56 protein-coding genes and 1 riboswitch (2 of these 57 only partly in view) are annotated in these 55,629 nt (G+C 56.4%); of the genes, 33 read left to right on the top strand and 23 right to left on the bottom strand.

Translation table 11 applies throughout. From position 1 onward, the window contains the following. On the top strand, positions 1-584 hold the 3' portion of the coding sequence (gene nfi / locus QIT27_RS01865) for a deoxyribonuclease V (RefSeq protein ID WP_159341376.1). The gene continues 106 nt to the left of window position 1, outside the view; 584 of the gene's 690 nt are visible here — the last part of the coding sequence; the start codon falls outside the window, past its left edge; it ends in the stop codon at positions 582-584. On the opposite strand, the gene QIT27_RS01860 is transcribed toward nfi, so the two are convergent. Beyond that, entirely contained in the window at positions 581-1,291 is a 711-nt protein-coding gene (locus QIT27_RS01860) for a glutamine amidotransferase (protein WP_285262714.1), read from the bottom strand. The two genes, nfi and QIT27_RS01860, sit on opposite strands and share 4 nt — an antisense overlap. A gap of 112 nt (positions 1,292-1,403) precedes the next feature. Here QIT27_RS01860 and tpx point away from each other — a divergent pair, with 112 nt between their 5' ends. Then, positions 1,404-1,907, top strand: coding sequence for a thiol peroxidase (gene tpx / locus QIT27_RS01855; RefSeq protein WP_285262713.1), 504 nt, complete (start codon positions 1,404-1,406; stop codon positions 1,905-1,907). Here tpx and QIT27_RS01850 read toward each other — a convergent pair. Then, positions 1,897-2,580 (bottom strand): gamma-glutamyl-gamma-aminobutyrate hydrolase family protein, encoded by a 684-nt coding sequence (locus QIT27_RS01850; protein WP_253016866.1) that lies wholly within the window; start codon positions 2,578-2,580, stop codon positions 1,897-1,899. The genes tpx and QIT27_RS01850 overlap by 11 nt on opposite strands. 39 nt (positions 2,581-2,619) lie before the next feature. Beyond that, on the bottom strand, positions 2,620-3,627 hold the full coding sequence (locus tag QIT27_RS01845; protein WP_285262712.1) for an amidoligase family protein: 1,008 nt from the start codon (positions 3,625-3,627) through the stop codon (positions 2,620-2,622). Between the two features lie 126 nt (positions 3,628-3,753). Here QIT27_RS01845 and QIT27_RS01840 point away from each other — a divergent pair, with 126 nt between their 5' ends. Beyond that, positions 3,754-6,180, top strand: coding sequence for a mechanosensitive ion channel family protein (locus QIT27_RS01840; RefSeq protein WP_285262711.1), 2,427 nt, complete (start codon positions 3,754-3,756; stop codon positions 6,178-6,180). Here QIT27_RS01840 and QIT27_RS01835 read toward each other — a convergent pair. Together QIT27_RS01835 and QIT27_RS01830 are read right to left on the bottom strand one after the other, a co-directional pair. Continuing rightward, a complete protein-coding gene (locus tag QIT27_RS01835; protein ID WP_159341382.1) occupies positions 6,097-6,528 on the bottom strand; it encodes a hypothetical protein in 432 nt (143 codons plus the stop codon). The two genes, QIT27_RS01840 and QIT27_RS01835, sit on opposite strands and share 84 nt — an antisense overlap. A 31-nt stretch (positions 6,529-6,559) precedes the next feature. Further along, positions 6,560-7,534, bottom strand: a complete 975-nt coding sequence (locus QIT27_RS01830; RefSeq protein ID WP_285262710.1) for a DnaJ domain-containing protein — start codon at positions 7,532-7,534, stop codon at positions 6,560-6,562. Positions 7,535-7,645: 111 nt separating this feature from the next. On the opposite strand from QIT27_RS01830, the gene QIT27_RS01825 reads away from it, so the two are divergent. The 5 genes from QIT27_RS01825 to QIT27_RS01805 all read left to right on the top strand — a co-directional run bounded on the left by QIT27_RS01825 (position 7,646) and on the right by QIT27_RS01805 (position 13,419). Then, positions 7,646-9,055: a hypothetical protein gene (locus QIT27_RS01825; protein WP_285262709.1), complete on the top strand. Its 1,410-nt coding sequence runs from the start codon at positions 7,646-7,648 to the stop codon at positions 9,053-9,055. Positions 9,056-9,193: 138 nt separating this feature from the next. Next, positions 9,194-9,973: a ThuA domain-containing protein gene (locus tag QIT27_RS01820; protein WP_159341385.1), complete on the top strand. Its 780-nt coding sequence runs from the start codon at positions 9,194-9,196 to the stop codon at positions 9,971-9,973. Then, positions 9,970-11,019 (top strand): Gfo/Idh/MocA family protein, encoded by a 1,050-nt coding sequence (locus tag QIT27_RS01815; RefSeq protein WP_285262708.1) that lies wholly within the window; start codon positions 9,970-9,972, stop codon positions 11,017-11,019. Before QIT27_RS01820 ends, QIT27_RS01815 begins: the two co-directional genes overlap by 4 nt. Positions 11,020-11,082: 63 nt before the next feature. Next, a complete protein-coding gene (locus QIT27_RS01810) occupies positions 11,083-12,345 on the top strand; it encodes an ABC transporter substrate-binding protein (RefSeq protein WP_285262707.1) in 1,263 nt (420 codons plus the stop codon). A gap of 84 nt (positions 12,346-12,429) precedes the next feature. Beyond that, entirely contained in the window at positions 12,430-13,419 is a 990-nt protein-coding gene (locus tag QIT27_RS01805) for a LacI family DNA-binding transcriptional regulator (protein ID WP_159341388.1), read from the top strand. Here the strand turns inward: QIT27_RS01805 and cdd are convergent. From cdd to QIT27_RS01770, 7 genes are all read right to left on the bottom strand, one after another. Next, complete coding sequence (gene cdd / locus QIT27_RS01800) at positions 13,416-13,823, bottom strand: cytidine deaminase (RefSeq protein ID WP_285262706.1); 408 nt, start codon at positions 13,821-13,823, stop codon at positions 13,416-13,418. The genes QIT27_RS01805 and cdd overlap by 4 nt on opposite strands. A gap of 37 nt (positions 13,824-13,860) precedes the next feature. Continuing rightward, positions 13,861-14,586, bottom strand: coding sequence for a purine-nucleoside phosphorylase (deoD, locus tag QIT27_RS01795; protein WP_159341390.1), 726 nt, complete (start codon positions 14,584-14,586; stop codon positions 13,861-13,863). A 93-nt stretch (positions 14,587-14,679) separates the two neighbouring features. Further along, entirely contained in the window at positions 14,680-15,924 is a 1,245-nt protein-coding gene (locus QIT27_RS01790; RefSeq protein WP_285262705.1) for a phosphopentomutase, read from the bottom strand. Beyond that, entirely contained in the window at positions 15,924-17,276 is a 1,353-nt protein-coding gene (deoA, locus tag QIT27_RS01785; RefSeq protein ID WP_159341392.1) for a thymidine phosphorylase, read from the bottom strand. The genes QIT27_RS01790 and deoA overlap by 1 nt, the downstream gene beginning before the upstream one ends. Beyond that, on the bottom strand, positions 17,277-18,083 hold the full coding sequence (deoC, locus tag QIT27_RS01780) for a deoxyribose-phosphate aldolase (protein WP_159341393.1): 807 nt from the start codon (positions 18,081-18,083) through the stop codon (positions 17,277-17,279). It lies immediately after the preceding gene. A gap of 83 nt (positions 18,084-18,166) precedes the next feature. Further along, positions 18,167-19,450, bottom strand: a complete 1,284-nt coding sequence (locus QIT27_RS01775; protein ID WP_159341394.1) for a NupC/NupG family nucleoside CNT transporter — start codon at positions 19,448-19,450, stop codon at positions 18,167-18,169. Between the two features lie 34 nt (positions 19,451-19,484). After that, positions 19,485-20,330, bottom strand: coding sequence for an outer membrane protein OmpK (locus QIT27_RS01770; RefSeq protein WP_159341395.1), 846 nt, complete (start codon positions 20,328-20,330; stop codon positions 19,485-19,487). Between the two features lie 282 nt (positions 20,331-20,612). On the opposite strand from QIT27_RS01770, the gene QIT27_RS01765 reads away from it, so the two are divergent. The 6 genes from QIT27_RS01765 to cyoE all read left to right on the top strand — a co-directional run bounded on the left by QIT27_RS01765 (position 20,613) and on the right by cyoE (position 26,566). Continuing rightward, a complete protein-coding gene (locus QIT27_RS01765) occupies positions 20,613-21,380 on the top strand; it encodes a DeoR/GlpR family DNA-binding transcription regulator (protein ID WP_159341396.1) in 768 nt (255 codons plus the stop codon). 289 nt (positions 21,381-21,669) lie between these two features. Further along, complete coding sequence (cyoA, locus tag QIT27_RS01760; RefSeq protein WP_285262704.1) at positions 21,670-22,716, top strand: ubiquinol oxidase subunit II; 1,047 nt, start codon at positions 21,670-21,672, stop codon at positions 22,714-22,716. Positions 22,717-22,718: 2 nt separating this feature from the next. Further along, on the top strand, positions 22,719-24,746 hold the full coding sequence (gene cyoB, locus QIT27_RS01755) for a cytochrome o ubiquinol oxidase subunit I (protein WP_285262703.1): 2,028 nt from the start codon (positions 22,719-22,721) through the stop codon (positions 24,744-24,746). Beyond that, positions 24,746-25,357 (top strand): cytochrome o ubiquinol oxidase subunit III, encoded by a 612-nt coding sequence (gene cyoC / locus QIT27_RS01750; RefSeq protein WP_285262702.1) that lies wholly within the window; start codon positions 24,746-24,748, stop codon positions 25,355-25,357. Before cyoB ends, cyoC begins: the two co-directional genes overlap by 1 nt. Before the next feature lies 1 nt (position 25,358). Beyond that, complete coding sequence (cyoD, locus tag QIT27_RS01745) at positions 25,359-25,685, top strand: cytochrome o ubiquinol oxidase subunit IV (protein ID WP_044629017.1); 327 nt, start codon at positions 25,359-25,361, stop codon at positions 25,683-25,685. Then, positions 25,643-26,566 carry a heme o synthase gene (cyoE, locus tag QIT27_RS01740; RefSeq protein ID WP_253016901.1) on the top strand — a complete coding sequence of 308 codons (924 nt, stop codon included), beginning with the start codon at positions 25,643-25,645 and terminating at the stop codon, positions 26,564-26,566. Before cyoD ends, cyoE begins: the two co-directional genes overlap by 43 nt. 96 nt (positions 26,567-26,662) lie before the next feature. Here cyoE and pta read toward each other — a convergent pair whose 3' ends face one another. Further along, positions 26,663-28,846 carry a phosphate acetyltransferase gene (pta, locus tag QIT27_RS01735; RefSeq protein ID WP_253016903.1) on the bottom strand — a complete coding sequence of 728 codons (2,184 nt, stop codon included), beginning with the start codon at positions 28,844-28,846 and terminating at the stop codon, positions 26,663-26,665. Next, positions 28,843-30,027 (bottom strand): acetate/propionate family kinase, encoded by a 1,185-nt coding sequence (locus QIT27_RS01730; RefSeq protein WP_285262701.1) that lies wholly within the window; start codon positions 30,025-30,027, stop codon positions 28,843-28,845. Before QIT27_RS01730 ends, pta begins: the two co-directional genes overlap by 4 nt. Positions 30,028-30,179: 152 nt before the next feature. On the opposite strand from QIT27_RS01730, the gene QIT27_RS01725 reads away from it, so the two are divergent. From QIT27_RS01725 to QIT27_RS01705, 5 genes are all read left to right on the top strand, one after another. Then, the gene (locus QIT27_RS01725) at positions 30,180-31,100 is read left to right on the top strand and encodes an EamA family transporter (protein WP_285262700.1); all 921 of its coding nucleotides are present in this window, start codon (positions 30,180-30,182) and stop codon (positions 31,098-31,100) included. Between the two features lie 130 nt (positions 31,101-31,230). Next, positions 31,231-31,740, top strand: coding sequence for a porin family protein (locus QIT27_RS01720; protein WP_285262699.1), 510 nt, complete (start codon positions 31,231-31,233; stop codon positions 31,738-31,740). Positions 31,741-31,920: 180 nt separating this feature from the next. After that, the gene (locus QIT27_RS01715; protein WP_253016913.1) at positions 31,921-32,982 is read left to right on the top strand and encodes an HlyD family secretion protein; all 1,062 of its coding nucleotides are present in this window, start codon (positions 31,921-31,923) and stop codon (positions 32,980-32,982) included. Next, positions 32,972-34,075: a DUF2955 domain-containing protein gene (locus QIT27_RS01710; RefSeq protein ID WP_502875168.1), complete on the top strand. Its 1,104-nt coding sequence runs from the start codon at positions 32,972-32,974 to the stop codon at positions 34,073-34,075. The genes QIT27_RS01715 and QIT27_RS01710 overlap by 11 nt, the downstream gene beginning before the upstream one ends. A gap of 104 nt (positions 34,076-34,179) precedes the next feature. Beyond that, entirely contained in the window at positions 34,180-34,365 is a 186-nt protein-coding gene (locus QIT27_RS01705; RefSeq protein ID WP_159341408.1) for a CsbD family protein, read from the top strand. Positions 34,366-34,423: 58 nt separating this feature from the next. Here the strand turns inward: QIT27_RS01705 and thiC are convergent, their stop codons facing one another. The 3 genes from thiC to QIT27_RS01690 form a co-directional block, all read right to left on the bottom strand. After that, the gene (thiC, locus tag QIT27_RS01700) at positions 34,424-36,340 is read right to left on the bottom strand and encodes a phosphomethylpyrimidine synthase ThiC (RefSeq protein ID WP_285262697.1); all 1,917 of its coding nucleotides are present in this window, start codon (positions 36,338-36,340) and stop codon (positions 34,424-34,426) included. Positions 36,341-36,363: 23 nt separating this feature from the next. After that, a complete protein-coding gene (gene tenA / locus QIT27_RS01695) occupies positions 36,364-37,032 on the bottom strand; it encodes a thiaminase II (protein WP_285262696.1) in 669 nt (222 codons plus the stop codon). Between the two features lie 79 nt (positions 37,033-37,111). Next, a riboswitch (TPP riboswitch) is annotated at positions 37,112-37,266 on the bottom strand. 124 nt (positions 37,267-37,390) lie between these two features. Next, on the bottom strand, positions 37,391-37,576 hold the full coding sequence (locus tag QIT27_RS01690) for a phage integrase N-terminal SAM-like domain-containing protein (RefSeq protein ID WP_285262695.1): 186 nt from the start codon (positions 37,574-37,576) through the stop codon (positions 37,391-37,393). Positions 37,577-37,821: 245 nt separating this feature from the next. On the opposite strand from QIT27_RS01690, the gene QIT27_RS01685 reads away from it, so the two are divergent. From QIT27_RS01685 to QIT27_RS01665, 5 genes are all read left to right on the top strand, one after another. After that, complete coding sequence (locus QIT27_RS01685; RefSeq protein WP_285262694.1) at positions 37,822-39,501, top strand: ATP-dependent nuclease; 1,680 nt, start codon at positions 37,822-37,824, stop codon at positions 39,499-39,501. A 71-nt stretch (positions 39,502-39,572) separates the two neighbouring features. Further along, positions 39,573-40,034: a hypothetical protein gene (locus QIT27_RS01680; protein ID WP_285262693.1), complete on the top strand. Its 462-nt coding sequence runs from the start codon at positions 39,573-39,575 to the stop codon at positions 40,032-40,034. A 132-nt stretch (positions 40,035-40,166) separates the two neighbouring features. Further along, positions 40,167-40,559: a hypothetical protein gene (locus QIT27_RS01675; RefSeq protein WP_285262692.1), complete on the top strand. Its 393-nt coding sequence runs from the start codon at positions 40,167-40,169 to the stop codon at positions 40,557-40,559. Positions 40,560-40,663: 104 nt separating this feature from the next. After that, entirely contained in the window at positions 40,664-42,073 is a 1,410-nt protein-coding gene (locus QIT27_RS01670; RefSeq protein WP_285262691.1) for a KAP family P-loop NTPase fold protein, read from the top strand. An 82-nt stretch (positions 42,074-42,155) separates the two neighbouring features. Continuing rightward, a complete protein-coding gene (locus QIT27_RS01665) occupies positions 42,156-42,914 on the top strand; it encodes a protein-tyrosine phosphatase family protein (protein WP_285262690.1) in 759 nt (252 codons plus the stop codon). 65 nt (positions 42,915-42,979) lie between these two features. On the opposite strand, the gene QIT27_RS01660 is transcribed toward QIT27_RS01665, so the two are convergent. The 3 genes from QIT27_RS01660 to QIT27_RS01650 all read right to left on the bottom strand — a co-directional run bounded on the left by QIT27_RS01660 (position 42,980) and on the right by QIT27_RS01650 (position 44,467). Next, positions 42,980-43,234 (bottom strand): Txe/YoeB family addiction module toxin, encoded by a 255-nt coding sequence (locus tag QIT27_RS01660; protein ID WP_285262689.1) that lies wholly within the window; start codon positions 43,232-43,234, stop codon positions 42,980-42,982. Then, a complete protein-coding gene (locus QIT27_RS01655) occupies positions 43,231-43,482 on the bottom strand; it encodes a type II toxin-antitoxin system Phd/YefM family antitoxin (protein WP_039176654.1) in 252 nt (83 codons plus the stop codon). The genes QIT27_RS01660 and QIT27_RS01655 overlap by 4 nt, the downstream gene beginning before the upstream one ends. 163 nt (positions 43,483-43,645) lie before the next feature. Then, positions 43,646-44,467, bottom strand: a complete 822-nt coding sequence (locus QIT27_RS01650) for an aldo/keto reductase (RefSeq protein ID WP_285262688.1) — start codon at positions 44,465-44,467, stop codon at positions 43,646-43,648. A 198-nt stretch (positions 44,468-44,665) separates the two neighbouring features. Between QIT27_RS01650 and QIT27_RS01645 the strand changes: the two genes are divergently transcribed. From QIT27_RS01645 to bla, 5 genes are all read left to right on the top strand, one after another. Then, positions 44,666-45,130: an OsmC family protein gene (locus QIT27_RS01645; protein ID WP_285262687.1), complete on the top strand. Its 465-nt coding sequence runs from the start codon at positions 44,666-44,668 to the stop codon at positions 45,128-45,130. A 105-nt stretch (positions 45,131-45,235) separates the two neighbouring features. Then, positions 45,236-45,763, top strand: coding sequence for a GNAT family N-acetyltransferase (locus tag QIT27_RS01640; RefSeq protein ID WP_285262686.1), 528 nt, complete (start codon positions 45,236-45,238; stop codon positions 45,761-45,763). A 22-nt stretch (positions 45,764-45,785) separates the two neighbouring features. Beyond that, a complete protein-coding gene (locus tag QIT27_RS01635; protein WP_285262685.1) occupies positions 45,786-46,256 on the top strand; it encodes a GNAT family N-acetyltransferase in 471 nt (156 codons plus the stop codon). A gap of 43 nt (positions 46,257-46,299) precedes the next feature. Then, complete coding sequence (locus tag QIT27_RS01630) at positions 46,300-46,728, top strand: GFA family protein (RefSeq protein ID WP_285262684.1); 429 nt, start codon at positions 46,300-46,302, stop codon at positions 46,726-46,728. A 57-nt stretch (positions 46,729-46,785) separates the two neighbouring features. After that, positions 46,786-47,679 (top strand): class A beta-lactamase, encoded by an 894-nt coding sequence (bla, locus tag QIT27_RS01625; RefSeq protein ID WP_285262683.1) that lies wholly within the window; start codon positions 46,786-46,788, stop codon positions 47,677-47,679. A 60-nt stretch (positions 47,680-47,739) separates the two neighbouring features. On the opposite strand, the gene QIT27_RS01620 is transcribed toward bla, so the two are convergent. Then, complete coding sequence (locus tag QIT27_RS01620) at positions 47,740-49,467, bottom strand: flagellar brake protein (protein ID WP_285262682.1); 1,728 nt, start codon at positions 49,465-49,467, stop codon at positions 47,740-47,742. A gap of 231 nt (positions 49,468-49,698) precedes the next feature. On the opposite strand from QIT27_RS01620, the gene QIT27_RS01615 reads away from it, so the two are divergent. Further along, complete coding sequence (locus tag QIT27_RS01615; protein ID WP_285262681.1) at positions 49,699-51,414, top strand: putative bifunctional diguanylate cyclase/phosphodiesterase; 1,716 nt, start codon at positions 49,699-49,701, stop codon at positions 51,412-51,414. 100 nt (positions 51,415-51,514) lie between these two features. Here the strand turns inward: QIT27_RS01615 and QIT27_RS01610 are convergent, their stop codons facing one another. Then, positions 51,515-52,078 (bottom strand): manganese efflux pump MntP, encoded by a 564-nt coding sequence (locus QIT27_RS01610; protein ID WP_285262680.1) that lies wholly within the window; start codon positions 52,076-52,078, stop codon positions 51,515-51,517. Between the two features lie 287 nt (positions 52,079-52,365). Further along, on the bottom strand, positions 52,366-53,085 hold the full coding sequence (locus QIT27_RS01605) for a CDP-alcohol phosphatidyltransferase family protein (RefSeq protein WP_285262679.1): 720 nt from the start codon (positions 53,083-53,085) through the stop codon (positions 52,366-52,368). A gap of 259 nt (positions 53,086-53,344) precedes the next feature. Here QIT27_RS01605 and QIT27_RS01600 point away from each other — a divergent pair, with 259 nt between their 5' ends. The 3 genes in view from QIT27_RS01600 to QIT27_RS01590 are tightly spaced (at most 34 nt apart) and all read left to right on the top strand, a layout consistent with a single transcriptional unit that may run on beyond the window. Next, positions 53,345-54,325, top strand: a complete 981-nt coding sequence (locus QIT27_RS01600; protein WP_285262678.1) for a zinc-dependent alcohol dehydrogenase — start codon at positions 53,345-53,347, stop codon at positions 54,323-54,325. A gap of 34 nt (positions 54,326-54,359) precedes the next feature. Then, entirely contained in the window at positions 54,360-54,758 is a 399-nt protein-coding gene (locus tag QIT27_RS01595) for a 6-pyruvoyl trahydropterin synthase family protein (protein WP_159341429.1), read from the top strand. After that, positions 54,755-55,629, top strand: the 5' end (the start) of a protein-coding gene (locus tag QIT27_RS01590) for a glycosyltransferase (RefSeq protein ID WP_285262677.1). The gene runs 1,060 nt beyond the window's last position; 875 of the gene's 1,935 nt are visible here — the first part of the coding sequence; its start codon is at positions 54,755-54,757; the stop codon falls past the right edge of the window. The genes QIT27_RS01595 and QIT27_RS01590 overlap by 4 nt, the downstream gene beginning before the upstream one ends.

Raw genomic sequence — 55,629 nt, 5'->3', positions numbered from 1 at the left:
GGTATATCGCGGGGGTGGATATTGGCTTTGAGGAAGGGGGGGCGGTAACGCGGGCGGCAGTGGTAGTGTTGACGTGGTCGCCCGAGGCGGCTCCTCAACTGCCAGTGGTCGAGCAGGTGGTGCATCGCGAACCTACCCGCATGCCCTATATTCCAGGATTGCTGTCGTTTCGTGAAATCCCCGCCGCCCTAGGGGCATTTGCCAAGCTTAAGACTCAGCCACAGCTGGTGATGGTCGATGGCCAAGGCATCGCTCACCCTCGGCGCTTGGGCGTAGCCGCGCACTTGGGGCTTTGGCTCGATTTGCCTACCATCGGTATCGCCAAGTCGCGCTTAACCGGCACGCATGCAGCGGTCGGAGACGCGCGAGGCGATTGGGTGCCGCTCCTGGCCGGGCAAGAGGTGATCGGTGCCGTGCTGCGCTCGCGGGCGAACGTCAAGCCGGTATTCGTCTCGCCGGGGCATCGGCTGTCGCTGGATACCTCCCTTGAGTGGGTGATGCGCTGCCTTGGGCGAACCAAGCTGCCCGAGCCGACCCGGCTGGCAGATCGGCTGGCGTCACGGCGAGATCAACAGAAGCGTTAAATAAAACTGATAAAACGCTGCAGCAGGCTGGTCGCTTCTGGCGTCTCGCTAATTTCACTGAGTAGCTGGTCTGGGTCCTCACCCTGGTCGCGCAGGGCAGCGCGTTGACGCTCGATGTAGGCACGCATGACGGGCGGTGAGAACTCCGGATGGAACTGCACGCTCCATTGGCGCGGCCCGTAGCGAAGCGCTTGGTGGGCGTCGTGGCAGTTGTGAGCCAGAATGGTGGCGCCATGGGGTAGCTGCATCACCGACTGGGCATGGGTAAGATGCGCGTCGAAATGCCCAGGTAGCTGACTAAAGAGGGGGTCCTTCAGGCCGGCTTGGGTCAAGCGCACCGTGCGCGTGCCCGATTCGCGCCCGGCGGGGTGGTAGTCGCTGACGCCACCAAAGGCCGCCGCCATGAGCTGATGACCATAGCATATGCCCAGCAGCGGCAGGTTATCGGCCAGCGCCTGCTGCAGCCACGGCTTGAGCGCCTCGCTCCAAGGGGGCTGCTCGCTCACCATGCTATGCGAACCGGTGATCACGGCACCGACGATGTCGTCCGGAGGTGTCGCCGTTAGCCGCGCATCCCACACCTTGAGCGTCACGCCCTCGGGAAGCGTCTCGTGTAACCGGTGAATGAACAGCTGCTCAAAATCACCGTGCTGGTCGACCACTTCAGGGAACGCATCCCCGGTTTTGATGATGACTAAAGAGGCCATGGCATTCTCGTTATCGTATCGCGGCGGTGGAAAGATAGCCGAATCAGGTCATTCCGCTGTAAGCTGAAACGTCTTGTTTGATGACCGTTTTACCATACATTAGGAGCTTGATATGCAACAGATTACACGTGCAGGCGCGCCGATGGACGTGGCGGGCACGCTGCCAGCCGTTGGTCAAACGGCCCCTGCCATGACGCTGACCAACAGCGACTTGGAAGACGTCACGCTGGCCACCTATCAGGGTAAGCGTAAGGTGCTGAACATCATCCCCAGCGTCGATACCCCGACCTGCGCGATGTCCACCCGGCGGTTCAACGAGCTGGCCTCCAAGTTGGACAACACCATCGTTCTCGTCGTATCCGCAGACCTGCCGTTCGCCGCGAAGCGCTTCTGCGGGGCCGAAGGGTTAGACGATGTCGAAACGCTCTCTACCTTCCGCCACCGCGAATTTCAGGAAGCCTGGGGGGTGGCGCTGTGCAATAGCGCCATGGAGGGACTGTGCGCGCGGGCCGTGGTCGTGCTGGATGCAAACAATCGTGTGCTGCACAGCGAGCTGGTGAGTGAGCTGAAAAACGAACCGGATTACGAGGCGGCGCTGGCGGTGCTCAACGCTTAATCCGGTCGCGCCCCCGTTGGGCAGCCGCCACCAGCGCGCTGATGAGGCGCTGCTGGGGGCGGTTGAAAATCAGCCACTCGGGGTGCCACTGCACGCCGATGAGAAAATCGTGGGCTTCTGATTCGATGCCCTGTACCAGCCCGTCGCGGTCACGAGCGACGATTTGAATGCCTTCCCCCGCCCGATTGACGGCTTGATGATGCAGGCTGTTCACCCGGCACCAGGTCACGCCCAGCAGTTGATACAGCTGGCTGCCGCCGACGATGTCGACCGTTTTGCGAGGTAGTACGGTACGCCGCCGTTTTAGCCCTTCATGGGTCGTGTAGATGTCGGGGTCCAGCGTGCCGCCCAAATGGACGTTGATCAGTTGCGCTCCGCGACAAATGCCCAGCACCGGCGTATTTTGCGGAATGAACCGGTTGAGCAGGCTCAGTTCCAGTTCGTCCCGGGCAGGGTCCAGGCGCACGTCGAGCTGGACTTCGCCGCCGTAAAGTTGCGCTTGAATATCGTCGCCACCGCCGATGATCAGCCCGTCCAGATGCTCGGGCATGGGGCGAGAGGGGGACAGGCGCAGCGGTTTACCGCCATGCCGCCAGACGGCAAACCAGTCAAAGCACCAGGCAAGCTGGCTTTTACGATCCGAGGTGGTGATTCCAATCAGCGGTCGAGGCATGCAGTGGGCGTCTCGTCTGTCTGTGAGAATAAGCGGGGGTTAGGCGTTGCCGAATGGCTTCAAGAGCGCGGCTTTCAAGCGTGCCCACCAGGGCTTGCTGTGCTCGGCGATGTACTCATCGCAGCGGGCGCGCAATACCTTGTCATCGGCGGCTAACTTCTCGACCTCCACCCAGCGATTCCACTCTACCACCGACCCCCAGCCTGGCTGGGAGAGCTGGGCATTGGGCAGGCGGTAGTGAAAGGTCGGGCGCGGCTTGGTGAGTTCGCCATGCAGCAGCTCGTGGGGGTGGTCGGGGCGCAAATGGGCAAACAGCGGCAGCAGGTCGAGCTCTCGGTTGCGGGTGGGGTTGTAGTGCAAGTAGTCGTCGATGAAGGTGTCCAAATCCGGCTGGTAGCGGGCGTCCAGGACTTGCAGGGCGTACTCTTTATGAAACGGGTTGGCGTGGGGCAGCACTTCGCGCGTGATGTCGACCTTGATCTCTTCGCGCAGCCAGCTAGCCAGCAGCAGATACGCCCGCATCATGGCCAGCAGGTAATCCACCTCCTGGCGCTCTACCTCGGGATTGAGGTGCAAGCCAAAGCCATAGAGCAGGCTGGCATCGGTGCCTTTGGCGCCTTTTTCCCGCAGCGTTTCGAAGAGCGTATCGAGGGTGTCCAGTTCATCCCAGGGAATGGGCGGACAGACGATCTCGGTGGGCACCAATCCGGTCACCATATCGCCGATCAGCTCGCGGGTTTTTTGGTGGAACTCGACCCGGCGCTGATGCTGCTGGCGCGCCCATTCGCTATCGCTTTCATGATGCTCTTCCAGCAGCGCTTTATCGGGGTGGGCATACTGGGTATCCAGTTCGATGCCGAACTCTCCCCACCGCGTGCCCTCCACTTGTAGCCGATGGGGGCTGACCACGTTAAGCTCCCCCCCAAACAGCGTGCGCACCAGTTCGGCCGTCTCGCGGGGCGGTAGGCCAGCGAACTCGATTTCGACACCGACACAGCGAGTCTGGCCATCTTTATTTACGCGTTTGGGTGGGGCTTGCAGCGTCATCTCGGTATCCTTGAGGTGAACGTTTGAAGGGCCAGCCTATCACAATCACGCGTTGAGGCTGAGCGTCATCAACGTGGTCAACGTCAATCACCGGTACCCGTGGCCGGTCTATGTCGGGAGTAACGTGTGCGACAGCACTGGATAACCAAGATCATCGTCGGCGTGGTGCTCAGCCTGCTGCTGAACGCGCCAGCGCTTGCGCAGGGTGTGTCTCTGCCGAATCTGACCGGTAACGATTCGTCGGAGCAGGCGGAGGTGAGCAACGAGGATTTTCAACGGTCGCTGAGCGACGTGATCTCGATGCTCGAAAACGAAGAGCAGCGCACCGCGCTGGTGGCATCGTTACGCGAGCTGCAGGTGAGTACCGATGCCGCAGAGGAGGATGGCGTCGTCCGCCAGGGCCTGCTGGGGGCGCTGGCCGACACGCTGACCGACATCGGCGAACAGGCCCAGGCGGGGGATTCTCCCATCGACGAGTGGTCTCGCCAGCTCGTGCAGGGGGCCGATGATTTACGCGCGTTGAACGATGACGCTGACCAGGGCGAAGCCATTCGCGCGGTGGCCGACGGTGCAGTGTTGGCCTTCGTTTGGAGCGTGCTGCTGGTAGTGATGATTGCCTTTGGCCGTTTGGTCGCCACGCGTCGTCACTGGCCGCTGGACCTTCCCCGCGACCCCAAAGCGTGGCTGCTGGCGGTGCACTTTTTGCGTCGCATGCTGCCGTGGACGTTGGCCTTTGCCATTACGCTTGGTATCGGGCAAATCCTCCCCTACAGCCCCGGTCGCGCCGTGGTGCTCGTGGTGGCTTACATCTGCCTGTGCGGCCGGGCACTCTCGGTGGTATTTGAGACCGTCATCGCCTTCTTCAGCCGTGGGCATCGCTTCCCGGCGGTGCAGGTGCTGCAACACAAAGCGCTGCGCGGTCTGTTTGTCATCGGCGCACTGATTGCCTTGGGCGATGCGGTGAACTCCACGCGGCTGGTCGAGCTGCTGGGGGCCGAACTCTCCAGCCTCGTGTCGGTGCTGGCCAACATGCTGGCTGCGCTCTTGTCGGCTCGCTTCATCTTCAAATTCCAGCGGCCGATTCGCCATCTGATTTGCAACCGGCCCTACAAGCAGCGCCGCGATGCCAGCACCGCCGTCGAGATGATTCGTGCCCTGGGCGGGCTTTGGCATATCCCCGCGCTATTAATGGTGGGCGGCTCGCTGCTGGCGATCTTCATTACCGTGGGCGATGTAGGCACGGCCCTGGCACGCTCCATCGTCTCTGCCAGTTTGCTGGTGTTGACGCTGGTGGTGACCGGCCTGCTGCGCCGTCAAGCGGAGCGGCTCAACAAACGCCGTCACCGTCGCCGCTTCAGCCAGTACCGCAAACGTTTGGAGCGCTTTGGTTTCGTACTGGCACACCTCTGTGCGTGGATGGTCTTTGCCGAGCTCTCCATGCAGGTGTGGGGTGGCTCGCTGTTTGGCCTGGGGCAGCAAGCCGTCGCGAGCGCCCGGATCGGGCAAGCGCTGGTGAGCCTGGGGGCGACGATCCTACTGGCTTGGCTGGTGTGGATCTTTGCCGATACGGCCATTCAGCGGGCGCTGACGTCGTCGGCTCGGTCGCGCGGCCGGCGGGTGAATCAGGCAAGGGCGCAGACCATCACGCCGATGATTCGCAACGTCATTTTCGTCGCCATTCTGATCATCGCGGCGATTGCGGGGCTAGCCAATCTCGGGGTGAACGTCACGCCGCTGCTGGCCGGTGCCGGTGTGATCGGTCTGGCCATCGGTTTTGGTGCGCAAACCCTGGTGCAGGATTTGATCACCGGTATTTTCATCCTCATCGAAGACTCGCTGGCGGTGGACGACTTCGTCCAGATTAACGGCCACATGGGCACGGTAGAAGGGTTGACGCTGCGCACCGTGCGGCTGAGAGACCTGGATGGCGTGGTGCATATCATCACCTTCAGTCGTATCGAGTCGATCCACAACATGTCACGCCAGTTCGGCATCGCGCTGATGCGTATTCGTATTCCTTACGACATGAAAATCGACGATGCGATTACTCTGATGCAGGAGACCGCCCAGGAGCTGCGTAAAGACCCGATGATGCGCCACTACATCTGGTCGCCGCTGGAGATGCAGGGCGTGCAGGGCTTTGAAGAGGGCTGCCCGATTTTGCGGATGCGTTTTCGCACCGCGCCGGAAATGCAGTGGGATGTCTCTCGTGCCTTCAATCTGTTGCTGAAGCAGCGCATGGAAGCACAAGAGATCGACCTGGGCGTGCCGCGTTTGAGTGTCAGCATGGAGGCGCGCTCCGAGTCGCGCATGGAAGACACCTCCGGTACCGATCTAAGCCTGGAGCGGGGTGAGGAGGGCGCTTCCTCCTCGGCAGACGAGGCGCATAAAAAGCAGGCGCCGCCGAAGCCCGCGCCGCGCCCCACTCAGGCGGAAATTCGCCAAGACGAGCGGGAGCGCCGCGGCGCGTCAACCCAGGCCAAGCCCCACGCTCAAGGCAAACCCCAGAGCGAGGCCTATGCCCGCCCCCACGGTGAAAACGGCGATGAGTAACCATGGCCCGCGCAGGCGGCGCCAGCGGTTGTAGAGTGACACCGCATGGCTGACGCGATCGACCAGCTCATCGTGGCGGGAGATCGCGTGATCCGGCGGCAGAGAGAAGTCGTTGGCCACGTCGCCCTGCCAATGGGCACCGTGGGTCAGACCCAAGCGAGCGCGCAGGCGGCCAATGTCGCTCAGCGTATGATGTAGCGTGTCGTAGGTTTCCCGGTGAGGCGGCACGGCGAGCACGGACGTGGCATCCTGGCGCAGTGCACTATTGGGGCAGCGGGCCACGGCACTCTTGATCTGCTGGTCGTTGGCATCCGGCGTCAGAGCGAGGCGTTGGTACAGGTCGCGCATAATCCAGGGAGTCTCTCTCCAAGCGTAACGATTAGTAGGTTTGCATCAGATAATCATAGGCATTTTTGATGCGTTGAAAACGCGCCGAGGCCAGCGCCACCTGATGCTCGCTCTCGGAGTAGAAACGATCCGGGTGATGGAGCTGGGCCATGCGACGATACGCGCGGCGCACATCGGTTTTGCTGGCGCCAGGGGTCAAGCCCAGCACGGCTAACGCGCGGGTAGTGTGATCGGGCGGCGGCGGGCTACTTCGCTGCTGGCGGCGTCGCGCCTCTTCCTGGCGCGCCTGCTCTTGACGCTGGCGCTCCTGGCGGGCTTGCTCGGCTTTGGCCTGGTCGGCGCTGGACTGCTCCGCTCGGGCCTTGGCGCGGCGAGCCTCCTCTTTTTGCTGCTTTTTTTCCTGCTGCTTCTGCTTCTTTTCTTGCTGTTTGTCGGTTTTGGAACGCTGTTGCTGCTCGGCCTTCTCTTGCGATTCTTTCTCGCGCTGAGCGGCGTCGGCCTCCTCCTGCGCTTTGTGGGCATAGTAGGCCGGGTCGTGCGTTTGCCAGTAGGCGTCGCGGCTGGGATCCTCCGGCGGGCGCAGCGGCTTGCCGGTCAGCTCTTGGAACAGGGTGCCCAGGGTCGTGGGCGTTACGTTTAACAAATCGGCTAAAAACCGCAGAATGTAATGATTGGCCAACGAAATATCGCCGTCGTCCGTCGCCACGGTAATCGCTTGGTGCATCACACTCAGGCTACGCTCTTTAGAGCACTCTTTGCGTACCACCTCGGCAGCCAGTTGGATGGCATGCAGATCTTGGCTGTGGGCAATGCTCATCACGGGCCCCAGTTCGTGCCCATGGCGAAACTGCGCCGTCACCTGGGCCAAGCGGCGGCGCCGCTGACCTTCCGAGACGTGCTGGCGGTGCACCAGCACCCACCCCAGCAGTAGCAGGGTAGCCGTATCCACTTGGCTGCGGCTTTTGAGCAGCAGCAGCTCAAAGGGTGAAAAACGGGCGATGGACATTCCCTAGCTCCAAGGCGAAGTAGTAAACCGTAGCCTCTGTATAGCAGACCACTATGGCGAATTAACCATGGTATATCATCGTGTTTGGCAATGAAGTAGGAGATTCGTGAGGTGATCAACGTTGAGCGTAAAAATAGCTTCCAGCTGCGCCTGTCGCGGCGATTGAAAGAGGAAACCTCGCATACGCTCGATGTCTACTTATTCGTGCCCAAAGAGCTTGGATTGAGCACCCACGTCATCTCCGAAGAAGCATTTTACCATGGCGCGATCAGCGTCTCGCGAACCTACTACAGCGACGAGTACCACCTGCCGCTGGTGCACAGTCGGCTCGCCAGCCGCAATCAGCTAGGCAGCGACTCTTACCGCTTGAGCCTTAGCCTTTACGCCTACCAATACGTGGGAGCACTGGAGCGGACCACGCAAACGCTGCTCTCCGACGCCCGCAAGCTGCGTCGTGAACCGAGCGATGACCCCGCCGCCTGGCAAGAGAAAGCCGACTCGCTGAGCGAGCAGCTCGCCGAGATGAGCGATCTGAGTGACGGTATTCTCAAACGCCTGCGGCGCAACCCACCCAGCGACGAACGGCTCTACAAGTACTTTGCCAATATCGATAACTACCTCTCTTGGTTCACGGAGCAGCAGCTATTGGCACTCGTTGCCCACATGCCGAGGGGAGGGGCGTTCAGCGAGATCAAGCGGCGCTTCATTACCATTTGCCAGCGCGAAGGGGAGTACCGAGAGGCCCAGGAGTATAACGCCGAGCGGGTGGTGGACGACCCGACCCGCATGTCGAATAAAATGCGTCTGCTACGGCGGCTCATCGAACACCCCATCACCCTCAAGCAGCGAGCCCTGGAGCTGGGCAGCGGCGAACAAAAGGCAGTGAAAGCCCTGGCCACGGCAGTGGTGATGGCCTTCGTCTCGCTGGGCGTACTGCAACTGCGCAGCGCCTTGGGCGATATCACCGCACTATTCGTATTGGCCATGGCGCTGCTCTATGCGCTGCGGGAGGTGTTCAAAGACGACCTGCGTAATACGCTATGGCGTTGGCTGCGCCGTGGCCGCCCCAAATGGCGCCGCCAGTACATCGACCCCACCCGTAACGCCCTGGTGGGGCGACAGCTTGAGTGGTTCGACTACAAACGCTACGCCGCGCTGGATCGTGACATTCAACAGATGCGACGGCGCACCGTCGCCCAGCGGGACGAAGTGGTGATGCACTACCGCTCCAGCTCGCACATGTCGCCCACCCGTTTTCTCAGCGGTTACGAACACACCCGCGAAACGCTGCATATCGACCTCTCGATGCTGACCCGCCTAATGAGCAAAGAGAAGCACCACATCTACCGTTTAAAAGAGGGCCAAGCGGTGCGGGAAAGCGTCGAGCGCCGCCATCTTTTTAATCTAGTGGTGCGCGAAACCGGCAGTGAAGATTCTCCCTACCTTGCCCGTTGGAAAGTCGCGGTGAGCCGCTCGGGCATCGTGGATGTCGAGCGGGTGGCCGAAAACCGCGATGACTAATCGCTTCTTGTGTCGTTGAATGCGACTAAAAGCTAATAAGTAAACGTTTACTCTAATCACGTAAACGTTTACTTTTTTGCCCAGGCGCCGGTCGAAACGGCTGGTGAAGTGATACACGAACACGCTTGGGAGAGAGCGATGACACTACGAGTCACCGTGTGGGGCGAAAACGTCCACGAGCAAACCAACGAGGTGGTAGCACGCATTTACCCAACCGGCATGCACCAGTGCATCGCCGATGGGTTGAATGAGTCAGAGGCGCTGTCCGCCACCGCCGTCACGCTGCAAGACCCTGAGCAAGGTCTTAGCGAGGAGACGCTGGAGAATACCGACGTGCTGCTGTGGTGGGGCCATGCCGCTCACGGCGACGTGCTGGAAGAGACCGTTGATCGGGTGCAAAAACGCGTGCTGCAGGGCATGGGCTTGATCGTGCTGCACTCCGGCCACTACTCCAAAATCTTCAAACGGCTGATGGGTACCACCTGCTCGCTGAAATGGCGGGAAGCCGGCGAGCGTGAGCGCCTTTGGGTCGTCAATCCTGGACACCCCATCGTGCAAGGTCTTGGGGATTATCTGGAGCTGCCCCATACCGAAATGTACGGCGAGCCCTTCGCGGTGCCGAATCCGGATGAGGTGATTTTCATCAGCGCCTTCGAGGGTGGCGAAGTATTCCGCTCCGGCCTGACCTACAAGCGTGGCAACGGCAAGATTTTCTACTTCCGCCCCGGCCATGAAACCTACCCGATCTACTACGACGAGCAGGTGAAACGGGTGCTCAAAAATGCCGTTGTCTGGGCACAGCCGGAAGGCTCCCGTTGGATCGATAGCTGCCCCAACGTGCCCGCCGACCAGGCGCCCAACCCGGTCGAGATCAAAGGTGAAAGCTTGCACAAACCCGGCGAGGAGGGCTTCAAATGATCCGTATCGCAATTATTGGCGCAGGCAGCATGGCAGGCGAACACGCCAAGCACTATGGCCGCATCGAAGGCGTTGAGGTCGTGGCGGTTTGCGATCGCGACTATCCCAAAGCCCAGGCGTTTGCCGAGCGCCACGGCATTGCCGATGTGTATCAAGACCTGGACGCCATGTTGGCTCGGGACGATATCCACGCGGTGAGCAACGTGACTCCGGATGGCGTGCACAAGGTCACGTCGCTGGCCGCCATTGCGGCGGGCAAACATATCCTGTGCGAAAAGCCCCTGGCTACCAACGCCGAGGATGCCCATGAGATGGCTGCCGCCGCCCAGGCCGCCAACGTCATCAACATGGTCAACTTGAGCTACCGAGACGCCCCTGCCATTCAGCATGCCCGCGCGCTCGTCACCGGCGGCGCCATTGGCACCGTGCGCCATGTGGACGCCAGTTACCGCCAAAGCTGGCTGGTCAGCAACGCCTGGGGCCGCTGGGATCAGGAGAGCCAATGGCTATGGCGGCTCTCGGAAGCCCACGGCAGCAAAGGCGTACTGGGGGATGTGGGTGTACACATCGTCGATTTCGCCAGCTTCCCAGTGGGGGACATCACCCGCGTCAACTGCGAACTCACCTGCTTCGATAAAGCGCCGGATAACCGCATTGGTGACTACGTGCTGGACGCCAACGACACCGCGCTGATGCGCGTACGCTTTGCCAACGGTGCCATGGGCACCATCCAGGCGACCCGCTGGGCTACTGGCCACCACAACTCGTTAACGCTGAGCGTTCACGGTGATAAAGGCGCCATCCGCGTGGATCTGGATGCCTCCAAAGACGAGGTACAGGTGTGCCTGAACGACGATGTGCATCCTGCCCGCTGGAGCACGGTCAAGGCGCCGCCCACGCCCAGCATTTATCAGCGCTTCATCGAGAGCATTCGCACGGGGGAGAACGACCAGCCCGATTTTGCTCGCGGTGCGGCCATTCAAACCGTGCTGGACGCCTGCTTTGTGTCCAGTCTGGAAGATCGCAGCATGGCGATTGCCTGCTAACGAGCACGTTGCAACACGCATCTTTAAACGTACGACACCCAATAACAAAATGAGGACGCGACGATGCGCCAACCACTGAAAACACCGCTGCTACTGCTGACCCTGCTGCCCATGGCGCTGCCTGCCATGGCCGCCGAAATTACCGTTGCCTGCGGCGACGGTGGGGCGGCGGATTTCTGCCCCGAGCTCTCCCAGCGCTGGGCCGAGGCCAACGGCCATCAGGTCAATATCGTCACCACGCCTGCATCGGCCACCGAAAAACTGTCGCTCTACCAACAGCTGTTGGGCAGCCAATCCCAGGATGTCGACGTGCTGATGGTGGATATCGTCTGGCCAGGCCTGCTGGCCGAGCATCTGGTGGATTTGAACGATTATCTGCCGGAAGGTGCAGCAGAAGGCTTTATCCCCTCGCTGATGGAGAACAACACCGTGCAGGGCAAGCTGGTCGCGTTGCCCTGGTTTACCGATGCTGGGCTGCTCTACTACCGTCACGACCTGCTCGAACAGTACGACGCCGAGGTGCCAACTACCTGGCAAGCGATGACCGACACCGCCCGACGCATTCAAAACGCCGAGCGGGAAGCGGGTAACGAGCGCATGCATGGTTTCGTCTTTCAAGGGCGCGCTTACGAAGGGCTGACCACCAACGCGCTGGAGTGGGTGGCGAGCTACGGCGGCGGTACGTTCGTGGATGCCGAGGGGCAGGTCACGGTGAACAATCCCCAGGCGGTGGAAGCGCTGGCGTTAGCGGCTTCTTGGGTGGGGGATATCAGTCCAGAAGGTGTGCGTAACTACATGGAAGAGCAGGCTCGCGGCGTTTTCCAGGCGGGCAACGCGGTGTTCATGCGTAACTGGCCCTACGTGTGGTCGCTGGGCCAAGCGGACGGCACGCCGATTCAGAACAAATTCAGCGTGGCGCCGCTGCCCAGCGGGCCAGAGGGCGAGTCCGTCGCGACGCTGGGCGGCTGGAATTGGGCGGTGTCCCGCTATTCGGATGAGCCGCAGGCCGCCGCTGACCTGGTGGCTTATCTCACCGCTGAAGCGCAGCAAAAAGCCCACGCCATCGAGTTTGGCCGCAACCCCACGCGCCCAGCGCTGTACGAAGACGACGAGGTACTGGCCGCGCATCCGTTCATTGGCGAACTGTATGAAACGGTGATGAACGGTGTACCGCGTCCGGCCAGCGTCACCGGCGATGCCTACCCGCGAGTCTCCAACGCGATCTTCAACCGCGTGCACGATGCGCTGTCCGGCAGCGTCACGCCGGAGCAGGCGGTGCAGCAGTTGGATAGCGAGCTGGCGCGACTGGGACGGCGTGGCTGGTAGCGCGAGCGGCGTTAGCGTCCGTGCATTCAGCGCTTTTCGGCCCCGCTTTTTGTACAATCAGGGCCCGACTGGCTGAGGCATGGCATGAAACAGAACAAACCGAGCGCACAAACCGCCACCATTCGTGAAATTGCCCGGCGTGCCGAGGTCTCGATTGCCTCGGTAAGCCGGGCGCTGAACGGCAAGCCAGGGATCAGCGACGCGCTGCGCGACAAAATCCTCACCATCAGCCGTGAAGTGGCCTATCAGCCCAGCGCAGCGGCCCGGCAGCTCATCAGCGGCAAAGCCGCTGTCGTAGGAATCTCCCTTGGGCGGCAGGATATCGAACTGCGCCCTTACTATATTCTGCTCTATCAACACCTGACCGTCGCGCTGCACCAGCAGGGCATGGTGCCGATCTTTTTCCACCACGACCAAACCCATGAGCTGCCCGAACGGGCGGGCGCCGCGATTTTGTTAGGGGAAACCGGGGAGGACGAGCGCCCAAGCGTACTGCGTGCGGCAGGCATACCGTTCGTGCGCATTGGCAATGCGGGGGAGGGCTTTTCGGTGGCCCCGGACGATGTCTCCGGGCTCTACCAGATCACTCAGCATCTGATCGAACAAGGGCGAACGCGGATTGCCTTCGTGGGCGGGGAGTTAGACGTGCCGCGCCCCCACAGCCGCCTTTCCGGCTATCAACAAGCGATGGCCGAGGCGGGGCTGAGCGAGCAGCTGCTGAACCTGCCTCATCGGTTTACCTCCGACTCCCTGACCAGCTACCGCCATCTCAATCGCTTTCTCAATCAGGAAGGCGCTGAGCAGCTACCGTTCGATGCGCTGGTCTGCGCCACCGACGAGCTGGCACTCGGCTGTGTCGCCGCGCTGGAAGATCGCGATATTCGTGTGCCCGAAGACGTGGCCGTTACCGGCTTTGACGACCTGCCTACACTAGCCACCGGATTAACGACGGTGCGCCAAGATATTGCAGCCATTGCGGCGATGAGTGTCGAGCTATTGAGCGAAGCGCTGGCGGGAAAAGCGCCCCGGCACGTGTCGCTGCCGGTGGCGCTGGTGCTGCGAGAAACCTCTTAACGCCCTGGCAGCTGCTCCGGGCCGAAGGCATCGGGCAGCAGGCTGTCCATGGTGTAGGTTTTTAGCACGTCACCCTGCTTGGAGAGCACCATGATTTGCGTGCTGGGGGTGGCGAACTCGCGAATGCGCTGGCGGCAGTCGCCGCAGGGCGTGCAGAGATGCTCGCCAGGGCCCATCACGTACACCTTGGCAAGCTCGCGCTGGCCAGCGGTAATCATGGCAGAAATGGCCGAGGCTTCGGCGCATAGCCCTTTGTAGTGGGCCACTTCCACGTTACTACCGGCAAACTGCTGACCATCTGGGCACTCCATGACGGCAGCGACCGGGTGGTTGGAGTAGGGCGCGTAGGCGTTGCCCAGGGTGGTCAACAGCGTGTCTACCAGGGCCTGATCCGCACGGCTCATGACGTTATCCTCTCAGTGGGCGCTTGTTCCCAAGCGGTTAAGCGTTGGCAGCGTCGTCGCGCAGAACGGTGTCGAGCGCAATCACCATCATGTCATTGAAGGTGGTTTGACGGTCGGCGCTGGAGAGCGAGTCGCCTTTCAGAATGTGGTCAGACACGGTGCAGATGGTCAGTGCGCGGGCACCGAACTCGGCAGCTACGCCGTACAGGCCAGCGGCTTCCATCTCGACGCCGACGATGCCGTAGCGCTTCATCAGCTCGGCCATGTCGGTTTGCGGGTTGTAGAACAGGTCCGCTGAGAAGATGTTGCCGACTTTGACCGGCACGTTCTGCGCTTTGGCGGCCGCAACGGCGTGGCTGGTCAGCTCGAAATCGGCGATGGCAGCGAAGTCGTGGTCGTTGAAGCGCATGCGGTTCACTTTGGAGTCGGTGCAGGCGCCCATGCCAATTACCACGTCGCGCACGTTGACATCGTCGCGTACCGCGCCGCAGGAGCCGACGCGAATGATCGACTTGACGCCGTAATCGGTAATCAGCTCTTTGGCGTAAATGGAGACGGAAGGAATACCCATACCGTGGCCCATTACGGAAATCTCGCGGCCTTTATAAGTGCCGGTATAGCCGAACATATTGCGCACGTCGTTCACTTGGCGCACGTTCTCAAGGTACGTATCAGCGATGTACTTGGCGCGCAGCGGGTCGCCGGGCATCAGTACGGTATCGGCGAAATCGCCCTTCTCGGCATTGATATGTGGGGTAGCCATGGAAAACTCCTCTCTAAAAAATGTTAGGCCTGAATAACCCAATCAGTGGCATTCAGGCCGTGCACATCAGCGTGCTAATGGGGTTGTCGGCTTTTATGCCGCGTTCGGTAAAAAGCTCTCGCCATCGGCCATGGCATCGACGGCGAAGAACGCCGCGAGGGTTTGGCCAATGTCGGCGAAGGTACCGCGCTCGCCCAGCGGGCCGGGGGCGAAGCCTGCGCCGCGCACCATGATCGGCACGTATTCGCGGGTGTGCTCGGTGCCTTCCCAACTGGGGTCGCAGCCGTGGTCGGCGGTGAGCAGCAGCAGGTCGTCGTCGTTAAGGGCGGCGAGCAGCTCCGGCAGGCGGGCATCGAAGTGCTCCAGCGCAGCGGCGTAGCCCGGCACGTCCCGGCGGTGCCCATAGACCGAATCGAAATCGACGAAGTTGGTCATGATCATGGTCGGGCGGTCACTGGTTTCGTTGGCGGTGCGCGCCACTTCTGCCAGGGTGGCCTCCATCAACGCGTCGTGGCCGCTGGCTTTGACCTTGTGGGTAATGCCGCAGTGGGCGTAGATGTCGGCGATCTTGCCAATCGACACCACTTCACCGCCGGCTTCAGCCAGCTTTTGCAGCACGGTGGGGGTCGGCGGCTCGATGCTGTAGTCGCGGCGATTGCCGGTGCGGGCAAAGCTTTGGCTGTCGTCGCCGATAAACGGGCGGGCGATCACACGGCCAATGTTGTAGGGCTCCAGCAGCTCGCGTACGGTTTCGCACAGCTTGTAGAGGCGCTCTAGGCCAAAGTGCTCTTCGTGGGCGGCAATCTGGAACACGGAGTCCGCCGAGGTGTACACGATAGGTTTGCCGGTGGCGATATGCTCTTCGCCCAGGCGGGCAATGATTTCGGTGCCCGAGGCGTGGCAGTTGCCGATTACGCCGGGCAGGTCTGCCTGCTCGACGATGCTGTCCAACAGCGCTTGGGGAAAACTATCGGTTTTGTCACTGAAGTAACCCCAGTCGAAGCGCACCGGCACACCGGCAATTTCCCAGTGGCCGGAAGGGGTGTCTTTCCCGCTGGAGATCTCTTTGGCGTGGGCGTAAGCGCCGTTCAACTGTTCGGGCAGGCTGACGCCTTCCGCCACGCTACCGGTGGCATCCCGGTGGGCGTGGAACAGGCCGAGCGCGGCCATATTGGGGAGCTTCAACGGGCCGGAACGCTCGGCGGTATCCGCTTCGCCACGGGCGCAAGCAGCGGCGATGTGGCCCAGGGTGTCGGCACCCTGGTCGCCAAAGGTCGCGGCATCAGGCGCGCTACCGATTCCAAAAGAGTCGAGTACTAAGACAACGGCACGACGCATTAGGCTTCTCCTCGAAAGGTCTCTTGCAGCAAGGTGTCGGCGGTGGCTTCAGCGTCACCGAGGGTGACCGCCGCACGTAGCTGGGCGGCGGCGCGGGCGGCGGCCTCTTCGGTGCGGGCGTGGACGATAGCCAGCGGGCGCTGGCTATCCACGCGGTCGCCGATTTCGACGATATCGCTAAAGCCGACGCTGTGATCGACGCTGGCGTCGTTACGCAGGCGACCGCCGCCCAGTTCCACTACGCTCATGCCCACGGCGCGGGTATCGAAGCGCTGGACGATGCCGCTCTGCTCGGGGTACACCGCTTGAATCACCGGGGCGGTGGCCAGGTAGCTGTCCGAGCGCTCCATAAAGTCGGCAGGGCCGCCCAGTTCGCGCACCATGCGAGCGAAGACCTCCGCCGCCGCGCCAGAGGTGAGCGCTTTATCCAGTTTGGTGAGGGCTTCTTCGCGGTTGGCCACCAGTTTGCCCGCAATCAGCATCTCAACGGCGAGTTCGCGGGTGACCTGCATCACGCGGCTGTTGGCGCGCTCGCCGCGCAGTAGTGCCAGGGTTTCGACGATTTCCACCGCGTTACCGGCACAGGGGGCCAGCGGCTGGCTCATATCGGTGAGCAGCGCGGTGGTGGGCGTGCCCGCTTGGGTCGCGACGTTGGCGATACTTTTCGCCAGCTCGCGGGATTTTTCCGGGGTGGGCATGAACGCGCCGCTGCCGACCTTAACGTCCATGACCAGAGCGTCCAGGCCGGAAGCCAGCTTTTTACCCAGGATGGAAGCGGTAATCAGCGGAATGGATTCCACGGTGGCGGTCACGTCGCGCACGCCGTAGATGCGTTTATCCGCAGGGGCGAGGTTGCCGGTTTGGCCGATAATCGCCACGCCGGTGGATTTTACGACATCGCTGAAGCGCTCGGGCGCGGGGTAAGGATCGTAGCCGGGGATTGATTCCAGCTTATCCAGCGTGCCGCCAGTGTGGCCCAGGCCACGGCCAGAAATCATCGGCACAAACGCGCCGCAGGCGGCGACCCAGGGGCCCAACACCAGCGATACCAGGTCACCCACGCCGCCGGTAGAGTGTTTGTCCACAATCGGGCCGGGCAGGTTGAGCGAATCCCACTGCATCACGTGGCCGGAGTCCCGGGTGGCGGTGGTCAGCGCCACGACTTCTTCCCGGCTCATGCCGTTTAAAAACACCGACATGGTGAAGGCGCCAATCTGCGCGTCGCTGATGCGGTCGTCGGCGATGCCCTGTACGAAGGCTTTGATCTCTTCAGCGGGCAGCGGCTGGCCGTCGCGCTTCAGGCGAATCAGTTCTTGGGGGAGCAGGGCGTGGTGAGAAGCGTTAGACGGCATTTAGTAGCCTCCATTCGTCACGGCATCAGCATTGCCGTTTAGCGTGTTCAGTAAGTTATTCAGCAGGCTGGATGCACCGAACCGGAAGTGCTCGGGAGTCACCCACTGCGGGCCCATGATATCAGCGGCCAGCGCGAGGTACTCGGCGGCGTCTTCGGCGCTGCGTACGCCACCTGCGGCTTTAAAGCCAACGTCTTTGCCGCTGGCTTTAATCGCCTTGAGCATGATCTCGGCGGCTTCCAGGGTAGCGTTCACCGGCACTTTGCCAGTGGAGGTCTTGATGAAGTCCGCGCCACCTTCAATGGCCAGCTCGCTAGCGCGTTGGATAAGCGCAGGCGCTTTGAGTTCGCCAGATTCAATAATCACTTTTAGCTGCGCTTGTCCGCCGCAGGCGGCTTTACACATTTCTACCAGCTCGCGGCCGGTCTCTTCGTCGCCTGCCATTAGCGCGCGGTAGGGGAACACCACGTCGACTTCGTGGGCGCCAGACGCCACGGCTTCGCGGGTTTCACGGGCAGCACCCATGATGTCGTCGCCGCCGTGGGGGAAGTTAGTCACGGTGGCAATCTTGACTTGGCCGTCCAGCTTGTGGGCACTCAGGGCGCGGGCGGCGGTGACGATGAACTGCGGATAAACGCAAACCGCCGCCGGGTTGCCGAACGGCGTCTTCACCTGCTGGCACAGCGCTTCAATCACGCTGTCAGTGTCGCTGTCGTTCAGGCTGGTCAAATCCATCAGCGTCAACGCTTGGCGAGCGGCTTGGGTGAGTTGGGCTTGAGTGAGCTGGGGGGAGGCAGTCGCGTTCATGAAATTCTCGCAAATCAATAAAAGACAAAACGGGCACTGCGAAAACCTAGCAGCGCCCGTTGCATGGTGTCGTACTCGCTGCGTTACGCCGTGACGTTGCTCAGCGCAATAAAGAAGCCGGCGATGGAAGCAGACATCAAGTTAGAGAGCGTACCGGCCAACACGGCTTTCACACCGAAGCGGGCAATCTCTTTGCGACGCGTGGGGGCAATGCTACCCAGGCCGCCCAGCAGAATTGCAATGGACGACAGGTTGGCAAAGCCGCACAGGGCAAAGGAGAGAATCGCCATGGTGTGCGGGGTCATCATCTGACCCGTTGCCGCCACCACCTGTTCCCCATCGATATAGGGGGCCAGGTTGATGTAGGCCACGAACTCGTTGACCACCAGCTTCTGGCCGATAAATGAACCCGCCAGGGTTGCCTCTTCCCAGGGCACGCCCAGCAGGAACGCCAGCGGCGCAAACAGCCAGCCGAGAATCAGCTCAAGGCTCAGCGATTCAAAGCCGAACCAGCCGCCAACGCCGCCTAAAATGCCGTTGATCAGCGCGATCAGGCCAATGAACGCCAGCAGCATCGCACCGACGTTGGCTGCCAGCATTAGGCCAGACGTTGCACCGGAGGCCGCTGCATCCAGCACGTTGGTGGGTTTGTCGTCCTGCTCTTTCAGCTCTTCATCGACCTTGGAAACACTGTCGCTGTCTTCAGCGTCTTGGGTTTCCGGCATGATCAGCTTGGCGAACAGCAGGCCACCCGGCGCCGCCATGAAGGAGGCTGCTACCAGATACTCCATCGGAATGCCCAACGCCGCGTAGCCTGCCAGAACGGAACCGGCTACCGAGGCCAAGCCGCCACACATCACCGCAAATAGCTGCGAAGGCGTCATGCGGGCAATGAACGGACGCACCACCAGCGGTGCTTCGGTTTGGCCGACGAAGATGTTCGCAGTCGCGGAGAGCGATTCGGTACGTGAGGTGCCCAGTGCTTTTTGCAGCGCGCCGCCCAGAATCCGAATGACCCACTGCATGATGCCCAGGTAGTAGAGCACGGCAATCAGCGACGAGAAGAAGATGATGACCGGCAGTACCTTGATGGCAAACACGAAACCGACGTTTTCCACATCGGCCAAGCCACCAAACAGGAAGCCGATACCGTCGTTGGCGTACACCAGTACCTGGCTAACGCCTGCCGAGATAGCCTGAAGCACCGCCTGGCCGAACGGCACGTACAGCACGAACGCGCCAATACCGGCCTGGATGGCGAAGGCACCCAGCACGGTGCGCAGCCGAATCGACTTGCGGTCGTAAGAGAAGATCAGGGCGATGGCCACCAGGGTGACCATACCAACCAAGCTCATGATGAGGGTCATGGGAGTACCTTCGGATCGTGAGGAGTGTGAGCGATTACAGTAAGTTCAACTTCACTGAGTAGATCATCGCGTTTTGATAAGCGTCCGGGGTGCCCAGTTTATTCTCTGAGTAGCGGTACTGCACGCCTGTCGTGATCAGATCGGACGGGTGCCACCACAGGCTCAGCGCACCGTTGGTACCGACGCTGCCTGCTTTGTCGCCCACGTAGTTCTGAGTCAGGTACTCGTCGTCGCGGCCGAAGGTCTGCTCGTGCCAGTTGGTCACGCTGAAGTTTTGGTTCAGGGCGGTAAAGTCGTAGCCTGCGACCCAGCCAGCCATGAAGCCGTTCATGCCGGTGTAGCTATTGCTCTGCACGCGGGCTGCACCGATGAACGGTTTGAACCACAGGCCGTTGTCGAACGTGGTGCGATACCCCAAGCCGAGAATTTGGTCTTGCTCGCGAGACTCGTAGCCGTAGTCGCGGAAGTCGTACAGGTGGGCATAAATCGACAGCGGGCTGTCGCCCAAGTAGATGTGAGAGGTCACTTTACCCGCAGTACGGAAGTTGTCTTTACCGCCGCTGGCTTGGTCGAACTGGTCGTTGGTCGGGTTCTCGAAATCGAAGAAGCCGTAGAATTCGCCCCAGCTAAAGCCGACGCCGCCTTCGATTTCAACGAACGTAAAGTCGCTTTTCGCCGCGTTGCTGGCGGTGCGTGCTTCGGTGCCGTTCGACCAGTCCAGGTAGTTGACTGAAACGTTGGCAAACGACCACAGACGGTCGAGGGTTTGCGGCTCGGCATCGTCGGCAAACGCAGGGGTTGCTACGGCAGCACTGGCCAGTAAAACGCCAGCGCCAAGCGTGACGAACGAAGAAGAACGAGAGTGGGATAGAGCAGTCATGGAAGCCTCAACAGGTTTGTATCTCGGGGCCAGAGGGGCTGGCGTTCCGACGTTATGGGTCGTGTGGGCTGGCGTTGATGTTAAAATTATAACATTGAGTGTTATTTTTTTAACTTTGATTTGCAAGTATTGTCACATCAACGCTATTTAAATGTGATAAGCGCATCATGTGCGGGTGATAAACGTGCGTAGCAGTGGAAATCAGCGAGGGGCTAGCTCAGCATAGAGCGCCTGGTAGGGCTTAGTGCTGATAACAAAATGAATCATAAGGAGATGCCAGACATGAACGATCGGAGCGCACAGCGCATGGCGATGTTGCAAGAAGCGTTGGCTAGCGGGGGAACGCTGCATCTTCGCGATGCTGCCGAGCTGTGCGGCGTCTCCGAAATGACCATTCGTCGGGATCTTTCAACGCAGCCGTCGGCCATTAGTCTGCTGGGTGGGCGGCTGGTGATGGCCAGCTACCCGGGCGTGACGCCGGTGTATGATTTGACCGAACAACAGGCGAGTCACTACCAAGTGAAGCAGCGGCTTTGCCAGCGTGCAGCCAGCTTTATCGAAGAGGGCGACACGCTGTTCATCGACTGCGGCTCCACACTGATTCCGCTGCTGGGCCAGCTCAGCCGCTTCCGCGAATTAACCGTAGTGACGTATGCGCTCAACGTGGCCAACGCCGTGGCCGGGTTGCCCAACGTGCGCCTGGTGCTGCTGGGCGGGCTGTTCTATGCCTCCTCCCAATCGTTTGGCAGCGACGGCATGGGCGCTGCTATCGAGCGTTTGGGCATCAATAAAGCACTGATCTCCGCCGCAGGCGTGGATTGCGAACGAGGCGTAAGCTGCTTTCATTTTCATGAAGTCGGGCCCAAACAAGCGGCCATTGCCACGGCGATGCAGCGGCTGTTGGTGGTCGATGCCAGCAAATTTGGCGTGGTGCGCCCGGCTTATTTTGCCTCGCTGGAGGATTTCGATATCGTCGTCACTGACGATGAGCGAGCCCCTGGCCTGCTGGAGCGCCATCCACTGCCCACCTTGAGCGTCACGCTCGCCTAAACAGAGAGGATGCTGCTTGGCACCCAACGGGTGCGCAGGGTGCGGCATAACGTCTCTTTCTGATTGACCCAGATCAATAGAAAATACTTTAGTCTTAGTTGATGCACGCAAGGTGCACGGCCAAGGCTCGCCACCAACCCCATAAGGTGGCGCATATTTTTCCCGGAGCAACGCAGTTGCGCTCACTGTTCTGGGAAAAGTATGGGGTGATAGTTAGCTTGCTACTTAGTTGGCTACACGTCCGCCAAGCAGCAGGCTGTTTTAGACAACTCTCTGATGAGATCACACCATGCAACTACCTACCCACTGGCGCAGGCGAGGCACTTTTGTGCTCGTCGCATTGTGCTTGCTGTTAACGGGCTGCAGTTCTGCATTGCTGGATCCCAAGGGGCAGATTGGCGTTGAGCAACGCTCGCTGATTTTGACCTCCTTTGGGCTGATGCTGATCGTGGTCATTCCGGTCATCGTGATGACGCTGCTGTTTGGCTGGCGCTACCGGCGCAGTAACCGCGTCGCCAAGTATCTGCCGGACTGGGCGCACTCCAACGCCATCGAAGCGGCCGTTTGGACCGTGCCCTGCTTGATCATTGCCGTACTCGCCTTTCTCACCTTTAAAACCTCCCACAGCCTGGACCCCCACAAACCGCTGGAAAGCGACGTGGAACCCATGGAGATCCAAGCCGTCGCGCTGGATTGGAAGTGGCTGTTCATCTACCCGGAACAGGGCATTGCTAGCGTCAATGAACTGGCCTTCCCGGTAGATACCCCCGTGCGCTTCCGAGTGAGTTCTGGCTCGGTAATGAACGCCTTCTTCATTCCACGCTTAGGCAGCCAGATCTACGCCATGGCGGGCATGGATAACGATGTTCACCTGATTGCCGACGAAGAGGGCGTCTACCCCGGCCGTTCCACCAACTACAGCGGTGCTGGCTTCTCTGGGATGACCTTCGATGCCCACGTCACCTCTCCGGCGGAATTCGACGCCTGGGTGGAAAACGTGCGTGCCGCCGACGACACCCTGACCTTCCCGGATGGTTACGAAGCCTTGGCGCAGCCGACGGAGTATCACCCGGTGGAGTACTTCTCGGCGGTCACGCCCGAGCTGTATGAGTCGATCGTCAGCAGCTTCCACAGTGGTGACGGCAGTGGGCACGGCGGTCATGCAAACCACGGTGACGCCATCAGTGATGCCCACGATAGCCACGGCGAATCCAGCGAGCTAGAGAGCGCCAACGGGTCGCAACAGCAGGCCGCGATCGGCCACGTTACCAATCAGCATGCAGGTGATGACCACGCCTTGGGCGGCCATCCCACAAGCGTTGAAGCGGGGGGTTAAGCATGTTTGGAAAACTCACGTTAGAAGCAATTCCGTATCACGAACCGATCATTATGGTCGTTGCCGCCTTCATGGCGATTGGGGGTGCCGCGCTACTGGGCGCACTGACGTACTACCGTAAATGGGGCTGGCTGTGGAACGAGTGGTTTACCTCCGTCGACCACAAAAAGCTCGGCATCATGTACTTCGTGGTGGCCTTGGTCATGCTGCTTCGCGGCTTTGCCGATGCGATCATGATGCGGACGCAACTGGCCATGGCGGCCGGTGGGGCCGCAGGTTATCTCCCTCCTGAACACTACGATCAGATCTTTACCGCCCACGGCGTGATCATGATCTTCTTCGTTGCGATGCCCATGGTCATCGGTCTGATGAACCTGGTGGTGCCCCTGCAAATCGGCGCCCGCGACGTTGCTTTCCCGTTTTTGAATAACCTGAGTTTCTGGCTGTTCGCCGTGTCGGCGATTTTGGTCAATATTTCCCTCGTGGTAGGGGAGTTCGCCAAAACCGGCTGGCTCGCTTACGCGCCTTTATCGGGGATAGAGTTTAGCCCTGGGGTGGGGGTCGATTACTGGATATGGGCACTGCAAATATCCGGGATAGGCACCACGCTCACCGGCATTAATTTCTTCGTTACCATTCTGAAAATGCGCACCAAAGGCATGACCCTGTTCCGCATGCCGATTTTTACCTGGACGTCGCTGTGCGCCAACGTCCTGATTATTGCCTCGTTTCCGATTCTGACCGCGACCATCGCGCTGTTAACCCTTGACCGCTACTTCGGTATGCACTTCTTCACCAATGACTTTGGCGGCAACATGATGATGTACGTCAACCTCATTTGGGCCTGGGGTCACCCGGAAGTGTACATTCTGATTCTGCCGGCCTTTGGCGTGTTCTCTGAAGTCATCGCCACCTTCGCGCGCAAGCGTCTGTTTGGTTACAAAACCATGGTCTGGGCCACGGTGGCCATCACGCTGCTGTCGTTTATCGTGTGGCTGCACCACTTCTTCACCATGGGTGCTGGCGCCAACGTGAACGCCTTCTTCGGCATCATGACGATGATCATTGCCATCCCCACCGGGGTGAAGGTGTTCAACTGGCTGTTTACCATTTTCCGCGGCAGCCTTGAGCTGACCTCGCCGGTGCTGTGGACCCTGGGCTTCATCATCACCTTTACCCTAGGCGGTATGACTGGCGTGATGCTGGCGCTCCCGGCGGCTAACTTCGTGCTGCACAACAGCCTGTTCGTCATTGCCCACTTCCATAACGTGATCATTGGCGGCGTGGTATTCGGCATGATGGCGGGCCTGACCTACTGGTTCCCCAAAGCATTCGGCTTCACGCTGAGCGAGAAGTGGGGCAAGCGCTCGTTCTGGTGCTGGTTTATCGGCTTCTACGTCGCGTTCATGCCGCTCTACGTGCTGAGCTTCTTCGGTGCCGTGCGCCGTATGCAGTCCTACGCGAATCCTGAGTGGCAACCCTGGATGATTCTGGCTTGGGTAGGTGCCGTGATCATCATGATGGGGATTGCCTGCACCATCATTCAGTTCTGGGTCAGCATCCGCGACCGCAAGCTGAATGCCGACCTGACCGGCGACCCCTGGGATGGCCGCACGTTGGAGTGGTCGACCTCGTCGCCTGCGCCGTTCTACAACTTTGCTCGCCTGCCAGAAGTCGGCGACATCGACAGCTTCTGGTCGCAAAAGCAGCGGGGTAACGAGCAGTTGGACGAAGCGCCCTACACCGATATTCACATGCCGCGTAACACCGTGGCGGGGCCGGTCATCAGCTTCTTCGCGCTGATTCTAGGCTTTGCGCTGGTGTGGCATATCTGGTGGCTGGCCGCCGTCGGCGCGCTGGGTGCGGTGGTAAGTTTCCTAGCACGTGTATTCAACGAAGATATCGACTACTACGTGCCCGCCGCTGAAGTGGCGCGCATCGAGCGCGAGCACGAAAAGCGCAAAACCTCTGCGCCGAGTAGCGCAGCGTCTGATCGTGAACAGACCAACTATGTGGAGGCACGAGTGTAATGGCCACCGATACCCTACATCATGGCGCCGCAGCCGAGCCCCATGAGCACCACGACGCGACCGGCACGAAAGTGTTTGGCTTCTGGGTCTACTTGATGAGTGACCTGGTGATCTTCGGGTCACTGTTCGCTACCTACGCCGTGCTGATGAAAGGCACGGCTGCCGGCCCAACGGCGGCGGATATCTTCGAGCTGCCCTTCGTGCTGGTGGAAACCTTCCTGCTGCTGTTCAGTAGCTTCACCTTTGGTATGGGCGTGCTGGCGATGAGCGCCGAGCGCGTCGGCCAAGTAAAAGCGTGGCTGGCGATCACCTTCCTGCTGGGTGCCGCGTTCGTCGGCATGGAAGTGTACGAGTTTCAGCATCTGATTCATCAGGGCTACGGCCCTGATCAGAGCGCGTTTCTTTCGTCGTTCTTTACCCTGGTCGGCACCCACGGCCTTCACGTCACCGTGGGTTTGGTGTGGATTCTGGTCATGCTGGTGCAGCTTTCGACCAAGGGCATCACCCCGATGACGCGTCCACGGATTCTGTGCCTCAGCCTGTTTTGGCACTTCCTGGACATCGTGTGGATCTGCGTGTTCTCGTTCGTTTATCTGATGGGAGTGCTGTGACATGAGCCATTCATCATCTTCAACGTCATCCCACGGCAGCGTTAAATCGTATGTGACGGGGCTTCTGCTATCTTTAGTGCTAACCGTGATTCCGTTCGCGGTCGTTATGAGCGGTGCGTTAAGCACCGCCACGACGGTGGTGGTCATCGCTATAACAGCCGTGCTGCAGATTTTGGTTCAGCTGGTCATGTTTATGCATATGAATACCAAGGCCGACGAAGGCTGGAACGTCATGTCCTTCGTTTTCACACTGACGATACTCGTCCTGGTGGTAGGGGGCTCGTTATGGATCATGCAGCATCTGCATCTCAACATGATGATCGGCTGAACGTGGCACCGAGCCGCTGGCGCGACGTGCTGGCGCTCACCAAGCCGGGGATCATCGGTGGCAATCTGATTGCGACCTTGGGCGGCTACTTTTTGGCCGCCCACGGCACCTTCGATTGGGTCACCTTTGCCTCGGTGATGATGGGCATTGCCCTGGTCATCGCCTCGGGCTGCGCCTGCAACAACGTGATTGATCGGGATATTGACGCACTGATGGCGCGTACGCGCCATCGCCCGCTGGCCAAGGGCCGCATCTCGATCACCCAGGCGCTGGGGATTTCGGCGCTGTTGGGGGTGGCCGGCGTGGTCTGTTTGGCGCTGGGTACTAACGGTTTGACGGTGGCGCTGGCAGTAATCGGCTGGGGCGTGTATGTGGGAGTGTACAGCCTCTATATGAAGCGCCACTCCGAGTACGGCACGCTGGTGGGCAGCCTTTCCGGCGCGATGCCGCCGGTGGTGGGCTACTGCGCGGTCACAGGACAGTTCGACAGCGGCGCGTTTATGCTGCTAGTGATTTTCTGCCTGTGGCAGATGCCGCACTCCTACGCTATCGCGATTTTCCGCTATGCGGATTACCGTCGCGCCTCCATCCCGGTGCTGCCGGTGGTGCACGGCATTAAGCGGGCCAAGCACCATATTCTGGGCTATATCGTGGCGTTTATTCCTGCGTCACTGGCGCTGGTGCTGGCTAGCCAAGCAGGCGCAGGCTACCTATGTGTAGCGCTCACCATGGGTGGTTACTGGCTTTATCTGGCGCTATGCGGCTACCGGTTAGAGGACGACGTTCGCTGGGCGAAGAAGGTGTTCGGCGTCTCGATTCTGACCATTACCGCCATGAGCTTAGTGATGGTGCTGGAAGCCATGGTGCCCATGTGGGCGTGATACATCCTAACGATTCAACCTGACGCAAAACTTAAAACGCCCCGAACAGTTCACTGTTCGGTGCGTTTTTTAGCGCGTATGGCACACGGCGAGTGGCTAGCTTTCCCGCTGGCTGGCCTGAATCGCGGTGAGAGCGATGGTGTAGACGATGTCGTCCACCAGCGCGCCACGGGAGAGGTCGTTCACCGGCTTGTTCAGACCTTGCAGCATCGGGCCAACGCTCACCACGCGGGCGCTGCGCTGCACCGCTTTGTAGGTGGTGTTGCCGGTGTTGAGGTCGGGGAACACGAACACGGTGGCCTTGCCCGCCACGGGAGAGTCGGGGGCTTTCTGCTTGCCTACGCTCTCGATGGCAGCGGCGTCGTACTGCAGCGGGCCGTCGATGGCTAGATGCGGCGCGCGCTCTTTAGCAATGCGAGTGGCTTCGCGCACTTTATCCACATCCGCGCCGGTGCCGGAGTCGCCGGTGGAGTAGCTGATCATCGCCACGCGCGGCTCGATGCCAAACGCCTCGGCAGAGCGGGCGCTCTGTAGGGCGATCTCTGCCAGGGTTTCGGCGTCCGGGTCTGGGTTCACCGCGCAGTCGCCGTACACCACCACCTGTTCCGGCAGCAGCATGAAGAAGATCGACGATACCTGATTGTACTCAGGGGCCGTTTTGATCAGCTGAAACGCCGGGCGAACGGTGTTGGCAGTGGTGTGAACCGCACCGGACACCAGGCCATCCACTTCATCGAGCTGCAGCATCATGGTACCCAGCACCACGTTATCTTGAAGCTGCGCTTCGGCGGTCAGCTCGTTGAGCTTGCCGCGACGGCGCTCCACCATCGGGCCAATGTAGCTGGCGCGGGTGCTTTCCGGGTCGATGATGGTCAGCGCATCGGGCAGCGTGAGGCCACGGTGATGGGCGACGCTCTCGATATCTTCCCGTTTGCCCAACAGCACGCAGTCGGCAATGCCACGACGCTGGCAGATGATTGCCGCCTCGATGGTGCGCGGCTCGTCGCCTTCCGGCAGCACGATGCGCTTTTTGGCCTGCTGAGCGAGCTTCACCAACTGGTGGCGGAACGCTGAGGGCGAAAGGCGGCGGGTGTAGCCACGGCTCAGCTTGGCTTTCAGCCACTCCAAATCCATGTGGGCAGCCACGTAGCGGGCCACCTGCTCGGCGCGCTCGAAGTCATCCATGGGGATTTCAGTACTGAGCTGGCTCAGGTTTTGCGCCGTGGTCAGGCTGTCGGTTTCTACCGCCAGCACCGGCAGGCCGGTTTTCAGCGCCGGGCGACACATCTCGATCATGCCCTCGTTGGGCAAGAAGCCGTTGGTGAGCAGCACGCCCGCCAGCTGGGTGCCGTTCATGGTCGCCAGCGCGGAGGCCAGCACCACATCGTCACGGTCGCCGGAGGCCACGACCAAGCTGCCCGGCGTGAAGATATGCAGCGCGTTGGCCGCACTTCGAGCGCACAGGCTGGTAGAGAGCACGCGGCGGCTGGCGGCTTCGCCTTCGTTGAGCACCTTGGCATTCAGCGCCCGGGCCACGTCCAGCGTGCGCGGGGCACTCAGCGTTTTGCTGTAAGGCACTACGCCAATCAGGTGGAAGCGGTCAGTAGCCAGCGCCGGGGAGTAGCGGCGCAGCTCGTTGAGTACCGGCTCTTCCAGCTGCGGTTTGATGGTGCCCGGCGCGGCCGAAAGGTCATCTTCCTGGCCGTAGGGCAGGTTCTTCATGCGCATCAAGATGCCGCCCAGGGTGCGGCTAGAGCTAACGCCGCCAAAACTGCGGGCGTGCATATCCAACTCTTCGGCCAGCGCCTGGGGTTCGTTGAGGTCCCCAGTGCCCACCAGAATGATTCGCGCGTTTAGCGCATGAGCGAGCTGCGCATTGGTTTGGGTGGCATAGGTGGTGTGCTGAGTCGGCACCACGCCTTCCACCACGATCAGATCCAGCGCGCTGCCGTCTCGGTAGGCCTGCTGCACCACCTGCTCGTAGAGCTCGATGACGTTTTCCATCAGCTCGTCGGTTTGGTCGTCGCGCAGCAGTCGCTCTAAACGCGCCTGGGAAATGGGCGAGGGCGGGCGCTGGCTTAGCGTGCGCGATACCAGCGCCGTGGAACGATCCAGACCGGGGCCGTTCAGCTCGTTCTGCATGAACGGCTTTAAAAAACCGGCTTTCAAGCCGATGGTGTCGAGCGCTTGAATCAAACCAAGGCAAGCGGACGTTAGCCCGGCACCAACGTTGGTGGGTACCAGGAGAATGGCTTGCGGTTGCTCGGGGGAGCTGTTCATTCAGGGGTCTCCACGCAGTGGCGGGTTTCCATGGCAATGCGGCCCTCTTCATCGGTGGGGATTACCCACACTTCCGGGCCTTGGTGACCGGCGCTATCCAGTTTGCCCTCTTTGCCACGGATGGTGGCTTCGTTGGCCGCTTCATCTAAGCTGAAACCAAAGTGGGGCAGCAGGGCCAGCACTTCACGACGTACGATAGGCGAGTTTTCGCCAATGCCACCGGTGAAGATCACGCCATCAAGCGTAGGCAGTGCACAGGAGAGCGCGGCCAGCGACTTGGCGATGCGGTAGCAGAACACGTCTAACGCCAACTTGGCGCCAGGGTGCCCGGCCATGGCTTGGTCTTCTACTTCGCGCATATCGTTGGTCAGGCCAGAAAGGCCCAGCAGGCCGCTCTGCTTGTTGAGCACATTGTCGATCTCGTCTACCGACCAGCCTAGCTGACGGTGAAGATGCGCATGCAGGCCGGGGTCAACGTCGCCGCTGCGGGTGCCCATTACCAAGCCTTCCAGCGGGGTCAGGCCCATGCTGGTATCCAGGCTCTGGTTGTTCCACACCGCTGCGGTAGAGCAGCCGTTGCCCAGGTGGGCCGTCAGCCAGCCGCCCGCGCCACGGCTACTCAGCTCGCCAGCGCGCTGGCTCACAAAGGCGTGGCTGGTACCGTGGAAACCGTAGCGGCGAATGCCGTGCTCGGTATACAGCGCTTCCGGCAATGCGTAACGGTAGGCGCGGGGCGGCAGCGTTTGGTGGAAGGCGGTATCGAACACGGCCACTTGGGGCAGTTCTGGAAACACCTTGCGAGTTGCAGCAATGCCCGCCAGGTTAGCGGGGTTATGCAGCGGTGCTAAAGCTGCCGTGGTTTCGATGGCCTCGATGACGCTGTCATCAATGAGGGCAGCCTGGGTGAAGTGTTCGCCGCCGTGAACGATACGGTGGCCCACGGCACCCGGCACGCGGCCTTCCAAGCGCTGCAAAATGGCGTTGAGGGCTTCGGCGTGGTCAGCATTCGGCAGCGGCTGGGTAAAGCTTTCACCGGCGCTGTTTTTACCTTTCAAGCGGGCGTCGCTGCTGCCTAAGCGCTCCGCTAGCCCGGCTAAGCGTGGTGCCTGCGGGTCAGCATCGATCAAAGCGTATTTAATAGAAGAAGAGCCACAGTTAATAACCAGCACCGGTGCGTTCATAACAACCTTTGTAACGTAGTTAGGAGGTAAGGGGATAGACTTTAGTTTAACATGCTGCGACGCGGAAAATCAGCGAAGAATTTAGTTAGCCTTCTATGTAAAATGTCGGCATCCTGTTCCTTATATAACCCATCGTGAGCCCTTTTGTTCCTATGTCCTCGATTTCTAGCCCCAACCTATTACCCCGTCATCTTGCCATTCTGCTGATGATGACGGTGGCGACGATGTTCGCTGCGAACCACGTCTCAGCTCGGTTGGCGTTTGATAACGGCACGGGGCTGCTTCTGGCGGTATTGATGCGCTCAGGCGTGGCTTGCTTGATTCTGCTCTCCTTGGTCATCCTTCAGAAAAAGCGCCTTTGGCTGCCTCCGGGAGCGTGGCGCTGGCAGCTCGCGGTGGGGCTTCTTATTACCCTGCAAAGTGTCAGCTTATATTCCGCTGTGGCGCGCTTGCCGGTGGTGATTGCGCTGCTGCTAGTGAATACCTTTCCTATTCAACTGGCGCTCATTAGCTGGGCGCTGGGCGGGCCTCGGCCATCGCTGCGTAGCTGCCTGATTATGGGCACTATTTTGATTGGCCTGTTGGTGGTGCTGGATATCCCCAGTTGGGTGGCCAACGCCGATGCGATGGGGTCGGAGTGGCTGGCAGGCATTGGCTTTGGGTTATTTGCCGCGTTCGCGTTTGCCTGTGCGCTGTGGGTGACCGAGCATCGTTTGGCCGGGGTAGGCAGCACGCTGCGCAGCCTGCTGACCATGCAAACCGTGTTTATCGCCATGATTATTGGTGGGTTTTTAGGGGCGGTGCCGGGCGGTATGAGCTTGCCGGACAATAGCACCGGCTGGGTAGGGCTAACGCTGCTGGCGCTGCTTTACGGCAGCGGGTTCTCGATTCTGTTTATTTTCGTGCCTCGGTTGGATATGGCCCGCAACGCGCCGGTGATGAATTTCGAGCCGGTGGCGTCGCTGCTAATTGCCTATCTGGTGCTTGGGCAAATGCTCAGCCCTAGCCAGCTCGTGGGTGGCGCGGTGGTAGTCGGGGGCATCGTCGTACTGAGCCTGTCAAAAGGGCGCTAGAAAACGTCATGAACAGCGCAAGAAAAAAGGAAACTCGATGCAAGCGTGAGCGGGGGAATTGCGTTCTTCAGGGGGCCGGGCCACACTTCGAAGTGTAAGGAAACACTGTTTTTTAACTGAGGTGATCCCCATGAAGATGACCGTCTTATCACTGACCTCCGCAGCGCTTCTGGTAGGTGCAGGATCGTTTGCGGCATCCGCCCAAGCCCAAGAGTCCTTTCAATATCCACAAGGATACGTGGGTGGCGATGCCATGTTTTGGAGCTTGAACCCTGAGCGCGGCGACTCCCGCGATGACGTCGGCCTGCGCCTGCGCGGCGGTGCTCAGTTCAATGATTACTTCGCCCTGGAAGGCCACCTGGGCACCGGCGGCTCGGATCGCGGTGCCGATCTAGACCACCTAGCGGGTGCGTATGCCAAAGGCATCATCCCCGTGGCGCCCAACTTCCGTCTCTATGGCCTTGCGGGTTTCTCCGAAGTCGAGATCAGCAATAATCGCGAAAGCGGCCTCTCTTACGGTGCGGGTGCCGAAATGGACATTGCGCAGAACGTCTCCGTTGGGGCCGATTACATGCGCTACCTGGACGAATCCGCCTACGATTTTGATGCGGCCAGTATAGGCCTTCGCTACCGCTTCTGATGTTCTAGCGCGCTAAGCGCTGCTTCAAGGGAATACGACCCCGCTGACTGAGCAAAGACTCGGCAGCGGGTTTTTTCAATCCATATTGTTAGCGTGCTAATAAGTTTGTTAGACTAAAGTATTCCATCTAACGCGACCCAAGGGCCATGACCGTTTGGGAACAGTGAACGAGAAACGCTAATGACCCCTGATCAACGATTTACCCGCTGGGTGAAAATAGCCCTGGCGGCGTTTGTGGTGCTGTTTGTTTATTTCTTACTCGCCGATAGTTTTATGCCCATGACCCCGGAGGCGCGGGCGATGCGGCCCGTGACGCGGATTGCGCCGGAGCTAAGCGCGCCGGTGAAAGACGTGGTGGTGCGTGACCACCAGCGGGTAGAAGCGGGTGATGTGCTGTTTCGGCTGGACCCGGCACCGTTCGAGCTTGCCCGGCAGCAGGCGGAGTTGAATCGCGAGCAAGCTGAGCAGGAGAACGCTCGGCTAACCGCCGAACTGGCGGCGGCGCGGGCCTCGCTGGCATCAGCTCAGGCCACGTTTGACGAGCGCAGCGGTGAGCGCCGCCGCGCCGAGGCGCTTTTGGGCCGGCAGGGTATCTCCCGCCAGCAGTATGAACAGCAAGTGGCCGCTGAGCATACGGCCCAAGCTGCCGTAGCATCCGCTCGCGCGCAAATCGATAGTTTGGAAGTACAGCTAGGCGAAGAGGGCGATGCCAACTTACGGCTGCGCCAGGCTAACAATGCGCTGGAGAAGGCCGAGTTGGATATCGCGCGTACCACGGTTAGAGCGCGGGAAGCGGGGGAAGTGACGAACCTTCAGCTCCAGCCGGGGGATTACGTGCAGGCAGGCCAGCCAGCCGTGGCGCTGGTGGCCAGCAATGTCGACGTGGTGGCTGATTTTCGCGAAAAAAGCCTGCGCCATGTGGCCCCTGGTGATGACGCAAAGATCGTCTTCGATGCGCTGCCGGGGCGTATTTTTGCAGGCCACGTGAGCGCGTTCGATGCCGGTGTGCGAGAAGGGCAGCAGGCCGCCGACGGGCAACTGGTGGATATTCCTACCTCTGACCGCTGGGTGCGCGACGCCCAGCGAGTGCGTATTCACGTCGTGCTGGATGAACCGCTGGAAGAACTCCCGCCCAGCGGCGCGCGGGCCACGGTACAACTAGTGCCCGGCGAGCATGCCTTGGCCAAGCCGTTTGCTTGGCTGCAGGCGCATCTTATTAGCTGGCTGCACTATGTTTATTAGACGGTTGACGAGATCGTTGGCTAATTCAAAGTCACGCTCGGCGACACCCGCCACTCGTTCGGCACCGGTTCCCTCGGCGCTTAGCCAGAACGGGCTGCGCCAGTGCCTACGAGTCGCGGGTGGTGGCACGTTGGGGTTTATCATCAGCCAACTGATGGGATGGAACTACGGCGTCTTCTTTACCGTCTTCCCGATGTTTTTGTTGGGCTTGGTGCCGGTGTTAAATGGCTCGATCATTCGCCAGTTTCTCTCCAACGTGAGCCTCAACGTGCTGGAAGTCAGCTTGGTCGTTGGGCTGTTAAAACATATGCCCGTGGTGATGACGCTGGTGGTGCTTGGCCTGTTTCTGCTGCGCTTTAACGTGATGGCCAAAGGCCCGCTGTTTCTGTTTGGTGCCAACGGGGTGCTGACGCTCAGTATTCTGCTGCACTTTGCTAGCTATCCAGGGGTGGATTTAAGTGATCTGTTGGCCAGTAATCTCATGGCCAGCGTGCTGGCGGTGTTCATCGCCATGCTGATGTACACCCTGTTTCCCGATGTAGAGCCACGCCAGCCGCCGCCCAGAGGCAGTAAAACGGTGGCACAAATCCGCCATGAAACGCTGATTGGCGGCATCACCGCCACGCTCTCGTTTGTGGTGTTTCAGGTGTTTGACCTGCGCGATTCGCTCTCAGCGCAAATGGCCACCATCTTGATTCTGTTCACGCTGGGCTATTTCGGCGCGCAGGCATCGGCAGCAAAACGTGCGGTGGGCACGCTGCTGGGCTGTAATCTCGCACTGGTGATGCAGCTAGCGCTCTACACCCAAAGCCACCATTTTCTGCTGGTGATTCTGCTCTATTGGCTGGGACTTATGCTGTTTGCCAGGGAGCATATCTTGGAAGGGGGTGGCTCAGGCATTGGGTTTGGTGGGCTGACCACGATGGGGATTTTGTTTGGTCAGTCGTTAGGGCCGCAGCAAGATCTAGTCTACAGCGCGCTTTACCGCTTCTCTTCCATGAGCGTGGCGCTGATCGGCACGCTGTCGGTAATGATCTGTTTGCATTATCTTCTGAACCGCTGGGAGCCCACGCGCTTGCCCGAAAGAAGTTGAGGCAACTTTTTAACAAAGAGCTACTCTGAAAGGGAGTCGGCGCTAACGTAGCTACATACTTGGTGTGCGACTATTTCCCTACTAACGGATTAGAGGTGTTCGTCATGGCAAGTGGCAAAGAAGATAAAGCGAAAGGTGCGGCCAACAAAGCCGCCGGTAAAGTAAAAGAAGCAGCAGGCAAGGCCACCGGTAGCAGCAAAACCGAAGCCAAAGGTAAAGCCCAACAGGCCAAAGGCGAACTGCAAAAAGGCAAGGGCGATGCCAAAGAAGGCGCCAAGAAGAAAAAGTAGTGCTTGTGGCGCAGAACGAACAACCGGAGCCGTTGGCTCCGGTTGTTGTGTTTAAGGGCTACACCTCTTGATACAGCGCACTCCCTTCCCGGCGGAACTTCTCCGCCTGCTCCTGCATCCCGCGCTTCACGGCTTCGGCATCGCTTTCGCTGGCGTTTTCAGGGGCGCGGTCGCGGTAAGTGTCGCGCACTTCCTGGCTGATCTTCATCGAGCAGAACTTCGGCCCGCACATGGAGCAGAAATGCGCCACCTTAGCGGAGTCCTTCGGCAGGGTTTCATCGTGGAATTCCCGCGCGGTGTCCGGGTCTAGGCCCAGGTTGAACTGGTCTTCCCAACGGAACTCGAAACGCGCTTTAGAGAGCGCGTTATCACGGCGCTGCGCCGCTGGGTGGCCTTTGGCCAAATCCGCCGCGTGGGCAGCAATCTTGTAGGTGATGATGCCGGTTTTCACGTCGTCTTTATTGGGCAGGCCCAGGTGCTCTTTCGGCGTGACGTAGCAAAGCATCGCGCAGCCAAACCAGCCAATCATCGCCGCCCCAATGCCAGAGGTAATGTGGTCGTAGCCGGGGGCGATATCCGTCACCAGCGGCCCCAAGGTGTAGAAGGGCGCTTCGTCGCAGTACTCCAGCTGCTTATCCATGTTCTCCTTCACCAGGTGCATGGGCACATGGCCGGGGCCTTCGATCATCACCTGCACATCGTGCTTCCAGGCAATGTGAGTCAGCTCGCCCAGGGTTTTCAGCTCCGCCATTTGCGCTTCGTCGTTGGCATCGGCAATGGAGCCGGGGCGCAGGCCGTCGCCCAGCGAGAACGCCACATCGTACTGCTTGCAGATCTCGCAGATCTCCTCGAAGTGTGTGTACAGGAAGCTCTCCTGATGATGATACAAGCACCACTTCGCCATGATGGAACCGCCACGACTCACAATGCCGGTGACACGGTTGGCAGTGAGCGGCACGTAGCGCAGCAGCACCCCCGCGTGAATGGTGAAGTAATCCACCCCCTGTTCCGCCTGCTCGATCAGCGTATCGCGGAAGATCTCCCAGGTGAGGTTTTCGGCAATGCCGTTGACCTTCTCCAGCGCCTGATAAATGGGCACCGTACCAATCGGCACCGGCGAATTGCGGATGATCCACTCGCGGGTTTCATGGATGTTCTGGCCAGTGGAGAGATCCATGATGGTATCCGCGCCCCAGCGGATGCCCCAGGTCATCTTGTCCACTTCCTCTTCAATGGAAGAGGTGACCGCCGAGTTGCCCAGGTTGCCATTGATCTTCACCAGGAAGTTGCGGCCAATGATCATCGGCTCGCTTTCCGGATGGTTGATGTTATTGGGAATAATCGCCCGCCCACGCGCCACCTCATCGCGCACGAACTCCGGGGTAATTTCTTTGGGCAGGCTGGCACCAAAGCTCTGGCCTGCATGCTGATGGCCCAGAATGCGCTCCACCTCAGTGGTACCTAACGTTTGGCGCCGCTGGTTTTCCCGCAGGGCGATAAACTCCATTTCCGGCGTAATAATGCCCTGTCGGGCGTAGTGCAGCTGGGTCACGTTTTTACCCGCTTTAGCACGGCGCGGGGTGCGGCTTAAATCAAAGCGCAGCTGAGCCAGCGTGGGGTCGTTGGCGCGGCGCTGGCCGTACTGGCTGGTAGGTCCGTCCAGAAATTCAGTGTCGTTGCGCTCTTCGATCCAGGCGCGGCGCAGTTCTGGCAGGCCTTGGCGCAAATCGATGTTGGCGCTGGGGTCGGTGTAGGGGCCGGAGGTGTCGTACACCAGCAATGGTGGGTTTTGTTCATCCACGCCGCTGGTTTTCGTGGGCGAGAGGGTGATTTCCCGAAACGGCACGCGAATATCCGGCCGCGAGCCTTCCACATACACCTTGCGCGAGCCGGGCAGCGGGGCCACGGCGGCGGCATCTACCTGGGCGGTTTCGGCTAAAAAGTGCGCGGTTTTACTTTTGACGGTCTTGGTCATGACGGTTTCCTTGTTGTTGGTCATTATTCAGAGAGGTCTAAGCCCATCTGCCAGAAATCGATTTCCAGGCGGGTGGCATTGCGGAAGATCTTGCTCAGCTCACGAAAGCGGGCGGGGGTGACATCAGCCAAGCGGGCATCGAGCCACGCAAGCTCCGCTTGCATAGCAGCTTGGAACTCCTCGCCTTCGTACATGGCGATCCAGGCATCGAACGGGTTCTGCGCGCCGCGCAGCGTGGAAGGTTGCGCGTTCAGCCAGTTGGCGATTTCGCCGTAGCCTACGAGGCACGGGGCCAGCGCCACGTGCAAATCCAGCAGGTCGCCCCGGTTGCCGGTATCCAACACGTAGCGGGTGTAGGCCAGCGTGGCGCGGGCTTCGGGGAGTTCGGTCAGTTCCTGCTCACTGATGCCCCACTCCTGACAAAAGCCCACGTGCAGGCCCAACTCCACATCCACAATGGCTTTCAAGCCTTCATGGGCTTGGCGAAGATCGGCGAGGGTGGGGCTTTTATAGGCAGCCAGCGCGTAGGCGCGGGCGAAGTGAATCAAAAACAGGTAATCCTGCTTCAGGTAGTGGCGAAACGACGCCTCAGGCAGCGTGGCGTTGCCCAGCTGGCGCACGAAATCGTGCTCGATATAAGCGCGCCAATCGTCTTGGCAAGCGGTGGTGAGATCGGTAAAGCGGTAGCCCATGATGCCTCCGGTGGTAATGATCCGGAGGGCAGGCGAGAAAGATCGAGGGAATGGCACGGAAGAGTGGCGTAAAGGAGCGCAGCGGCCATCGCTTGATCCCTACGCCGGTACCCGCGCCGCCATTCATAAAGCAGCGCATTAGCCGGATCAGGTTCAGCGGGACCAGCGCTCGGTAGCCAAAAGCCTACCCTGCGCCATCTCAGCCGGATATCACCGGCACCCCGTCAAGCTGTTCGTGGGTGGAGTGTAGGAGGCGGGTGGGGGAGATGCAAGAGGGGTTTATTTTTCTGAATGGTTGGCAATGGCCTACTGCGGAATCGATAAGAGACCGAAGCACGATAATATTCAACGCCTTCTTCTATGTAGCCACCACCTGCCTTTCGATTGCCAGATACTCTGAAAATTGCCGTACTTCATGATTTGTCATGGTGACGCGGTGGTATAAGTTATTGAACCGGATGTAGAAGCGAATCCAGTAGCAATAGGTTTTCCCGAAACGTAAGCTATAAAGCTTGACCCTCATGGTTGTCTTGACGTGTTCCATTAGTTTCGTGGGAGAATTCCCCAACAATGCTGTTTTTTGAACAGTATTGTTGGGGGCAAGCAAAACGCACAAGCCTGCGAATGTTGGCTATATCGCCAAAATTCTCTTTGCACGCTGTAGAATCAATGAGGTAGATTCAATTTGGTGGCTATGAAACCTCAGTCATTGTGATGTCACGTTCATTGAGGTTTCATGGCAGGGCGTATAATCACTGTTATACACCTTAATCGAACATCGGAGAGATCATGAAGCTAAGGAAGGTAATTGTTCACAATTTTCGATCTGTATTGGATGCCACGTTTGAGGTTTCAAATTACAGTATGATTGTTGGCGAGAACAATTCTGGAAAAACTAATCTGCTTAGTGCGTTAAGAGTCTTCTATGAGGACGGCGGCTTAAAATACGAAAAAAATAGAGATTTTCCGAAAATAGACACTACTGATAGTGAATCCTGGATTGAGTTACACTTCCACACTTCTGTTGAAGAGCAAGATAGCTTAAAGGATGACTACAAGTCACCAGATCGTATTTTAAGGGTACGCAAATATCTTCAGTCTGACGAAGGTCGAGTTAAAGCAAAACAGTCCAATATTTATGCTTATGAAAATGGAGTTTTATCTGATAATAACTTCTATGGAGCTGCCAATGTATCTTCATCAAAATTAGGATCAATAATATACATACCTGCTGTAAGTAAGGTAGAAGACACCTTAAAAACATCTGGGCCATCACCATTTCGCGATTTAGTAAATTTGGTAATGAAAAAAGTTGTCGAAAGTAGCAATGTATTTGATGAATTAAATGTTGCTTTCACGAAATTTAATAATGAATTCAAAGGAGAGGAGGTTAGCGGTTTATCTATCGATGGGATTAAGTCGGGAGTTAACGCTGAACTAATGCAATGGGGAGTTGGGATTGATATTGAGGTCTCCCCAATCAAGTCAGACGACATAGTAAAAAATCTACTTAAGCCGCATATTGAAGATCATAAATTAAACGGCCAGCGTGTTGATATCGCGTCATTTGGTCAGGGTTTGCAACGGCACTTAATCTATACTCTGATAAAAATGTCTGCTCAATATAACGCGCCCACTAAATCTGCCAAGAAAGATTTCAATCCTGATTATACTTTGATTTTATTCGAGGAACCTGAAGCCTTTCTTCATCCATCGCAGCAAGATGTGCTATTTAGGAGTCTTAAAGAGCTGGGCAATTCTGATGCCCAGCAGGTAATTGTATCAACGCATTCCTCACAGTTCGTTGGTAAATCGGTAGATGATCTTACGTCAATCCTGAGGTTACATCGTAGTGGTCAACATTCAGTAGCGCACCAGTTAACTGAAGCCTCAATGCAGCAAATATTGAATAACAACTTGGTTGCTGCAAGGGCGTTTGGAGAGGACCAAGATCCTAACTTCGATGAAGAGATAAGAATGGCAGATGAAGAGCTTAAGTATTTTCTTTGGCTCGACACTGAACGATCAAGCTTATTCTTCGCACGTCACGTGCTGCTGTGCGAAGGCGCTTCAGAAAAAATATATCTTGATTATTTAGCCGATAACGAGTGGGGGTTCCTAAGGGAGTCTAGGGTGTATGTGCTAGATTGCCTTGGAAAATACAACTTGCACAGATTTATTCACCTTCTGACAGAGCTAGGAATACCGCACTCTGTTATGTTTGACGGTGATAACAATCGGGGCGATCACGCCGTATGGAATCAAATTGTTCGCGATGCTTCGACAGCGCTAACCGTTGGTATTCATCAGTTTGATGAAGACTTAGAAGCATTTATTGCTATACCTAAACCGCAAGGTCGTAATGACCTGAAACCAATAAACATAATTAAGCATCATGTTGATGGATTAATTGATGGGCAAAAAAAGCGAGACCTCGAGAAATTAGTGAGAGGGCTTATCGGTGTATAACAAGGCGCTGCTAGGGACAAACCTACGCTGCGCTCCAGTTTGCCCCAGAGCGCGGCGTTAAAAGTAATCGTATGGCGCGTCGTAAAGAGCTAAAAAATATTTCTCAAGGTCTTGTCAATTCGTTCGTGAGCAGAAACAACGATTATGACGGCTATTGGGAGTTAGCGAAGCTATATGATCTGGCTATAGCATATGACGGCGTGGAAATAGAGATTGATCTGTTAAACGGAACAATAAAGCCTGCTTCACCAGAATTTCTACCATTGATCACGCTGTGGCAAAAAAAGTTGAAGAACATGATCGAATCAGGTTCTATATCAGGTTCATGGGCACGTTCGGTAGTGATAAGATCAAGCTTCAATGTTAGTTATATCGCTGATCTTCACAAATGGGGGGCATATGGTGATCCATGTACCTGTGTTTGTGAGATTATCACCGATAAAGATATGGTTTATTCGTCCATAGCAGGCACAAAATGTATGCCATTTAGTAAGGCATGGTTTCAGCGCAGCACGAGGCGAAAAAACTTTTAACAAGTTGCTGAACAGGGACCCAGCTACGCTCCCCCAGTTTGTGGTTCGCTTTCGCTCACTTTACCACAAACCGGTTCCGCTCCGCTGGTCCCGTTAGCAAGGCGTTAGGCAGAAATGAACAATGAGGTTTGGATGGATACGTGGCTACAAGCCCTTTTAGCAATAATTACAGGCGTGTACTCTGGGATTGTTGTCAGTAAGCATGCAGAGTTTAGAGGGCTTCGAGAAGAAGCGGCAAGAATACTTATGAGTCCGCTGACTGCAAAGCAATGTTCCGCTGAGCTGGATATAGTTTGCCTGTCAATGAAACGCCTAGGGCACAAGAAATCATCGGATAAGCTTCGTGAGATCTCCAAAGAGTATCGTTCTCTGGCAGATAAAGCATCACTGGCAATTGGTGAGCCAAGTATAAAGTTACCGGACATCAACGAGGCCGTGGAAATGATAGATGGAAGAAATAAACTTAGAAACCGTGCATTTATGCTAAAGCCGTCATACGCTTTCATTTTGAGGCCTTGGTGGTAGTGCCTAACAATCGCAGGCACAGCGACACCTTTTTCGTTGCGGCTTTGCCTTCACTACAAAGCCGCGCGTGCTGCGGGCGTTAGTCTCACAAAGGGATAAATGTTTTGAAATTAAAGCTAAACCCGATACAGATTGAGCCAAGTGATCCTTTCAAATATGATCTTTTGGGTAGAAAGGAAGAAATCCTTAATCTGTCCTTACTAGTATCAAACGTAAACTCCCCAGCCGTGATAGCAATTGATTCACGATGGGGGACGGGAAAGACAACCTTTATCCGACTATGGGAGCAGCACCTCAAGGAAGATATTTCCCCCTCTCTATACTTCAATGCTTGGGAAACCGATTTTTCGGATGATCCACTGGTCTCTTTTTTAGGTGAAATGAATGAGGGCCTAAAAACTCTCATTGGTGCCAATGAAAAAGCAAACGAGGCGTGGGAGAAAACAAAAGCTGCCGGAAAACAAATTGCAAAACGAGGAATTCCTGCACTGGTACGAATTGGCACTGCGGGAATAATTGATGCTGATAAAATAATAGAAGATGAGATAACGAAAGCAGCAGGGTCATTGGCTGGTGATGCGCTCGACAACTACCTACAGCAAAAAAAGGCAATTTACGAGTTTCATGTCGCCTTGGCTAGCTTCGTGGAGAAGTCAGCGGATGGTAAGCCGCTCGTCATATTTGTCGATGAACTGGATCGCTGTAGGCCGAACTACGCAATCGAGCTGCTGGAAAGAATCAAGCATCTATTCAACACAGAAGGTTTAGTCTTTGTGCTAGCTCTCGACAAGGAGCAGTTAGGGCATTCGATTGAAGCCGTCTATGGAAACGGAATCGATTCGGTTGGATACCTTCGCAGGTTCATCGACTTTGAGTATCAGCTGAAAGAGCCAGATAAGGCTAGCTACATCGATTCGCTGTTTTCTGCGCTACAACTAGACAAATTTTTTCAACCGAGGAAGCAATACGGAGAGCTCCGGTACGACGAAGACCATTTAAAAAACGTATTTACAATGCTAGCAACTAACCTCTGGCTCTCATTGAGAGAAATCGAACAACTCCTCGCAAGTATCAATATTGCAATTAGAACCGCCAAGGAAAATGAGTATATTTTTCCTGCATTGTTGGTTTTCTTGCTCATTTCAAAGCATTTCAAGTCAGATGCCTATCAGAGATATGTGTCAGGTGATGGGACTGAGTCAGAGCTAATCGATTACCTCCATGAAATCGTACCAGAGAGGAATAGAGATGAGAGTTTCGAATGCGCGTTAGTCGAAGGTTATCTAATAGCTGCGAAGAGCGGTAGATTTCAAAAAGCTGAATCGCCTATACTTTTGAGGCACGAAGAAATACTTCAGAGTGAGGAATTGAATTACAAAGAAAAACAATACTCTGAGGTAGTTGTGAATGTCGTTAACAGGCCGGCAGGATTGGGACACGGTGTAAACCTAAACCGAATTAAAGACCGTATCGATTGGCTTGGTAGATTCGAATTTTCAGATTCTGAAGGCTAACAAAGCGCTGCTGTGGACAAATTTTCCGCTGCGCTCTAAATATGCCGGAGAGCGCGGCGTTAGCACTCTCGAGGAGTACTGAGTGATCTCAAAGAAAGAGCTAAAAGAACTAGTAATTGCTCTTGGTAAAAAATATCTGTTCCCAGATTTTACCAACAAGCTCACGTGGTTTGTTGTTACAGTTGGCGGAACAATTATTTTGACCCCAACTGCGTTTAAACAGATATTTTATAACTGGCTGGTTTCAACCTTTAACTTGAATTCTGGGGTGCAATTCACGTTTGCAGAGCTAGAATCAAATACGGCTGACTATACTTTGGGGTTTTCTCTCATCGCATTAGCATTAATCCATAATGTCGCAAACAGGTACTTTATTTATAAAACCGGTGACATCGCAGCAACTGAAGCAAAGGAGCTAGAGGCAGTAGACCGTGCGTTGTTTGAAAGGTTTTTAGCAGAGTTCCCCTCTAACTCAAGATCGGTGGTTCTTTTAAAAGAGCATGACTTTGGTAACTCCTATCATGACAACAATACCGACGAAATTGATCGCTTCGTAGACACATGGAATACCGCAGAAACAGAGTTTTTGGATCAGGAGCTTGAGATAGCTCGCAAAGAGCTATATCAGAAAATGCATGAATTTATATATAGGCTATCCCAAAGCTCTGGGTATATTCACACAGGCCCTATGCTGTCCGCTGTTCCCGATGCCTACCGGGGAGCCTGGGATTGGCCTGAACATGTCGATTTACGAATTAAAGAGCTTAATGAGAAAAGCACCGAGTGCTATAAACTTCATCAGCAGTTCGTCATGCTTGGGCGGCGTAAGCTAAAGTGCTAACAAGGCGCTACTGTCGGACAAATTTTCCGCTGCGCTCCAAATTTACCGCAGAGCGCGGCGTTAAATCAGTAGTGATACCGCAGCTGGGCAATAAGCAAAGCGTCGTCCGTGACCTTGTAAACGATGCGGTGTTCTTCGTTGATTCGCCGAGACCAGTAACCAGCAAGGCTGTGTTTGAGAGGCTCTGGCTTGCCGACGCCTTCAAATGGCTCTCGCTTGGTCTCTTTGATCAGCTTGTTGATTCGGTTGAGAATCTTTTTGTCAGTTTTCTGCCAGTACAAATAGTCTTCCCAGGCGTTGTCGGAAAAGATGAGCTTCATTCAAGAAGCTCCTTTTCCTGACCGCCCCCTTGCTCCAACTCGGCAACGGATTCCAGTAAACGGCGGGCGTTTTTGGGCGCGCGCAGGAGGTAGGCTGTCTCTTGCAGTGCTTCATAGTCTTCGAGAGAGATCATGACCACGGATTGCGCCTTGTTGCGGGTGATGATCACAGGGGAATGGTCTTCACAGACCTGCTCCATGGTTTTTGCTAGGTTGGTTCTAGCGGCGGTGTAGCTGATGGCATCCATAAAGGGTGCTCCTGTACGCGATCTTGTTAATGTACAGAATAGCGTACAGGGTTAGGTTTGCCAATTGGCTTCGCCGCGTTTGGTTTTCTCCGCTTTAAAACAGCGGTTGAGCCGGTGATGCCCACGAATCATATCCCACGCTAAGCCGTTGATAGGCGGTTGCTCACACCATCATTAAGCCCTGCTTGCGTGTTGGCGGCGCGTAGGCGGCATCAATATCTGCCAAATCCTCGTCATCGAGCCTAATCTTATCTGCCCCAACGTTCTGTTTGAGGTGATCCAAATTCACGGCTTTAGGAATCGCGATTACTCCGGGGTGGCGCAGTGCCCAGGCAAGCGCGATTTGCGCGGTAGTGGCGCGGTGTTTGTCGGCGATGCGTTGCAGAGTAGCATCATGCAGTAGCGCGCCGCCTTGCCCGATGGGGCAGTAGGCCATGAGCGGCATGTTGTGCTGTGCTTGCCAGGGCAGCAGGTCGTACTCGATGCCCCGGGCGTCGGGGTTGTAGAGCACTTGGTTGGTGGCGCACGCGGGCGCGTTTAGCTCTTCCAGGTCGTCAACGTCGAAGTTCGATACGCCCCAACGCAGGATCTTGCCCTGCTCGCGTAGCCGCTCAAACGCTTCCACGGTTTCGCTCAGCGGGTACTGGCCGCGCCAGTGCAGCAGGTAGAGATCAATCGTATCGGTGCCCAATCGGCGCAGGCTGCGCTCGCAGGCGGCTTGAACACCTTGGGTGCTGGCGTTGTGCGGGTAAACCTTGCTGACGAGATACACCTCATCGTGCCGCCCGCGAATGGCTTCGCCTACGATTTCTTCAGCGCCGCCCTCGGCATACATCTCGGCGGTATCAACCAGCGTCATGCCCAGGTCTAGGCCTTCACGCAGCGCCCTGATTTCAGCCTGCCGCTGCCCGGCATCCTCGCCCATGTGCCAGGTGCCCTGGCCGATACGGGGAACGCTTACGCCGCCTAGCTCAATCGTCTGCATATCTCACTCTCCTAGTGTCATTCCCTGCTGTGATGTGGTTCTGACTGCCCAAGGCCATCGCCGTTCATGCTCCCATCGTAGAAGCTCCGCTTTGAAGGTGGTGAACGAGAGAAGATCAATGAGCACAATTCTGAAATCATGTCAGAAGCTACCCATGCCGATCCTAGTGGCAGCTTTCAATGAACCAGAGGAACCCAAATGGCCGAATACACCGCTTCTATTCAGTGGGCCCGTGGGGCCGATGAAGCCTTTCTAGATCAGCGCTATAGCCGTGGGCACGAGTGGGTGTTTGATGGCGGCGTTCGCGTCCCTGCGTCGTCATCGCCCCACGTAGTGCCGTTGCCTTATTCGGTCGAGGCCAACGTCGACCCGGAAGAGGCGTTTGTGGCCTCGCTCTCCAGTTGCCATATGCTGTTCTTCCTCGCCATTGCCGCGCAGCAGGGTTTTGTCGTGGAAAGCTACCTGGATAACGCGGTGGGTGTGATGGAGAAGGGTAGCGATGGGAAGATCGCCATGACCCAAGTCACGCTGCGGCCCAAGGCGGTGTTTGCAGGAGAGCCACCCTCAATGGAGGCGCTTGAGCAGATTCATCACGCTGCCCATGAAAAGTGCTTTATCGCTAACTCGGTTAAGACCGATATGGTGACCGAGATTCAGCATTAACGTCGTTAAGTCGTCGGCTTCTTGAGCGTGGTATAGCAAAACGTCATGGCTACGGTTAGCCTAAACGGTTGGTTAATCACGCTCATTGAGCATATAGGCGCAGCCATGGAAGATACCTCTAATGTCACGCTGGCGTTGGCAGACGCATCGGCATTTAAAGCGTTCAAGCAAGAGTTAAAAGCCTCGTTTAGCGTGGCAGTGGAAGAGACGTTTGGCGCAGTGGAGGCGAGCTTGATTCCTTCCGACGCCGATATCGACAACTCTCTTACCGCGCCAGATGCCGTGGTGCATCACATACTGTTAGACGGCGTGAAAGTGGGCGGCGCGATTGTGACCATTGACGAAGCCACCCAACACAACGCGCTGGATCTGTTTTATCTCTTACCCAGCACCCACGGGCGTGGCGTGGGCTACCGTGCCTGGCAAGCTATCGAACAGGCGTACCCGCAAACGCGGGTATGGATGACCCACACGCCTTACTTCGAAAAGCGAAACATCCACTTTTATGTCAATAAGTGCGGTTTTAAAATTGTCTCTTTTTATAACCGTTATTACCCCTTACCCGATGGTGAAGAGCGGGGTAGTAAGGCGCACAAGCTTGAGTTTTTTGGCTTTGAGAAAATCATGAGGTAACTCTCGGAAAAAGGATTTTAAAGTGACCGTAAGAGCTGCAGAAAGAACCGATATTGCCGCTATCGCCCAGGTGTATCAGGCCTGTTTCCCACGCGAGAAAAACCACGCAGAGTGGATAGAGGCGTCGTTTAACGCCTACCCAAGGGGCGTTTACTACGTGGTCGAATTAGAGAGCCAAGTGCGCGGTTATATCCTTTGGTGCGTTAAAAACGGCTTTAGGGAAAAGAGCATTATCGAGCTGGAACAAATCGGCATTCACCCAGATGCGGCAGGTAAGGGGCTGGGTAAACAGCTTATTGTGGAGTCGCTAGCGCCGTTCAAAGCCCACGTGCACCGCCAGGGCTGTGGCGTGGGGGCGGTGATGGTGACCACCTCGGAAGGCAACTTCGCAGAGAAGCTGTATCAATCCACGTTGGGCGTCTCCCGCGCGGCGGTGATTAGTGGCTATGGCGCAGGAGATGAGGTGATCTTGTATAATGCCAGCGCGGAGTAGCGCGAAAGCGGTGGCGTACCAAGAATTCCTTAAGGAGAAGGAAATGAAAGGCGAGTGCCTGTGTGGGGAAGTGGCGTTTAAGATTGCGGGCGAGCTGCCTCATCTGTACCAATGCCACTGTTCGTTATGTCGTAAGGCAACCGGTGCCGCTGCTAATGCGGCCACCTTTGTGCAGGGCGAGCAGTTCAAGTGGCTGTCGGGGCAGGGGAATATCCGTTCTTATCAGCGTGAAAGCGGCTACCGAAGCGATTTTTGCGCGACATGCGGCAGCCCTGTACCCAACCAACTGCGCGGTAGCGATTGGATGTGGGTGCCTGCTGGGTTATTAGAAGGTGGGAGCTCGGCCAGAGTAGCGGTGCATCTTCATATGGACTCAGCCGCCGCCTGGGAGCAGGAAGCCGCCCACTGCCAGCGCTTTGATGCCTCCCCCGAGAGTCTACAGGCGCTGAACAGCGCACTGCAGCAGGTTTAGCCAGAATAGCGCTACACTCATCTCCAATATTTTCCACACTGCTCAGGAATGCACACAATGAATCACCGTCAACCACGCTGGATGCGTGCTGCGCTGTCGGCTTGCTTACTTTTAGCTTCTGCCACTGTTATGGCGCAGGAGGATCGTATTAACGCTGAGCTTGAGCGCATTGAGCAAACCCTGGATGCGCGCATTGGCTTTGCTGCCCACAACATAGCCACAGGCCAGCGCTGGGGAGTGAATGCGGATGAGCGCTTTGCCATGTCTAGCACCTTTAAAACCCTGGCCTGCGGCGCACTGCTGGAGCAGGTGGATGAGGGGCAGCTGGCGCTGGAAACCGAGGTCAGTTTTGAAGAGTCTGAGTTGGTGACTTACTCGCCGGTCACCGAGCAGTATGCGGGCCACCAGCCGATGACGCTGTTTGAATTGTGCGATGCCACCATGACCACCAGCGACAACACCGCTGCTAATCTGGTGCTGCAAGCGCTGGACGGCCCCGAAGCCATCACGGCGTTCGTACGGAGTATGGGCGACCCCGTTACCCGCCTAGACCGCTATGAGACCGAGCTAAACGAGGCCACGCCAGGGGATGAGCGCGACACCACCACGCCCAACGCCATGCTGGCCACGCTGGAAAAGCTTGTGCTTGGAGATGTGTTATCAGATGAGTCTCGCCAGCAGTTAGAAGCGTGGATGAAGGGCAATGCGGTGGCGGACGGCCTGTTCCGTGCCGCCATGCCATTTGATTGGATAATTGCGGACAGAACCGGCGCAGGCGGTTACGGCTCACGCTCAATTACCGCGATTATTTGGCCACCGGAGCAGGCACCTACGGTCGTGGTGTTTTATATCACCGAAACCGAGGCATCGTTTGAAGAGCGCAATGCGGCTATTGCGTCGTTGGGAGAGGTGATTCAAGATGTTATTGCTGAATCGCATAGAGGGCCATAGTTAGCCCTTGTCATTGGTTAGCCCTAACCCGCCAGTTTTTATTGCGAGTTAGGGCGCCTTTCATAGTCGTGGTGCTTTAATTCCGAAATCGCTAGGCGTGACGATTTCTTCAAGCTTTCCTATTTGTGATAAATCCTTCTCATTTAAATCGCTATTGAAAGTCGCGTCAGGAAATTTTAAGTTTTTCACCACTTTTACTTTGTTTGGTATGCCTTTTTTATCTATGTCTTTGATCCAAGCCAAGTAGCCGCCAGAATATTTTGCTAAGCTGCCTATAGGGTAAAGTCCATAGATTTGTATGTATTCTACTAAAAGAGATTTGTTTAATTGTTTTCCTTCTTCATGGACTTTTCGATAGGCGCTTATCGGTGGCAGCGGTGGAGTTCCATTCCTTGAGTGCATAAGTTTGTTGACTTCCTTGACGACTAGGAAAATGTCAATGAATTCATAGATCTTGACCTCTATGTCTGTCTCTTTGTGATTTTTATTGCTTTTATCGGACTTTTTTATAATGGTTGAGCATATTTCGCTGGGGTTCCACTCTATATTGTTAATCTTGTTTAACAAAGCAGACCGATGGTCAGCTAGTATAGCTTTCTGAGCGGGTGTCATATTGGATTTAAGCGTTGGTATTTTTGGGCCCACTAAAAGAGGCTTTCCAAGATTATGCATCAGGGCACCAAGCAACGTTTCTCTTATATAAGGGCTGTGAGGGTCTCTAATTAATAGCATGTCCGCTAAATAACTTGTTGCTTGTATGGAGTGCCTTACCCACTCGACTTCTTCTCGAAGTAGAGAGAGTGCGAGTAAAAAAGCTTTCCTGTTTTCTTCAATAGAGTATCTGATGGTGTCAACACAGTTGTAGAAGATCTCGGCAGGAAAAACATTTTGTGTCTTTAAATACATTAAACCAGCCTGTAGCTGATGCGCTAGCTCTATTACCCCTCTTTCCATTGCCGTTCGCTGTGCTTTTTTCTTACGCTCATTGCTTTCTTTTAGAAGTATATTTTTTTCCTTCGCTCCTGGAATAAATAGCGAGGAGTGAGTGGCCATCGCATCACTCATACCTGTTTGATAGGCCGCTTCTCTTTCAGCCTCCGTGGTAAATCGAAATAATAATTCTAATTGAGGTCTAGAAAGATTTATAAATTGAATGCCCAGCGCTGCATATCCAAAATATCCTAAGGGGCGGATATGCTTTATTTTTCCTTCTGCATGAAAGCTTTCACCACTTGGGAATTCGATCGTTAAACCAGATAGCTCCTTGCCAACGGTAATCGCATTTGTATCTGACAAAGGAATGTCTAGCATGCACCCGCCCACAGAAAAGTTTCTTACCCTACCCGATATATTTAGCTCATTAGGATAAACCTCAATATTTGCTCTGGCGTACATGCCTAGTATGAAAGGAATACGTATGGTACCTCTTTTTTCTTTTATGAAAATAGACTCAGGTAATTGACAGTCGATTTTATATAAAGAGAGATCAAGCTTTGTCAACTTTGCTGATATGTTGGCAAGGCTGAATGTTTCTTTGTCAGAGTTCAATAGGTGCTTAGTGGATTCAATATCTAAGCTAATTAAACCATCTTGAATATAAGATGTGACGTCTCTATCAGAGGTGTTTGCTTCTAAGGTCAGCTGTCCAGTGTTGATGTCGAGTTCAATAACATCTGCTTTTAAAGGAAATTTATGGTCGAATGATACAATCGAAACCTGATGTGTATGCTGGAGTAATGATCTTATGACAGTTGCTGTAACATTTTTTCCTACAATTTTTTGTGGCATAACTTCCCCCTCAGGATAGATAATGCTTGATTAATAGTGCCTTTCTTATGTTTATGCAAATTTTATGATGTTTTCTAAAGTTTGTTTTTGTGTTTCAAACGTTTGTTTTTGTGTACTTTATATAATATTTGATTTTTCCTAAAATTGAGTTGCAAGTGATTGCAGGTAGTGGCTATGTTACCCGCAAAGGGATCCATGATTTTATGGGGTAGGCGTGGCAGGGATGGTGTGATGTTTGAAAAAGAGATTGATTTTCAAGGCTTATTGCGACATGGCGCTAGCACCTCGCCAGTAGGGGTGGTGTTGGTAGATGTTTTAAGGGACAACATGCCCATAGTGTTCGCTAATCAAGCTTTTTTTGACATAACGGGATATTATAAAAAAGAGGTGCTAGGTAAAAATTGCCGTTTTCTACAGGGGAGGGCTACTGATAAAAATACAATAATGAGTATTCGCAATCTCCTGAGAGATCGGCGGCGTGGCACGTTCACCATTTTAAACTATAGGAAAGATGGTGCTAAATTTTGGAACCAACTGACATTAAGCCCCGTCATTAATTCGGATGATGTTTGCACCCATTATATTGGTTTTCAACAAGACATCACAAAGCAGTTAGAGCAAGAGTCGTTATTGCGTTACCAAGCTGAACATGATGTTTTAACAGGGCTGATAAATGCAAATAAGTTAGAACAGGTGCTTGCGAAAAATCTTTGCAGCGCTAATGAAGATAAAAAAAATATTTTCGTTATGCATATCAACTTAGATGGTTTTAAAACTGTTAATGATGGGCTGGGTTACCATGTGGGCAATGCGCTTATCAAACATGTGGCTGCAAGGTTGAATAAATGCCTTTGTTGCGACGGTGCTCTGTCCAGGCTAAACGGCGATGAGTTTGTTTTTGTCTTCGTGGATTTTGAGAGTGTTGATCAAGCTGACGGTAAAGCTAAAGAGATACTAAATTGCCTTCTAGAGCCTTTTTTTGTTAAAGATTTTTCTATACACGTTAGTGCTAGAATAGGTATTAGTTGTAATGATAGGTACAAAGAAACTTGCTTTGAGCTAATGCAAAAAGCAAGCATTGCTATGGAAGAAGCAAAAAGAGTGGGTAGGAATACGTGGTGTTGGTCCAGCGGTCAGTCAAACAAGATATTAAATAACGAAATGGCTGTTAATTTAAGATATGAACTAAATAGTGCTTTATTAAATGATCAGTTTGAGCTTTTCTATCAGCCAATCATTAACGTCGCTACTGGGGAGGTCAATAGTTACGAAGCGCTCATTAGGTGGCGGCACCCGATAAAGGGTTTGATATCGCCAGGTGTTTTTATTCCCGTTGCAGAGCAAACAGGCCAAATAGTACCGTTAGGTTACTGGATATTAAAAAAAGCTTGCTCAGATATAGTGACAATGACATGTGCTCTCGGAAAGGCGTTGCCAGTAGCTGTTAATATATCAGCCCTGCAGTTTATGCGAAGTGATTTTTTCGAGATCTTTCTTGATCTGATCAGCGGTTTTGACTTGCCTCCAGAGTTAATTCAAATAGAAGTAACAGAAAGTTTGCTTATAGAAGGGTCTGACAAAGCGATACGTTTAGTTGAAAAATTTAGAGAGATTGGGGTCAAGGTGTCGCTGGACGATTTTGGTACGGGATACTCGAGTTTAAGCTATATTCGTTATTTGCCTATTGACAAGGTTAAACTGGACATGAGTTTCATCAATGGCGTTGATAAAGAGAATAAGAATGCTGCCATTGTTCAAGCAGTGATAGATATGTCTCATTCGCTGGGGCTCAAAGTAGTTGCTGAAGGAGTGGAGACAGAGTCGCAGCTGCAAACACTGAAAGGCTTCGGATGTGACCTTTTACAAGGTTTTTGGTTTTCGAAACCTTTGCCTTTAGAGGACATTATTGAGAAAAATAAGACACTTTATATTGAAAGAAATAGATGAAAGGGCGCTTAGGGCGTTTTCTCTAATGTTAAAAGCGACAGCTTACGTTGATATATGGCTGTCGCTAAATGTCAATAGTGGCCAGTTAGGCCAGAGCTAGTTAGTGAATAATCCCCGTATGCTCCACCACCACCATTACCCCAATCCCAATCAATACAACGCCACCTACAAGTTCTGCCCAGTGGCCAACGTATTTACCCAGTTTGTGGCCTAGCAGCGTCCCCATGGATGCCATGACGGTGGTGGCAAGGCCAATGGCGAGGCTGGTGGTGATGATGTTTACGTCGATGAACGCCAGGCTAGCGCCTACCGCCATGGCGTCTAAGCTGGTGGCAGTAGCCGTCAGTATCAGCAGCCATAGCGTTTGTTTGCGGTGTGCTACCTTTTCTTCTTTTTTGAGCCCTTCATGCATCATGTGCAGGCCAATGATGGAAAGTAGGGTGAACGCCACCCAGTGGTCCCAGGCTTCGACGTACTGTTGAGACGCCTTGCCAGCCACCCAGCCCAGCACCGGTGTCATCGCTTCGATGATGCCAAACACCAAGCCAATACCCAGGGCATGTCGGAAGCGGGGCTTGCTGAGTTCGGCGCCTTTACTGATGGAGGCTGCGAATGCATCCGCCGACATGGAAACCGCAAGAAACAGTAGCGCAACAGGCGTCATGATAGATAGGCTCTTTAGATAAAACGCGATCTTTAAAATGCTTACTTGAGTGTAAAAGGAGGATATTGAATAGCGCTGAATCCTATCAGGTTTTTTGCTGGTAACAAGGCGGTTTGCGAAAAATAAAGTTTGTAGTAGCGAACAAACATAGCTTTGGCTAACAATGTGTCTACTAGCTGATTTTGTTGGTGTTTTGACGTTTAGTTGCATAGTGGTTAAATGAAAAGCCGCCTGATTGAAAACGACAGGCGGCTTTTTAAAGACGCATTATTTAACGCCGAATAGAATTAGCGATGTTGATACAGCCACTTAACATCCACGCCGAAAGAGTAAACCAGCGTGACTAACGCGCTAAACGCAAGCAGCCCTGCTAACAAAGGCGAAGTCAGTGGCGTTAACGCCAACAGCATCGCCACGACCTGCCAGACGCACACGGCTTTGCGGCGGTAGCTCTCATTAAGCGGTGCATCCAGCCAAGGGAAGGGAAGGCTAGCGGCCACGAATAAGTAGCGCATGCCGCCAATCAGCAGCACCCACAGCCCCAGCCCCTCTTCCATGATCAAGCCAACACAGAGCAGCATAATCAGCAGGGCATCCAGTTCCATATCGAAGCGCGCGCCAAAAGGCGAGTGGCTTCGGGTGCGGCGGGCAATCCAACCATCCACGCCGTCCAGTAGTAGAGCGATGACCGAGACACCCAGCCATAGCCAAATGGCATCGATGAAAGCGTCATTCACCAGCGCGCCCGCAACCAGAGCAACCAGCACCGCGCGTCCTAGTGTCACCCGGTTGGCCCAACCTAGCGGGCCATGGGGCCAAAACACCAAGATCAAACCGCTGATGAGCATATAGAAGATACCGGCTGCCCACCAATTGGCGGCGCTTGCCATAAGCGGCGTGAGCAGCATGCCCATACCCACGAGAAACAGCGCGCCTATTAGCAGCTCGAGACTGCTGAACAGCCGCTTGGGCAGTGGGTAGGAGGAGGAGTTAGAAACAGGCGGCATGGTGGCTCACGAAGCGGCGCGGTCGTCCGCAGTTGAAATTAGTGATGCAATAATTTATCTATGTACCATTATTGTATAGGGTGTATGGTGGTTAGCATCCCGAAAAGTTCCCCACTTAAACAATGTTGAAGGTTGGCAAGCGTTAATAGACCGATTGCTTTTCTACGCTAAGCTATAGGTGAGCCATTGAAAAGTCGCCATATCTTAGTAACGTTAAGATCAACGGATGGAAACAGCGCTTCAACGATAAGGAAATGTCATGTCGGCGCCTGATACGGCGGTGGCCTTTTGGGTAACGCACCCAGGTCACGGCGAACTGCAGCAGGAAGAGCTGCCCACAATAGATACATCAGAAGTGCGTGTTCGTGCCCTGTATAGCGGCGTGAGCCGCGGCACGGAATCTCTGGTGTTTCATGCCCGCGTGCCGGAAAGCGAAACTCAGCGGATGCGCGCTCCTTTCCAGGCCGGAGAATTCCCCACCCCGGTAAAGTACGGTTACTGCAGCGTGGGTCGTGTGACTCACGGCCCTGATTCACTTCTCGATAAAACCGTGTTTTGTCTTCATCCCCATCAGGATCACTACGTAGTGCCTGCCGACAGGGTGGTGCCGGTCCCTGATGACGTACCTGCCCAGCGCGCCGTGCTCACTGCCAACATGGAAACCGCCCTCAACGGCGTGTGGGATGCCAACCCCATGTTGGGTGAGCGCGTCTGCGTGATGGGCGCAGGCGTGGTGGGGGCGCTGGTGGCGTATTTGTGTGCGCGCATTGCGGGGGTCGAGGTCACGCTGGTCGATATCAATCCCGAGCGTGAATCTCTTGCCCGCGCCCTCGGCGTACCGTTTGCCCTGCCTGAACAAGCGCCCAACGATCAAGACTGCGTGATTCACGCCAGCGGCCACCCGGACGGTCTGCGTCTGGCCATGGAGCGGGTCGGCAATGAAGGGCGTGTTATCGAGATGAGCTGGTTTGGCCAAGGGGAGGTGGCACTGCCCCTCGGCGGGGCTTTCCATTCCCAGCGGCTGACTTTGCGCGCGAGCCAAGTGGGTCAGCTGCCTGCCAAGCTGCAACCGCGCTGGAACTATCGCCGCCGCTTGAGCGTGGCGCTACGTCTGTTGGCGGACCCCGCCTTAGAGGCGTTGATCAGCAGCGAGTGCGATTTTATCGATTTTCCTGAACGAGCCCCGGCGCTGTTTAGTCCACAGAGCACGGCGCTTTGCCACCGAATTCGCTACCCCTAAACCCCTTAACCGTTAGTTTCCGACTGGAGTTGCCATGTACCGTTTATGCGTCCGCGATCACTTCATGATTGCCCACAGCTTCAAAGGCGAGATCTTTGGCCCGGCCCAGCGCACCCACGGCGCTACCTATGTGGTCGATGTCGTGTTTCAGCGCCCAGAGCTGGATCAGGATGGCTTGGTGATCGACATTGGCCTCGCCAGTGAGACCGTCAAAGAAGTGCTGGCCAATTACAACTATCGCAACCTCGATGAGGTCAGTGAGTTTAACGGCCAGAACACCACGACGGAGTTCATGGCGAAAGTGATTTTTGACCAGCTCGCCGCTGCCATCAAAGCGGGCCGTATGGGCGAGACCGCCAAAGGCCTGACGCAAATGGACATCAAGCTACATGAATCTCATGTGGCCTGGGCCAGCTACGAAGGGGCACTATGAGCCAGCGCTTTACCTTACTAGTAGCAGGTGATCCGGACCAGCGTACCGGTGGTTATATCTACGATGCGCAGATCGTTGCCGCACTGCGCGAACAGGGCCTTCAGGTGGACGTGGTCGGCCTGGACGGGCGCTTTCCGCAGGCCGATGCAACGGCAAAACGTGCGCTTGATAGCGCGCTGGAAACCCTAGCCGATGGCGAGCGCGTCATTATCGATGGCTTGGCCATGGGCGCACTGCCCGATGTGGTGGCCCGCCATGCGGATCGGCTGGATATCACGTCGCTGCTGCATCACCCGCTGGGCGATGAACAAGGGCTCTCAAGTGACGAGCAGCAGTATCTTCATCGCAGCGAGCTGACGGGGCTGGCGGAGGCGGCGCGGGTCATCGTCACTAGCCGCTTCACCGCCCGCCGTTTGAGTGAACTGGCCAGCGATTACTCGCTGCCCATTACTGCGCCCGTTACGGTGGTCGAGCCGGGCGTTGCTCACGCGCCGGTCAGCCCCGCACCTGCGCCGGGTGAACCCATCCGCCTGCTGTGCGTGGCCACGCTCACGCCGCGCAAGGGACAGGATGTGCTGGTCAAGGCGCTGGCGCGCGTGAATAGCGACCAGTGGCAGTGTGACTGCTACGGAGGGGCCCGCGATACGGCATTTAGCGCTAGCGTGCAGCAGCTCATTGACGAACATCGGCTTGCCGAGCGCGTCACTCTCCACGGTGAGTGCGATGCCGACACCTTGGAGGCCGCGTACCAACGTGCCCATGCGCTGGTGCTGCCTTCTTGGTACGAAGGTTACGGCATGGTGGTCACCGAGGCGTTGGCCCACGGGCTGCCGGTGATTACCACGACTGGCGGCGCCCTGCGCGATACCCT

Source organism: Halomonas sp. LC1 (genome assembly GCF_030247125.1).
In the GTDB taxonomy this organism is placed as follows: domain Bacteria; phylum Pseudomonadota; class Gammaproteobacteria; order Pseudomonadales; family Halomonadaceae; genus Vreelandella.
The sequence above is the reverse complement of the archived record's forward strand: the minus strand, read 5'-3'. Positions and strand labels throughout refer to the sequence as shown.

Excerpts from the sequence above, each read along its gene's own strand:
- QIT27_RS01860 (WP_285262714.1), bottom strand. The coding sequence starts at position 1,291 with ATGGCCTCTTTAGTCATCATCAAAACCGGGGATGCGTTCCCTGAAGTG.
- tpx (WP_285262713.1), top strand. The coding sequence starts at position 1,404 with ATGCAACAGATTACACGTGCAGGCGCGCCGATGGACGTGGCGGGCACG.
- QIT27_RS01850 (WP_253016866.1), bottom strand. The coding sequence starts at position 2,580 with ATGCCTCGACCGCTGATTGGAATCACCACCTCGGATCGTAAAAGCCAG.
- QIT27_RS01845 (WP_285262712.1), bottom strand. The coding sequence starts at position 3,627 with ATGACGCTGCAAGCCCCACCCAAACGCGTAAATAAAGATGGCCAGACT.
- QIT27_RS01835 (WP_159341382.1), bottom strand. The coding sequence starts at position 6,528 with ATGCGCGACCTGTACCAACGCCTCGCTCTGACGCCGGATGCCAACGAC.
- QIT27_RS01830 (WP_285262710.1), bottom strand. The coding sequence starts at position 7,534 with ATGTCCATCGCCCGTTTTTCACCCTTTGAGCTGCTGCTGCTCAAAAGC.
- QIT27_RS01820 (WP_159341385.1), top strand. The coding sequence starts at position 9,194 with ATGACACTACGAGTCACCGTGTGGGGCGAAAACGTCCACGAGCAAACC.
- QIT27_RS01815 (WP_285262708.1), top strand. The coding sequence starts at position 9,970 with ATGATCCGTATCGCAATTATTGGCGCAGGCAGCATGGCAGGCGAACAC.
- QIT27_RS01810 (WP_285262707.1), top strand. The coding sequence starts at position 11,083 with ATGCGCCAACCACTGAAAACACCGCTGCTACTGCTGACCCTGCTGCCC.
- QIT27_RS01805 (WP_159341388.1), top strand. The coding sequence starts at position 12,430 with ATGAAACAGAACAAACCGAGCGCACAAACCGCCACCATTCGTGAAATT.
- cdd (WP_285262706.1), bottom strand. The coding sequence starts at position 13,823 with ATGAGCCGTGCGGATCAGGCCCTGGTAGACACGCTGTTGACCACCCTG.
- deoD (WP_159341390.1), bottom strand. The coding sequence starts at position 14,586 with ATGGCTACCCCACATATCAATGCCGAGAAGGGCGATTTCGCCGATACC.
- QIT27_RS01790 (WP_285262705.1), bottom strand. The coding sequence starts at position 15,924 with ATGCGTCGTGCCGTTGTCTTAGTACTCGACTCTTTTGGAATCGGTAGC.
- deoA (WP_159341392.1), bottom strand. The coding sequence starts at position 17,276 with ATGCCGTCTAACGCTTCTCACCACGCCCTGCTCCCCCAAGAACTGATT.
- deoC (WP_159341393.1), bottom strand. The coding sequence starts at position 18,083 with ATGAACGCGACTGCCTCCCCCCAGCTCACTCAAGCCCAACTCACCCAA.
- QIT27_RS01775 (WP_159341394.1), bottom strand. The coding sequence starts at position 19,450 with ATGACCCTCATCATGAGCTTGGTTGGTATGGTCACCCTGGTGGCCATC.
- QIT27_RS01770 (WP_159341395.1), bottom strand. The coding sequence starts at position 20,330 with ATGACTGCTCTATCCCACTCTCGTTCTTCTTCGTTCGTCACGCTTGGC.
- QIT27_RS01765 (WP_159341396.1), top strand. The coding sequence starts at position 20,613 with ATGAACGATCGGAGCGCACAGCGCATGGCGATGTTGCAAGAAGCGTTG.
- cyoA (WP_285262704.1), top strand. The coding sequence starts at position 21,670 with ATGCAACTACCTACCCACTGGCGCAGGCGAGGCACTTTTGTGCTCGTC.
- cyoB (WP_285262703.1), top strand. The coding sequence starts at position 22,719 with ATGTTTGGAAAACTCACGTTAGAAGCAATTCCGTATCACGAACCGATC.
- cyoC (WP_285262702.1), top strand. The coding sequence starts at position 24,746 with ATGGCCACCGATACCCTACATCATGGCGCCGCAGCCGAGCCCCATGAG.
- cyoD (WP_044629017.1), top strand. The coding sequence starts at position 25,359 with ATGAGCCATTCATCATCTTCAACGTCATCCCACGGCAGCGTTAAATCG.
- cyoE (WP_253016901.1), top strand. The coding sequence starts at position 25,643 with ATGGATCATGCAGCATCTGCATCTCAACATGATGATCGGCTGAACGTG.
- pta (WP_253016903.1), bottom strand. The coding sequence starts at position 28,846 with ATGAACAGCTCCCCCGAGCAACCGCAAGCCATTCTCCTGGTACCCACC.
- QIT27_RS01730 (WP_285262701.1), bottom strand. The coding sequence starts at position 30,027 with ATGAACGCACCGGTGCTGGTTATTAACTGTGGCTCTTCTTCTATTAAA.
- QIT27_RS01725 (WP_285262700.1), top strand. The coding sequence starts at position 30,180 with ATGTCCTCGATTTCTAGCCCCAACCTATTACCCCGTCATCTTGCCATT.
- QIT27_RS01720 (WP_285262699.1), top strand. The coding sequence starts at position 31,231 with ATGAAGATGACCGTCTTATCACTGACCTCCGCAGCGCTTCTGGTAGGT.
- QIT27_RS01715 (WP_253016913.1), top strand. The coding sequence starts at position 31,921 with ATGACCCCTGATCAACGATTTACCCGCTGGGTGAAAATAGCCCTGGCG.
- QIT27_RS01710 (WP_502875168.1), top strand. The coding sequence starts at position 32,972 with ATGTTTATTAGACGGTTGACGAGATCGTTGGCTAATTCAAAGTCACGC.
- QIT27_RS01705 (WP_159341408.1), top strand. The coding sequence starts at position 34,180 with ATGGCAAGTGGCAAAGAAGATAAAGCGAAAGGTGCGGCCAACAAAGCC.
- thiC (WP_285262697.1), bottom strand. The coding sequence starts at position 36,340 with ATGACCAAGACCGTCAAAAGTAAAACCGCGCACTTTTTAGCCGAAACC.
- tenA (WP_285262696.1), bottom strand. The coding sequence starts at position 37,032 with ATGGGCTACCGCTTTACCGATCTCACCACCGCTTGCCAAGACGATTGG.
- QIT27_RS01690 (WP_285262695.1), bottom strand. The coding sequence starts at position 37,576 with ATGGAACACGTCAAGACAACCATGAGGGTCAAGCTTTATAGCTTACGT.
- QIT27_RS01685 (WP_285262694.1), top strand. The coding sequence starts at position 37,822 with ATGAAGCTAAGGAAGGTAATTGTTCACAATTTTCGATCTGTATTGGAT.
- QIT27_RS01680 (WP_285262693.1), top strand. The coding sequence starts at position 39,573 with ATGGCGCGTCGTAAAGAGCTAAAAAATATTTCTCAAGGTCTTGTCAAT.
- QIT27_RS01675 (WP_285262692.1), top strand. The coding sequence starts at position 40,167 with ATGGATACGTGGCTACAAGCCCTTTTAGCAATAATTACAGGCGTGTAC.
- QIT27_RS01660 (WP_285262689.1), bottom strand. The coding sequence starts at position 43,234 with ATGAAGCTCATCTTTTCCGACAACGCCTGGGAAGACTATTTGTACTGG.
- QIT27_RS01655 (WP_039176654.1), bottom strand. The coding sequence starts at position 43,482 with ATGGATGCCATCAGCTACACCGCCGCTAGAACCAACCTAGCAAAAACC.
- QIT27_RS01650 (WP_285262688.1), bottom strand. The coding sequence starts at position 44,467 with ATGCAGACGATTGAGCTAGGCGGCGTAAGCGTTCCCCGTATCGGCCAG.
- QIT27_RS01645 (WP_285262687.1), top strand. The coding sequence starts at position 44,666 with ATGGCCGAATACACCGCTTCTATTCAGTGGGCCCGTGGGGCCGATGAA.
- QIT27_RS01640 (WP_285262686.1), top strand. The coding sequence starts at position 45,236 with ATGGAAGATACCTCTAATGTCACGCTGGCGTTGGCAGACGCATCGGCA.
- QIT27_RS01630 (WP_285262684.1), top strand. The coding sequence starts at position 46,300 with ATGAAAGGCGAGTGCCTGTGTGGGGAAGTGGCGTTTAAGATTGCGGGC.
- bla (WP_285262683.1), top strand. The coding sequence starts at position 46,786 with ATGAATCACCGTCAACCACGCTGGATGCGTGCTGCGCTGTCGGCTTGC.
- QIT27_RS01620 (WP_285262682.1), bottom strand. The coding sequence starts at position 49,467 with ATGCCACAAAAAATTGTAGGAAAAAATGTTACAGCAACTGTCATAAGA.
- QIT27_RS01615 (WP_285262681.1), top strand. The coding sequence starts at position 49,699 with ATGTTTGAAAAAGAGATTGATTTTCAAGGCTTATTGCGACATGGCGCT.
- QIT27_RS01610 (WP_285262680.1), bottom strand. The coding sequence starts at position 52,078 with ATGACGCCTGTTGCGCTACTGTTTCTTGCGGTTTCCATGTCGGCGGAT.
- QIT27_RS01605 (WP_285262679.1), bottom strand. The coding sequence starts at position 53,085 with ATGCCGCCTGTTTCTAACTCCTCCTCCTACCCACTGCCCAAGCGGCTG.
- QIT27_RS01600 (WP_285262678.1), top strand. The coding sequence starts at position 53,345 with ATGTCGGCGCCTGATACGGCGGTGGCCTTTTGGGTAACGCACCCAGGT.
- QIT27_RS01595 (WP_159341429.1), top strand. The coding sequence starts at position 54,360 with ATGTACCGTTTATGCGTCCGCGATCACTTCATGATTGCCCACAGCTTC.